The 55,425-nt window shown below is 47.8% G+C and carries 61 protein-coding genes, 1 tRNA gene and 4 pseudogenes (1 of these 66 cut by a window edge); 35 read left to right on the top strand and 31 right to left on the bottom strand.

Going from position 1 to position 55,425, the window contains the following annotated elements; all coding sequences use genetic code 11:
• The 5 genes in view from HMPREF0080_RS10520 to HMPREF0080_RS02540 are tightly spaced (at most 28 nt apart) and all read left to right on the top strand, a layout consistent with a single transcriptional unit that may run on beyond the window.
• Window positions 1–111: the final stretch of an MOSC domain-containing protein gene (locus HMPREF0080_RS10520; protein ID WP_006789610.1), read on the top strand. The gene continues 303 nt to the left of window position 1, outside the view; the window shows 111 of its 414 coding nt (coding positions 304–414); the start codon falls outside the window, past its left edge; its stop codon occupies window positions 109–111.
• Entirely contained in the window at window positions 50–634 is a 585-nt protein-coding gene (locus HMPREF0080_RS10515) for a MogA/MoaB family molybdenum cofactor biosynthesis protein (protein ID WP_245527195.1), read from the top strand. Before HMPREF0080_RS10520 ends, HMPREF0080_RS10515 begins: the two co-directional genes overlap by 62 nt.
• Before the next feature lie 28 nt (window positions 635–662).
• Entirely contained in the window at window positions 663–1,505 is an 843-nt protein-coding gene (gene modA, locus HMPREF0080_RS02550) for a molybdate ABC transporter substrate-binding protein (RefSeq protein ID WP_006789608.1), read from the top strand.
• Window positions 1,506–1,514: 9 nt separating this feature from the next.
• A complete protein-coding gene (gene modB / locus HMPREF0080_RS02545) occupies window positions 1,515–2,192 on the top strand; it encodes a molybdate ABC transporter permease subunit (RefSeq protein ID WP_006789607.1) in 678 nt (225 codons plus the stop codon).
• Window positions 2,183–3,226 carry a sulfate/molybdate ABC transporter ATP-binding protein gene (locus HMPREF0080_RS02540; protein WP_006789606.1) on the top strand — a complete coding sequence of 348 codons (1,044 nt, stop codon included), beginning with the start codon at window positions 2,183–2,185 and terminating at the stop codon, window positions 3,224–3,226. Before modB ends, HMPREF0080_RS02540 begins: the two co-directional genes overlap by 10 nt.
• Window positions 3,227–3,265: 39 nt before the next feature.
• Here the strand turns inward: HMPREF0080_RS02540 and HMPREF0080_RS02535 are convergent, their stop codons facing one another.
• The 8 genes and pseudogenes from HMPREF0080_RS02535 to HMPREF0080_RS02500 form a co-directional block, all read right to left on the bottom strand.
• Window positions 3,266–4,693, bottom strand: a complete 1,428-nt coding sequence (locus HMPREF0080_RS02535) for a vWA domain-containing protein (protein WP_040346952.1) — start codon at window positions 4,691–4,693, stop codon at window positions 3,266–3,268.
• 6 nt (window positions 4,694–4,699) lie between these two features.
• Window positions 4,700–5,819: pseudogene (locus HMPREF0080_RS02530) on the bottom strand (ATP-binding protein).
• Window positions 5,820–5,828: 9 nt separating this feature from the next.
• Window positions 5,829–6,638: a DUF4116 domain-containing protein gene (locus HMPREF0080_RS02525; RefSeq protein ID WP_006789603.1), complete on the bottom strand. Its 810-nt coding sequence runs from the start codon at window positions 6,636–6,638 to the stop codon at window positions 5,829–5,831.
• A 446-nt stretch (window positions 6,639–7,084) separates the two neighbouring features.
• On the bottom strand, window positions 7,085–8,209 hold the full coding sequence (locus tag HMPREF0080_RS02520; protein ID WP_006789602.1) for a cation diffusion facilitator family transporter: 1,125 nt from the start codon (window positions 8,207–8,209) through the stop codon (window positions 7,085–7,087).
• A gap of 191 nt (window positions 8,210–8,400) precedes the next feature.
• Window positions 8,401–8,796: an anaerobic carbon-monoxide dehydrogenase catalytic subunit gene (locus tag HMPREF0080_RS11635; protein WP_006789601.1), complete on the bottom strand. Its 396-nt coding sequence runs from the start codon at window positions 8,794–8,796 to the stop codon at window positions 8,401–8,403.
• Window positions 8,793–9,656 (bottom strand): hydroxylamine reductase, encoded by an 864-nt coding sequence (gene hcp, locus HMPREF0080_RS11630; RefSeq protein ID WP_006789600.1) that lies wholly within the window; start codon window positions 9,654–9,656, stop codon window positions 8,793–8,795. Before hcp ends, HMPREF0080_RS11635 begins: the two co-directional genes overlap by 4 nt.
• Window positions 9,653–10,027: a hypothetical protein gene (locus HMPREF0080_RS11625; RefSeq protein WP_006789599.1), complete on the bottom strand. Its 375-nt coding sequence runs from the start codon at window positions 10,025–10,027 to the stop codon at window positions 9,653–9,655. Before HMPREF0080_RS11625 ends, hcp begins: the two co-directional genes overlap by 4 nt.
• Window positions 10,028–10,057: 30 nt before the next feature.
• Window positions 10,058–10,393 (bottom strand): cupin domain-containing protein, encoded by a 336-nt coding sequence (locus HMPREF0080_RS02500; RefSeq protein WP_006789598.1) that lies wholly within the window; start codon window positions 10,391–10,393, stop codon window positions 10,058–10,060.
• A gap of 216 nt (window positions 10,394–10,609) precedes the next feature.
• Between HMPREF0080_RS02500 and HMPREF0080_RS11495 the strand changes: the two are divergent.
• The 3 genes and pseudogenes from HMPREF0080_RS11495 to HMPREF0080_RS02490 form a co-directional block, all read left to right on the top strand.
• Window positions 10,610–11,089, top strand: a pseudogene (locus HMPREF0080_RS11495) (L,D-transpeptidase); the annotation flags it as partial.
• 95 nt (window positions 11,090–11,184) lie between these two features.
• Window positions 11,185–11,733 carry a hypothetical protein gene (locus HMPREF0080_RS09050; protein ID WP_071777887.1) on the top strand — a complete coding sequence of 183 codons (549 nt, stop codon included), beginning with the start codon at window positions 11,185–11,187 and terminating at the stop codon, window positions 11,731–11,733.
• 263 nt (window positions 11,734–11,996) lie between these two features.
• Window positions 11,997–12,578 carry an N-acetylmuramoyl-L-alanine amidase gene (locus tag HMPREF0080_RS02490; RefSeq protein WP_006789595.1) on the top strand — a complete coding sequence of 194 codons (582 nt, stop codon included), beginning with the start codon at window positions 11,997–11,999 and terminating at the stop codon, window positions 12,576–12,578.
• A 47-nt stretch (window positions 12,579–12,625) separates the two neighbouring features.
• Here HMPREF0080_RS02490 and HMPREF0080_RS02485 read toward each other — a convergent pair whose 3' ends face one another.
• The gene (locus tag HMPREF0080_RS02485) at window positions 12,626–13,942 is read right to left on the bottom strand and encodes an MFS transporter (RefSeq protein WP_006789594.1); all 1,317 of its coding nucleotides are present in this window, start codon (window positions 13,940–13,942) and stop codon (window positions 12,626–12,628) included.
• Between the two features lie 104 nt (window positions 13,943–14,046).
• Window positions 14,047–14,559: a transcription repressor NadR gene (locus tag HMPREF0080_RS02480; RefSeq protein ID WP_040346948.1), complete on the bottom strand. Its 513-nt coding sequence runs from the start codon at window positions 14,557–14,559 to the stop codon at window positions 14,047–14,049.
• A gap of 433 nt (window positions 14,560–14,992) precedes the next feature.
• Between HMPREF0080_RS02480 and HMPREF0080_RS02475 the strand changes: the two genes are divergently transcribed.
• From HMPREF0080_RS02475 to HMPREF0080_RS02465, 3 genes are all read left to right on the top strand, one after another.
• Window positions 14,993–16,009, top strand: a complete 1,017-nt coding sequence (locus tag HMPREF0080_RS02475) for an amino acid permease (protein ID WP_006789592.1) — start codon at window positions 14,993–14,995, stop codon at window positions 16,007–16,009.
• A gap of 25 nt (window positions 16,010–16,034) precedes the next feature.
• The gene (locus HMPREF0080_RS10510; RefSeq protein WP_006789591.1) at window positions 16,035–16,412 is read left to right on the top strand and encodes an amino acid permease; all 378 of its coding nucleotides are present in this window, start codon (window positions 16,035–16,037) and stop codon (window positions 16,410–16,412) included.
• Window positions 16,413–16,484: 72 nt separating this feature from the next.
• Complete coding sequence (locus tag HMPREF0080_RS02465) at window positions 16,485–17,657, top strand: pyridoxal phosphate-dependent aminotransferase (RefSeq protein WP_006789590.1); 1,173 nt, start codon at window positions 16,485–16,487, stop codon at window positions 17,655–17,657.
• A gap of 203 nt (window positions 17,658–17,860) precedes the next feature.
• On the opposite strand, the gene HMPREF0080_RS10505 is transcribed toward HMPREF0080_RS02465, so the two are convergent.
• The 6 genes from HMPREF0080_RS10505 to HMPREF0080_RS02445 all read right to left on the bottom strand — a co-directional run bounded on the left by HMPREF0080_RS10505 (window position 17,861) and on the right by HMPREF0080_RS02445 (window position 20,400).
• Window positions 17,861–18,289 (bottom strand): S66 peptidase family protein, encoded by a 429-nt coding sequence (locus HMPREF0080_RS10505; protein WP_245527194.1) that lies wholly within the window; start codon window positions 18,287–18,289, stop codon window positions 17,861–17,863.
• A 47-nt stretch (window positions 18,290–18,336) separates the two neighbouring features.
• Window positions 18,337–18,879, bottom strand: coding sequence for an LD-carboxypeptidase (locus tag HMPREF0080_RS10500; protein WP_006789587.1), 543 nt, complete (start codon window positions 18,877–18,879; stop codon window positions 18,337–18,339).
• Window positions 18,880–18,947: 68 nt separating this feature from the next.
• Complete coding sequence (locus HMPREF0080_RS02455) at window positions 18,948–19,385, bottom strand: hemerythrin domain-containing protein (RefSeq protein ID WP_245527198.1); 438 nt, start codon at window positions 19,383–19,385, stop codon at window positions 18,948–18,950.
• Between the two features lie 165 nt (window positions 19,386–19,550).
• The gene (locus HMPREF0080_RS09875) at window positions 19,551–19,907 is read right to left on the bottom strand and encodes a hypothetical protein (protein ID WP_006789584.1); all 357 of its coding nucleotides are present in this window, start codon (window positions 19,905–19,907) and stop codon (window positions 19,551–19,553) included.
• On the bottom strand, window positions 19,904–20,143 hold the full coding sequence (locus HMPREF0080_RS09870) for a hypothetical protein (protein ID WP_006789583.1): 240 nt from the start codon (window positions 20,141–20,143) through the stop codon (window positions 19,904–19,906). The genes HMPREF0080_RS09875 and HMPREF0080_RS09870 overlap by 4 nt, the downstream gene beginning before the upstream one ends.
• Before the next feature lie 11 nt (window positions 20,144–20,154).
• Window positions 20,155–20,400: a DUF1858 domain-containing protein gene (locus HMPREF0080_RS02445; RefSeq protein ID WP_050808805.1), complete on the bottom strand. Its 246-nt coding sequence runs from the start codon at window positions 20,398–20,400 to the stop codon at window positions 20,155–20,157.
• 436 nt (window positions 20,401–20,836) lie between these two features.
• Here HMPREF0080_RS02445 and HMPREF0080_RS02440 point away from each other — a divergent pair, with 436 nt between their 5' ends.
• From HMPREF0080_RS02440 to HMPREF0080_RS02420, 6 genes are all read left to right on the top strand, one after another.
• The gene (locus tag HMPREF0080_RS02440) at window positions 20,837–21,265 is read left to right on the top strand and encodes an RrF2 family transcriptional regulator (protein WP_006789581.1); all 429 of its coding nucleotides are present in this window, start codon (window positions 20,837–20,839) and stop codon (window positions 21,263–21,265) included.
• Between the two features lie 2 nt (window positions 21,266–21,267).
• Window positions 21,268–22,425, top strand: coding sequence for an acyl-CoA dehydrogenase (locus HMPREF0080_RS09865; RefSeq protein ID WP_006789580.1), 1,158 nt, complete (start codon window positions 21,268–21,270; stop codon window positions 22,423–22,425).
• The gene (locus tag HMPREF0080_RS11490; protein ID WP_172633469.1) at window positions 22,352–23,179 is read left to right on the top strand and encodes an FAD-binding protein; all 828 of its coding nucleotides are present in this window, start codon (window positions 22,352–22,354) and stop codon (window positions 23,177–23,179) included. The genes HMPREF0080_RS09865 and HMPREF0080_RS11490 overlap by 74 nt, the downstream gene beginning before the upstream one ends.
• Before the next feature lie 28 nt (window positions 23,180–23,207).
• Window positions 23,208–24,281, top strand: coding sequence for an FprA family A-type flavoprotein (locus HMPREF0080_RS02425; protein WP_216436676.1), 1,074 nt, complete (start codon window positions 23,208–23,210; stop codon window positions 24,279–24,281).
• Entirely contained in the window at window positions 24,281–24,424 is a 144-nt protein-coding gene (locus HMPREF0080_RS10170) for a hypothetical protein (protein ID WP_006789577.1), read from the top strand. The genes HMPREF0080_RS02425 and HMPREF0080_RS10170 overlap by 1 nt, the downstream gene beginning before the upstream one ends.
• 314 nt (window positions 24,425–24,738) lie before the next feature.
• On the top strand, window positions 24,739–26,217 hold the full coding sequence (locus HMPREF0080_RS02420; RefSeq protein ID WP_006789575.1) for an APC family permease: 1,479 nt from the start codon (window positions 24,739–24,741) through the stop codon (window positions 26,215–26,217).
• Between the two features lie 68 nt (window positions 26,218–26,285).
• Here the strand turns inward: HMPREF0080_RS02420 and HMPREF0080_RS02415 are convergent, their stop codons facing one another.
• Window positions 26,286–27,194 carry a selenium metabolism-associated LysR family transcriptional regulator gene (locus HMPREF0080_RS02415; protein WP_006789574.1) on the bottom strand — a complete coding sequence of 303 codons (909 nt, stop codon included), beginning with the start codon at window positions 27,192–27,194 and terminating at the stop codon, window positions 26,286–26,288.
• Between the two features lie 207 nt (window positions 27,195–27,401).
• On the opposite strand from HMPREF0080_RS02415, the gene HMPREF0080_RS02410 reads away from it, so the two are divergent.
• The 11 genes from HMPREF0080_RS02410 to HMPREF0080_RS02360 all read left to right on the top strand — a co-directional run bounded on the left by HMPREF0080_RS02410 (window position 27,402) and on the right by HMPREF0080_RS02360 (window position 38,882).
• Complete coding sequence (locus HMPREF0080_RS02410; protein ID WP_006789572.1) at window positions 27,402–28,175, top strand: acyl-CoA dehydratase activase; 774 nt, start codon at window positions 27,402–27,404, stop codon at window positions 28,173–28,175.
• A 317-nt stretch (window positions 28,176–28,492) separates the two neighbouring features.
• Window positions 28,493–29,644 carry a double-cubane-cluster-containing anaerobic reductase gene (locus HMPREF0080_RS02405; RefSeq protein ID WP_006789570.1) on the top strand — a complete coding sequence of 384 codons (1,152 nt, stop codon included), beginning with the start codon at window positions 28,493–28,495 and terminating at the stop codon, window positions 29,642–29,644.
• An 89-nt stretch (window positions 29,645–29,733) separates the two neighbouring features.
• A complete protein-coding gene (locus HMPREF0080_RS02400) occupies window positions 29,734–30,822 on the top strand; it encodes a uroporphyrinogen decarboxylase family protein (protein WP_040346938.1) in 1,089 nt (362 codons plus the stop codon).
• Complete coding sequence (locus tag HMPREF0080_RS02395; RefSeq protein WP_006789568.1) at window positions 30,823–31,698, top strand: uroporphyrinogen decarboxylase family protein; 876 nt, start codon at window positions 30,823–30,825, stop codon at window positions 31,696–31,698. It begins immediately after the preceding gene.
• 17 nt (window positions 31,699–31,715) lie between these two features.
• Window positions 31,716–32,366, top strand: coding sequence for a corrinoid protein (locus tag HMPREF0080_RS02390; RefSeq protein WP_006789567.1), 651 nt, complete (start codon window positions 31,716–31,718; stop codon window positions 32,364–32,366).
• A gap of 2 nt (window positions 32,367–32,368) precedes the next feature.
• Window positions 32,369–33,946: an ASKHA domain-containing protein gene (locus HMPREF0080_RS02385; protein ID WP_006789566.1), complete on the top strand. Its 1,578-nt coding sequence runs from the start codon at window positions 32,369–32,371 to the stop codon at window positions 33,944–33,946.
• Window positions 33,947–34,189: 243 nt separating this feature from the next.
• Entirely contained in the window at window positions 34,190–35,188 is a 999-nt protein-coding gene (locus HMPREF0080_RS02380) for a methionine ABC transporter ATP-binding protein (RefSeq protein WP_006789565.1), read from the top strand.
• 1 nt (window position 35,189) lies between these two features.
• Window positions 35,190–35,858 (top strand): methionine ABC transporter permease, encoded by a 669-nt coding sequence (locus tag HMPREF0080_RS02375; protein ID WP_006789564.1) that lies wholly within the window; start codon window positions 35,190–35,192, stop codon window positions 35,856–35,858.
• Between the two features lie 16 nt (window positions 35,859–35,874).
• Window positions 35,875–36,693 carry a MetQ/NlpA family ABC transporter substrate-binding protein gene (locus HMPREF0080_RS02370; RefSeq protein ID WP_006789563.1) on the top strand — a complete coding sequence of 273 codons (819 nt, stop codon included), beginning with the start codon at window positions 35,875–35,877 and terminating at the stop codon, window positions 36,691–36,693.
• A gap of 197 nt (window positions 36,694–36,890) precedes the next feature.
• Entirely contained in the window at window positions 36,891–37,979 is a 1,089-nt protein-coding gene (locus tag HMPREF0080_RS02365) for a uroporphyrinogen decarboxylase family protein (RefSeq protein ID WP_006789562.1), read from the top strand.
• Window positions 37,980–38,882, top strand: a complete 903-nt coding sequence (locus tag HMPREF0080_RS02360) for a uroporphyrinogen decarboxylase family protein (RefSeq protein ID WP_006789561.1) — start codon at window positions 37,980–37,982, stop codon at window positions 38,880–38,882. It abuts the gene before it with no gap.
• A gap of 65 nt (window positions 38,883–38,947) precedes the next feature.
• Here the strand turns inward: HMPREF0080_RS02360 and HMPREF0080_RS02355 are convergent, their stop codons facing one another.
• From HMPREF0080_RS02355 to HMPREF0080_RS02335, 6 genes are all read right to left on the bottom strand, one after another.
• A complete protein-coding gene (locus tag HMPREF0080_RS02355) occupies window positions 38,948–40,216 on the bottom strand; it encodes a M20 metallopeptidase family protein (RefSeq protein WP_006789560.1) in 1,269 nt (422 codons plus the stop codon).
• A gap of 95 nt (window positions 40,217–40,311) precedes the next feature.
• Window positions 40,312–40,899 (bottom strand): hypothetical protein, encoded by a 588-nt coding sequence (locus HMPREF0080_RS02350; RefSeq protein ID WP_006789559.1) that lies wholly within the window; start codon window positions 40,897–40,899, stop codon window positions 40,312–40,314.
• A 68-nt stretch (window positions 40,900–40,967) separates the two neighbouring features.
• Entirely contained in the window at window positions 40,968–41,210 is a 243-nt protein-coding gene (locus HMPREF0080_RS11230; RefSeq protein ID WP_006789558.1) for an NADPH-dependent FMN reductase family protein, read from the bottom strand.
• A gap of 47 nt (window positions 41,211–41,257) precedes the next feature.
• The gene (locus HMPREF0080_RS11225) at window positions 41,258–41,467 is read right to left on the bottom strand and encodes an NADPH-dependent FMN reductase family protein (protein ID WP_006789557.1); all 210 of its coding nucleotides are present in this window, start codon (window positions 41,465–41,467) and stop codon (window positions 41,258–41,260) included.
• A 26-nt stretch (window positions 41,468–41,493) separates the two neighbouring features.
• Window positions 41,494–42,228: a carboxymuconolactone decarboxylase family protein gene (locus HMPREF0080_RS02340; protein WP_006789556.1), complete on the bottom strand. Its 735-nt coding sequence runs from the start codon at window positions 42,226–42,228 to the stop codon at window positions 41,494–41,496.
• Window positions 42,203–42,448: a hypothetical protein gene (locus HMPREF0080_RS02335; protein WP_006789555.1), complete on the bottom strand. Its 246-nt coding sequence runs from the start codon at window positions 42,446–42,448 to the stop codon at window positions 42,203–42,205. Before HMPREF0080_RS02335 ends, HMPREF0080_RS02340 begins: the two co-directional genes overlap by 26 nt.
• A 131-nt stretch (window positions 42,449–42,579) precedes the next feature.
• On the opposite strand from HMPREF0080_RS02335, the gene HMPREF0080_RS02330 reads away from it, so the two are divergent.
• Window positions 42,580–43,482 carry a LysR family transcriptional regulator gene (locus tag HMPREF0080_RS02330; protein WP_040346935.1) on the top strand — a complete coding sequence of 301 codons (903 nt, stop codon included), beginning with the start codon at window positions 42,580–42,582 and terminating at the stop codon, window positions 43,480–43,482.
• A gap of 50 nt (window positions 43,483–43,532) precedes the next feature.
• On the opposite strand, the gene HMPREF0080_RS02325 is transcribed toward HMPREF0080_RS02330, so the two are convergent.
• From HMPREF0080_RS02325 to HMPREF0080_RS10150, 4 genes are all read right to left on the bottom strand, one after another.
• Window positions 43,533–43,781, bottom strand: a complete 249-nt coding sequence (locus tag HMPREF0080_RS02325; RefSeq protein ID WP_006789553.1) for an NADH-quinone oxidoreductase subunit I — start codon at window positions 43,779–43,781, stop codon at window positions 43,533–43,535.
• A gap of 285 nt (window positions 43,782–44,066) precedes the next feature.
• Window positions 44,067–44,142: transfer RNA gene (locus HMPREF0080_RS02320), tRNA-Thr, on the bottom strand.
• Window positions 44,143–44,376: 234 nt separating this feature from the next.
• Complete coding sequence (locus HMPREF0080_RS10155) at window positions 44,377–44,616, bottom strand: hypothetical protein (RefSeq protein WP_216436675.1); 240 nt, start codon at window positions 44,614–44,616, stop codon at window positions 44,377–44,379.
• A gap of 55 nt (window positions 44,617–44,671) precedes the next feature.
• Window positions 44,672–45,085 (bottom strand): helix-turn-helix domain-containing protein, encoded by a 414-nt coding sequence (locus tag HMPREF0080_RS10150; RefSeq protein WP_006789551.1) that lies wholly within the window; start codon window positions 45,083–45,085, stop codon window positions 44,672–44,674.
• A 433-nt stretch (window positions 45,086–45,518) separates the two neighbouring features.
• On the opposite strand from HMPREF0080_RS10150, the pseudogene HMPREF0080_RS02310 reads away from it, so the two are divergent.
• The 6 genes and pseudogenes from HMPREF0080_RS02310 (at window position 45,519) to HMPREF0080_RS09030 (ending at window position 50,873) form a co-directional block, all read left to right on the top strand.
• A pseudogene (locus HMPREF0080_RS02310) lies at window positions 45,519–46,810 on the top strand (SLC5/6 family protein).
• 107 nt (window positions 46,811–46,917) lie between these two features.
• Window positions 46,918–47,523, top strand: coding sequence for a fibronectin type III domain-containing protein (locus HMPREF0080_RS09605; protein ID WP_006789548.1), 606 nt, complete (start codon window positions 46,918–46,920; stop codon window positions 47,521–47,523).
• Window positions 47,489–48,154 carry a metallophosphoesterase gene (locus HMPREF0080_RS09600; RefSeq protein ID WP_006789547.1) on the top strand — a complete coding sequence of 222 codons (666 nt, stop codon included), beginning with the start codon at window positions 47,489–47,491 and terminating at the stop codon, window positions 48,152–48,154. The genes HMPREF0080_RS09605 and HMPREF0080_RS09600 overlap by 35 nt, the downstream gene beginning before the upstream one ends.
• 111 nt (window positions 48,155–48,265) lie before the next feature.
• Window positions 48,266–49,495, top strand: a complete 1,230-nt coding sequence (locus HMPREF0080_RS02300) for a [Fe-Fe] hydrogenase large subunit C-terminal domain-containing protein (RefSeq protein WP_040346963.1) — start codon at window positions 48,266–48,268, stop codon at window positions 49,493–49,495.
• A gap of 230 nt (window positions 49,496–49,725) precedes the next feature.
• Complete coding sequence (locus tag HMPREF0080_RS02295) at window positions 49,726–50,076, top strand: hypothetical protein (RefSeq protein WP_006789545.1); 351 nt, start codon at window positions 49,726–49,728, stop codon at window positions 50,074–50,076.
• Window positions 50,077–50,192: 116 nt separating this feature from the next.
• Window positions 50,193–50,873: a DUF805 domain-containing protein gene (locus HMPREF0080_RS09030; RefSeq protein ID WP_050808804.1), complete on the top strand. Its 681-nt coding sequence runs from the start codon at window positions 50,193–50,195 to the stop codon at window positions 50,871–50,873.
• A 110-nt stretch (window positions 50,874–50,983) separates the two neighbouring features.
• Here HMPREF0080_RS09030 and HMPREF0080_RS10480 read toward each other — a convergent pair.
• From HMPREF0080_RS10480 to HMPREF0080_RS02270, 4 genes and pseudogenes are all read right to left on the bottom strand, one after another.
• Window positions 50,984–51,538 (bottom strand): annotated as a pseudogene (locus HMPREF0080_RS10480) (N-acetyltransferase family protein).
• Window positions 51,538–52,464: an EamA family transporter RarD gene (rarD, locus tag HMPREF0080_RS02280; protein WP_040346932.1), complete on the bottom strand. Its 927-nt coding sequence runs from the start codon at window positions 52,462–52,464 to the stop codon at window positions 51,538–51,540. Before rarD ends, HMPREF0080_RS10480 begins: the two are co-directional and overlap by 1 nt.
• A 30-nt stretch (window positions 52,465–52,494) precedes the next feature.
• Complete coding sequence (locus HMPREF0080_RS02275) at window positions 52,495–53,862, bottom strand: uracil-xanthine permease family protein (RefSeq protein WP_006789540.1); 1,368 nt, start codon at window positions 53,860–53,862, stop codon at window positions 52,495–52,497.
• Between the two features lie 75 nt (window positions 53,863–53,937).
• Entirely contained in the window at window positions 53,938–55,227 is a 1,290-nt protein-coding gene (locus HMPREF0080_RS02270) for an amidohydrolase family protein (protein ID WP_006789539.1), read from the bottom strand.
• Window positions 55,228–55,425 lie beyond the last annotated feature (198 nt).

Raw genomic sequence — 55,425 nt, 5'->3', positions numbered from 1 at the left:
AGAATGCCATGCACATTGTGCTGTTTATCATCAAGTCGGGGACTGTATCATGCCGCGCGAAGGCGTTTTTGCCAAAGTATTGACCGGCGGCGTCCTTCATCCGGGAGATGAACTTGTGATTGAAGAACGTAAGGAGAATCGTCCTTACCGGGCAGCTGTCATCACACTTTCCGACAAGGGCAGCCGCGGTGAACGGATTGATGAAAGCGGACCCGTTATTGTGGGAGAATTGGAAAAACGGGGGTTTGAAATAACGGAAACTCTTCTCCTTCCCGATGATGAGGAACAGCTGAAAAAACAGCTTGTGCGTTTGTCAGATCAACGCCGGCTTGATATAATAATAACGACCGGCGGCACAGGGTTTGCACCGACCGATATAACGCCTGAAGCAACGTTGGCCGTCGCCGATCGCCTCGTGCCGGGTATTGCCGAAGCGATTCGTGCCGAGTCGATGAGGCAAACGAAGCGGGCTATATATTCCCGCGCCGTCAGTGTACTTCGTAAGAAAACGTTGATTGTCAATCTTCCGGGCAGTCCGAAGGCCTGTCGGGAATGTCTGGCCGTTTTTATGGATACAGTTGCGCACCCCTTGGACTTGCTCCGATATGGTGCGAGCGACTGTGCCGAAAAATAATTTTTGTCGTTCAGGAGGAGCACTTGTCATGAAAAATTGGAAAAAGTTCATCAGTTTGGCCGTTGTGGCAGCCTTGGCTGTCGGTCTCGTCGGTTGCGGGCAGGATAAAAAAGATCAGGTGAACGGGGGAAAAGAAAAAGTGAAACTTACGGTATTTGCAGCAGCAAGTATGACGGAAACGCTCAATAAGATTAAAGCCGATTATGAAAAAGAACATCCAAATGTGGAAATTACGTATAATTTCGATTCATCCGGTACGCTGAAGAAACAGATTCAGAACGGTGCCGATGCGGATATTTTTATTTCGGCGGCGCAAAAACAGATGAATCAGCTTGATGCTGCGAAAGATGAAACAGCTAATCCCGACAAGTTGGATTTTATTAAATCCGATTCCCGAATTGATCTTTTGGAAAACAAAGTCGTACTCGTGACGCCGGAAGGGAATCCGAAACATGTAGAGAGCTTTAACGATCTGGCAGCTAAATTGAAAGACGGTTCCGTTCGTCTGGTTATGGGCAACAATGACGTACCTGTCGGACAGTATACGGAAAAAATTTTGAAGTTCTATAATCTTGACGAAAAAGCAATTGCCGCTGCCGGTAATATAACATACGGCTCGAACGTTAAGGAAGTAACGACGCAGGTTCTTGAGGGTTCTGCAGATTGCGGTGTCGTTTATGCGACGGATGCGTTCAGCGCTAAACTGAAACCCGTCGATCAGGCTACAAAAGAAATGTGCGGCCAGATTATTTATCCCGCTGCGATCTTAAAGAACTCGAAAAATCAAGATGCGGCTAAGGACTTCCTCACGTACTTACAGAGCGATGCGGCTATGAAGATCTTTGAAAGTGTCGGTTTCAGCCGCGTATAGGAGAAACTTATGGACTGGTATCCCCTTTGGAACAGCTTACGCATAGCCGGGATATCCTGTGTCATCGTATTCTTTTTGGGAATTTATGCGGCTCATCGTATTGCGACCTTGCCGCGGCTCGTGAAGGGCGTCCTGGACGTCCTTCTTACCTTGCCTTTAGTGTTGCCGCCTACCGTATGCGGGTGGATCCTCTTGCTTATTTTCGGACTCACCCATCCGGTAGGTATTTTTTTAAAGAATATGGGGATACAGTTTGTCATGACCTGGTATGGCGGCGTTATCGCTTCGGCAGTCGTCGCCTTTCCGCTCATGTATCGGACGGCGCGGGGGGCGTTTGAAAGCTTTAATGAAAATCTTGCCTGGAGCGCCCGTACGCTCGGCTTGTCGGAACGGTTTATTTTCTGGCGTATCCGTCTTCCCGCCTGCAAACAGGGCATTATTGCCGGTGTGGTCCTCGCGTTTGCCAGGGCGCTCGGTGAATACGGCGCGACAAGCATGCTTATCGGCTATATTCCCGGCAATACGGCGACCATCTCAACGACTGTTTATCAGCTCTGGCGTACTAGTGACGAGTACAGCGCGTTCATTTGGGTGGTTATCAATATTATTATCAGCGCCATTGTTCTTCTGACTGTAAATATGATGGAAAAGAGAGCTCGTCAAAGGAGGGCCGGCGGATGGCAATAGATGTGAATGTGCGCAAATCCCTGGGTTCCTTCTCGTTGGATGTGGCTTTTTCTTCAAAAGGCGGTATAGTAGGGCTTCTCGGCGCGTCAGGCAGCGGCAAGAGTAAGACCTTGCAATGTATTGCCGGCATAGAACGGCCCGATGAGGGCCGTGTCGCCGTTAACGGCAAGCCTCTCTTCGACAGCGGCTCATATATCGATATGCCTGTTCAAAAGCGCCGCGTAGGGTATCTTTTTCAAGATTACGCCCTTTTTCCCAATATGACGGTAGAAGAGAATATTAACTACAGTATTCGCAAAGGACGCAGCAAAGCGGAAAGGACCGCTGCTATTGCATCCATGGTAAACCGATTGCGTCTGGACGGATTGGAACGGAATAAACCGGCTCAACTTTCGGGCGGGCAGCAACAGCGTGTGGCCTTAGCCCGTATTCTCGTGAATGAACCGGAGGTGCTCCTTTTAGATGAGCCTTTCAGCGCATTGGACAGCTATCTGAAAGAAAAGCTCATGATTGAGCTCAGCGAGACGCTGGCTCAGTTCCGCAAGGATGTTGTTCTTGTCACGCACAGTCGTGACGAAGCTTATCAGCTTTGTGACTCGTTGGCTATTTTGTCGGACGGCAAGCTTGAAGTGTTCGGTGAAACTAAAGCTGTTTTTGCGCAGCCTCGCACCAGGGCCGCCGCCGTCTTAACGGGGTGCAAGAATGTTGTTGCCGCCCGGAAAGACGGAGACTGTACGGCCCGTATACCTGAATGGGGCATCACTGTGACTGCTGCGGAACCGGTTGGTGATACTCTCTGCGCCGTGGGGATCAGGGCCCATTCTTTTAAGGGCGGAGAGCGTAAAAATTCATTTGCTGTACGCTTTGTTGAAGAAATTGAACAGCCCTTTGAATGGGTTCTGAAATTTCGTTATGACGGACAGCAGGATAAAAGTCCTGCCATATGGTGGCGATTTCCGAAAGACAGATACCCCCGGGACATTCCGTCTTGTCTTGGCGTAGCCCCGGAAGACATACTTCTTTTGTATAAATAGTAAAAGGCGATACAATTCTTTTGTATCGCCTTTTACTATTTAACCGCGGATATATTCATGTAAATCTACATTTCGTTCTTGATTGGCCATGGAAAAACCTCCTTTTTCGACGGTGTCGAAGTCAAAGAGGGGATCTTTACTTTTAATGGGCATCAGTTTTTTGATCACGCCGTAAGGCCGGGCAAGAGAGAGCGTCCTGTCTTTTCCGGACAAGAGCCAGAGAATGCTGTAGCCTTTCGGTCGCTGCGGCAGCTTTTCTTCTTCCCCTTTGCCGTCCGTGAAATAGACGAGTATATCCGGATTTTTCCCGTTACAATAGTTGATGACCGGAGCAAAGGCCGTACCGCCCCGTTGAGGAAAACGTTCTTTCAAGTCGGTGAGTTTGTCTACATGGTAGATGCGGCGTATTTCATTATCGCACTCAATGAGTGTAATGTCATGATTATAAACTTTAACGATTTGCAGCACCTGTTCCATAGCCTGCTTAAATTCTTCGTCGCTGATACTGCCGCTGATATCAAGGGCAATATACACTTTTGCCTTTCTGTTGCGCAGATCGCCGCGCAGGTCGAGCCGTTCCGGCTGGCGGCGGTTGCGGCGTGTTGTCGTTTTTTTGCGTTCCGCCGCGACAGTGCGCACGACCTTTTTTAAGTATGCATACCACGGCAGGGTATTACTTTTATTCGCCAAGGTCGCTAGAAGACTGTCCAAGTAGGAACTGAGTTTTTCTTTGCGTGCGCCGTCGGCAGCTTTCTGTGTAAATTCGAGAATCGCTTTTTCATCAATATCATCGTTTTCGTCCCAAATATCATGTGTTGTTTCGGGATTGAATTTCATCGGCAGCGCATCGTTTGAACGTGTTCCTTCATCCGGCTCTTTTTTGCGAGGTTGTCGTCTGTCCAGGGCGGTCTGGATTTCTTCGGCGTAATATTCGACTGTCTCGAAGAGGGGCATCGCCAGGCCGTATTGTAAATTGACAACGGCTAACGTAACGGCATCGGCAGGCAAAGGGGATATATACGTGTTGACGACAATATCCATTGCTAAATTTACGGCAAGAGGCGAGAATTCTTTGCGCAATTCTTTCGCTCGTAAAAGATGCAGTGAGAGAATATGAAGTATTTCATGTTTCAAGGCGCTTTCCATTTGTTCCGGTGTGAGAGGCAGAAAGAGGAAAGGATTGAAATACATGATGTATTTAGCGTCTTTAAAGTTTGTCCCTGCCGGACTTTCCAAGTCGAAGCGAAGGTCGCGGCCCGTTTGAAAAAGAAAATAACCGTAAAAATTATCCGAGTCGTCCAGAAGACGCAGGTTAAGGGCATCAATGAGGGCGAAGAAACGTTTGCGGAAGGCATCGGACACCGTAAACGGACTTTCAGCGGCATGTTCTTTCCAGGCGGATTCAAGATTCAACAGTTCCTGGTAAAGAACGACGGCTTCGCTTTCTACATGCAGTGTCTGTTCCATCGTTTCTTACCGTCTGCGCCGGAAAGCCGCAAAATATGCGTCGATAAAGGCTTCGTTTTCCGCCGCATAGGCGTAGATTTCCGGCATTGTATTGCGAATATCTTTCATAACGGCAACCAACCATCAGATCAGAGGGATAGACCTGCAAGAAAGAAACCAGCCTGTCTATGCTTTTCATACCGTCGGCGGAATCGGCACGCAACCGTTCTGTCAATTTGTTGAGAATGTTTTTGGCGCTGATGTAGAGGCGTGTATGCGTTTCTTCCCGGATCCGCATTCTTAACTCATCGGACAGACTGTTGCCGGAAAAAACGTCTTCATAAGTGATCAGCGGCCTGTAATCACTTTCGACGAAATTTAAAAACTCTTCGGCGATGACTCTGCCTACATTGCCGCGAATAACGTTATAAAAAACGGAGCGAGGGATAGTATCCGTATTTTCTTTATACAGCCGGTATAATTCGGAAATACGTTCATAACTGCGCGGGGTCGCGTTAATATCGTCTTCGTTGCTTCGGCTCAAGTATTCGGGATAGGTTGAAATGAATTGGCAAACTTTTTCTTCCAGTCCCTTATCGGCAGCCCAACTGAGCCACTGGTACGGGTCTACTTCCATATAAAGCCAGACAAACCGGTTTTCTTGCGCGTCATCCATATCGACAGCCTCGTATTCGTAGGTATCGGACGGATTCATGGCTGCCAGAATATGGACGTCGTTGCGCAAGTGATAACCGTTGATTTCACGATTCAGAATAAGATTCATCAATTCCTGCTGGACTGCGTGTTCGGAACGGTTGATTTCATCAATGAAGAGCAGGACGCCGTGTCCTGCAGCCAAATATTCATCTATCTCACGCAGCTTATTGTGGACGGCATATACTGTTGTTTTTAAGCATACGGCATTGCGGTCATCCGTGCGGCGTGTAAATTCATCGATCAGGGGAAGCCCGCCGATTTCCCCTTCTTTCAATAAATTTCCGTCAATAGAAACGAGTTTATAATCATTTTGTTGAGCTACTTCTGTTGCCAGCGCGCTTTTGCCTATCCCCGTTTTGCCGACGAGAAGCGGGACCTGACCGGCGGCTAAAACGAGTTCAACGCTCTTTAATGTATCTGTGAAGTTCATGGATTACCTCTAAGAAAATTTTAGTTTTTCGTCTACTGTAATGCGTCGTGCTTTTTTGCTGCCATAGTTGTCGATAAGCTGAATTTTATCAATCGGCATGGTCGATACGGTGCGGCCTATGCTGCGGCTGTTGATGAGATCTCGTATATACTTCTCGTCTACGTCCGGAGCGGCAACAGTTTGGCGCAGTGCTTTTTCCACATCGTCTACGGCGACGGCAAAATTGGGCGGCATATATTTTATAATAAGGCTGTTTACTTTCATCAATTCGATAAATTTTTCGGGCGTTAAATTTTTGACGAAACGTAACGCCTGTTCATCGTTTTTCACGGCAATGCATTCCGCCGAGAAAGCGGGGTTTGCAATATAACGGAGTGCCGCGTAGTTTTGAGCGGCAGCCGCTTCCTGGACGGCGACGGACGGATTTTCTATATATTTAACGGCATCATAGTTTTTTTTGACTGCGGCCAGCTGTAATTCTTCACTCGGATTGTCTATATATTTCAGCGCCCAGCCGGAACAGGAGAGAGCGAGCCTGATCAGATCTTCCGACGGATTATGTATGTATTCCAAATTGGCCCAGCTTTTCCGAAGAGCTTTTTCAGCCAATTCTTTTGACGGATTTTTAATAAACTGAATAGCGCGTGCTTCATTGTCTATGGCAGCCGCCGTCACCCGGGGCGGCGGATTTTTTATATATTGCAGCACCATGCCGTTGCGGCGTACCGCTTCGAGCATCATTTCTTCTGTCGGGTTTTCAATGTGTTCGAGCGTGTAAGGGTTGCGTTTTACCATTTCCAAATAAGTCGAATTCTTCATAAAAACTCCTCGTTTATGTTAAAGTATACCGCAGTGTCATTGTCTGTATTATAGCACGGTGCGGTAAGAATAACTATTATTTTTAGGTTCATGAGTTCATGGCAAGGTGTCGGCCTGTATGATGGAATACGGCTAAGGATAAAATTAATAGGCGGCGGGATGAGCGCTGTCTCAATACGTATTCAACAGTATCGTTCGTTCTGACATGACGTGTTTTTGCTGTACAATGAGCGCTCTGTATCTGAGCTGAATGAGATATCCTTGCCATACGTCTATAATGAAATACATATCTTCTCCACCTTGTGTTTCGGTCCGGAACGGCCGGGAATTTTGAGACTATGTTGGAAACCGGTGTGAATAATGCAGCCCCGGTATGATTTTCTGCGATGAAACCGATATATTAAACCTGTTTGATGTAAGCAAAAAACGACCTGTAAAGGCCGTTTTTAATTACTGAAATCGGTGTCGAGAATAGCGAACTGTTCGTAGCCGGGGACCCGTTTTTTCAAATCCGCTTTAATACTGCGCAGTGCATCACCCGGGTTTGGTTCGTCAAAGTCAAAGATCAGATCAAAATAGATAATTTTTTCCCGTTCCTGTACGTAAAAGGCATGAACTTGCAGGACATGAGGATAAAGACTGAGTACATCATCGAGTTCCTTTTTAATTTCCAAGGCGTTCAGATCATTTTGGTTCGTTGCATATACGCCGATGGTCAGGGTTATGCCGAACTCTTCGTAAATATCGACAGCTATACGTTTGCATGCGGGATGGACTTCGCCGACTGTCATTGTATCGGGCAGGGAGATATGAACGGACCCCAGTGTTTCTCCGGGGCCGTAGCTGTTCAGCACAAGGTCATACACGCCGCCGACATTAGGGTAGGAAGCAATTTTTTCTTTTAAACGGCGCACTAACGTGTCGTCGGCACGGACCCCGAGAAGGTGGTTGTACATGTCGCGGACGATATCCGTAGCGGCTTTGATGATCATGACGCCGATGACGGCTCCGACATATCCCTGTACGTCAAACCGGAAGAAAAAGACGAGGATTGATGAAACCAGAGTTGCCGTTGTTAAAAACGCGTCATACAGCGCATCAACGCCGGAAGCGGAGAGCGCGTCGGATTTCCAGCGTTTTCCTTCTTTGCGGAAGTACATTCCCATGACGATTTTTATGACGATGGCAATGCAGATAATTGCCAAATCCGTTGCGGCGAAAACAGATGTGACCGGATGAAGAATCCGGCTGATTGATTCTTTCAGGGAAAGCAATCCGGCACTCAGAATGATGAAGGCAATGGCCATCGTCGTGATGTACTCGACGCGTCCATGGCCGAAGGGATGCTCTTTGTCGGCTTTTTTGCCGGCCAGTTTAGTCCCGGCGATGGTAAGAACAGATGAGAGAACGTCTGTCAGATTGTTGACCGCATCAAGGATAACGGCGATGGAATTTGATGAAAGCCCGACAATTACTTTAAAGATGACGAGTATAATATTACCGCCGATCCCTTTCAAACTGGCTGAAGTGACGCCTCTGCCGCGGGCTGCCGCCTGTTCATCAAGTTGCATGAGAATCCCTCTTTTCAAGCTGTATACGGAGACAGTAAAATCTTACATTGATTATAGTATAGCAGATAGATTCTCAATATAATAGAATTTTGATAATTATAGAGATTGGGCAATATAAAAAGCAGGCAAAGATTTTTCATTGCCTGCTTTCGATGGTATAGAATATAAGGCATTGTAAAATTGAAATTACCTTACCCCAGGATAGCTTTTAAATCCGCTTCCGGTGTGCTTGTCGGGTGGATGTTGAAGTTTTCTACCAGGTAGTTCAATACGTTCGGGGATACGAAAGCCGGAAGCGTAGGGCCGAGGTAGAAGTTCTTAAGGCCCAATGCAAGGAGTGTGAGCAAGATACAGACAGCTTTCTGCTCGTACCAGGAAAGCACCAATGTAAGCGGTAATTCATTGACACCGACGCCGAAAGCTTCGGAGAGTGCAAGCGCTACTTTGATTGCGCTGTATGCATCGTTGCACTGCCCCATATCCATAATGCGGGGAAGACCGCCGATAGTGCCGAGATCAAGGTCATTAAACCGATACTTGCCGCAAGCGAGTGTCAGAATAACCGTATCCGCCGGAGTCTGTTTCACAAATTCCGTGTAATAATTACGGCCCGGCCGGGGCGCCGTCGCAGCCGCCGACAATGGAAGAATTGCTTGATTGCGCCGTTTTTAACCGCTTCAATGACCGTATCGGCAACGCCGAGGACTGTGCCGTGACCGAAACCGGTCATAACCGTTTTACCGCCGTTGATTCCCGTCATTTCATGGTCTTCCGGATATCCGCCAAGTTCGAGGGCTTTTTCGATAACCGGCGTGAAATCTTTATTGTCATCAATGTGTACGAGTTCGGGGTAAGAAACTACTTCTGTAGTGAAAACACGGTCCGCATATGTCGGGCGAACCGGCATGAGACAGTTTGTCGTAAAGAGAAAAGCGCCGGGAACGTTAGCAAATTCTTTTTGCTGATTCTGCCAGGCCGTCCCGAAGTTGCCTTTGAGGTGTTTGTATTTTTTGAGTTCCGGATACCCGTGAGCCGGCAACATTTCACCGTGTGTGTAAATAGCAATGCCCTTACCTTCAGTCTGTTTTAAAAGAAGTTCCAGATCCTTGAGATCATGACCGGTTACAACGATGAACGGCCCTTTTTCGATTGTCAGAGGCACTTCTGTCGGAACCGGGGTGCCGTATGTGCCTGTGTTTGCACGGTCCAGCATTTCCATGCAGGTAAGATTTACATGACCTGTTTCAATAACGACGGGGAGCAATTCTTCCATTGTCAGATCTTCGCCGAGTGTGCGGAGGCCTTTAAGAAAGAAGGCGTCAACCGTGTCATCGTGCTGACCGAGCATGAGTGCATGATATGCATAGGCTGCCATGCCGCGCATACCGAAGAGGATAAGCGATTTCAAAGAGCGGATATCTTCGTTTGCATTCCAAATTTTTTTCATTTCGAAGTTGGCTGCCGCTTTATCGGCAGCGGACGTACCGCCGAAGAGTCTGCGGAGTTTATCGAGGCCCCTTCTTCACTGCTGAGGACAGCGGCTTTTTCAGCATTTACTTTATCGATCATCGTATGCATCGTTTCTTCGTTGAAATTAACGTTCGTGATGGTCGTAAAAAGACCTTCGAGGACTATGCGATGCGTATAGGCTGTCGGATGACCGGATTGACAGGCGCGGGCCAGCCCGATCAGAGCCCCTGTCAGCTCATCCTGGAGATTGGCAACTGTCGAGGATTTGCCGCATACCCCGGCGCCGCCGGTACAGCCCGTGCCGCCCGCAGTTTGTTCACATTGAAAACAAAACATTTTCTGTTCCATATTAACCCTCCTGCTTTTGTAAAAATTAGTCTAACGCGGAAATACCACGGTCAGAAGCATCTTGAAATCTTCTACGGCATGTACCGAATGGGGCTTTTTAGCCGGCATAACAAGCGACTCATCTTTTTGGACGATGTACTCCTTGCCGTCAACGACGAACCGACCGGTGCCGTCCAAAACGGTTACCAGTGCATCTCCTGTGGAATCATGCGTGCCGATTTCTTCGTCTTTTGAGAAAGCGAAGACTGTAATGCTTACAGCCTCATTTTGTGCCAACGTACGACTGACAACCTGCCCCGGAGTGACCTGTACTTGATCGGCAAGAGCCAATACTTTTTCCTGTTCTACATTTTTGATATATGCCATAATAGGCACCTCCTTTGTATTGCGCTTGAAAACTAGGGTGCTGCTTTCTCATTACGCTACTAAGTATAAACACTTAATTGATAATCGTCCGTTATAATTACAACAAAAGAAAAAATTTTTGAATTCATACATATATTCCCTATATGTAAATGTGCCTTTTTTGAGTATAATTAAGTAATAAATTTACCATTTGTTACGTATAAAGGAAGCGTTGTAATGAAAGGGCCTCGATTACTTGGAAAAAAGTTTTTTTTCGCTGTACTGGCAACGGTGTTTACTGTATCTGTCACCTTTGCGGCGTCGCCGGAAAACACTCCGGCGGACCGGTACCGGGCGGTTGTTAAAATTTCTAAAATAGGAACCGTCAGCGTCTCAAAAAATAAGCCTGTCACGGAAAATGCGAATAAAACGGGTAATGTGACTGCGGCCGATGAAGGGGATCGTACAGATTCAGAAGGCCGCGTTCCGGTTTCCGCAACGGACAGGACCGAGAAAATAGGCGTCAATCTGGCGAGCCGTATCCTTACCTTCTATCAAGGTTCCGATAAGGTTGCCATGTATCCTGTCGGCGTCGGCAGCATTTATACGCCTACGCCGATTGGGTATTATACCGTTGAAAATAAAGAAACGGATCCGACCTGGATTAATCCCGATGACACCAGTGAGCGGATCGCGTCGGGACGGAACAATCCTTTGGGCTATCGTTGGATCGGATTTTCAGGAAACTACGGTATTCACGGTACTAATCGGCCCGAGACAGTCGGCGGCTATTTTCTAACGGATGTATCCGCATGCGTGAAGCCGATGTGGAAGATCTCTACGAACGCGTTCACGTCGGCACGGCCGTGGAAGTGTACTACGATCGCATCGTTATTGATGTTGCGCCGGATCACAGAGTATCCTATTATATTTATCCTGACGGGTATGATCGCCAGCCTTTGTCCGTAAGCGACGTGAAGCGTGCACTGGCTGGCTACGGAGTGGATCCGTTTGAAGAAGAGCAGGCTATTTTACAGAAAATCAACGCTTCCGACGGCATGCCCACATATGTTGCTGAAGCGTATGATTTATACATAGACGGCAAAAAGCAGCCAAAGCGCGTTCTCGGCAAGGACGGAAAATTGTACTTGCCGGCACAGATCCTGGCAACGGCTCTTGGCTGTGACCTCATGTGGAATAATCGGGACGGTGTTTTGACGACATCCCGCGGTAAAGCGCCCGGAATTGTACGGAGCGGGATCCTCTATGTGGACGATTCGTTTGTAAACGAGCTCTTTCCGTTAAACGGGATGCTGAAACCGAATTTGATATACGATATGAAGCGTACGAACAGTAAATAAGGGTAACATTCCCGCCTTAACGGAGAGGCGGGAATGTTACCCTTATTAAAGTATGAGCAAATGAAAATAATTTATTCTTGCGGAAAATGAGTATCCTTTATAATGTAGATAGAAAAATTTTTTATACTATATCTTCCCAATCGCATGAAAACTTGATTTCCGCAGTTGTCACCGTATCTGAAAAAGGTGTATAATAGCCATCCGAAGAGAGTTCAATAAAAATTATCATTTTCCCTCAGGGGAAAGACGGGATATATAAATTTATGAACAGAAGAGAATTTTTGCGACAGGCTCTTATTACGGCAGGTACGGCAACGATCTTTTCGGCGGGGTTAACTCTGCCGGTAAGGGCCGCGGACGGCTCTGTGAAATTGGCCGTTAAAGAGACGCGCTTTAAATTCCGGGAACCTCTTGTGCGCCGTTCCCGGACAGATGCGATTATTATCCATCATGTCGGCGGTACGGATCAGGAAGTACCGGCGGCAAAAATCCACCAATGGCATTTGGCTAATAAATGGGCCGGGATCGGATATCACTACGTGATCCACAAGGACGGTACCGTTGAACGGGGGCGTCCGATGAATGCTGTCGGGGCCCATTGTTATGAACATAATCATAATACTGTCGGCATTTGTTTTGCCGGCGATTATGAACGGGCGGTACCGACTGATGCGGCTCTCGCATCCGGGACGGTTCTCATGGCCTATATATGTAAGATCTACGGCATTAAACCCGGAGCAAAGACGATTCTCGGGCATCGTGATTTGAGCGGTACCCTTTGCCCGGGACGCAATCTCTACAGACAATTGGGAAATATACGTACCGGCATAGCCAAGTATTGTTAACAGTAAAAGGGGCGGATACAAACATATCCGCCCCTTTTATGCTGCTGTCAGGAAAGGCTTTCCAAATTTTTTCGTTTACTTTCCGTGCCGAGAGAGATGACGATAACTGAAATAATGACGAAGACGGAGGCAAAAATATAGAAGATGCCGCTCATATTCCAGTCATTGGCCAAAAGCGCACCGACGAGAAGCGGTGCGACCATACCGCCGATGCGTCCGAATCCGGCAGCCCAGCCGCAGCCCAGGCCGCGGATTGCCGTCGGATACAGTTCCGGCGTGTAGGTGTAAATAACGCCCCAGGCGCCGAGATTGAAAAAGGACATGGCCGCACCCCAGAAGAGAAGAGCCGTAACAGTTGTTGCATGACCGAAGAAGTAACTCGATATGCCGCTGCAGAGAAGGAAGAGCGCCAATGTATAACGGCGGCCCCAACGGTCGACAAGCCAGGCGGCCGTATAATATCCCGGCAATTGAGATAACGTCATGATAAGGACGTATTCGAATGTTTTGACGACTGTAAAGCCTTGCTTGAAAACGAGTGACGGCAACCACATGAAGATGCCGTAGTAACTGAAGACGATGCCGAACCAGACGGCCCAGAGCATAATTGTACGTTTAGCGAAACGACGGGTCCAGAGAGCGGTAAATGATGCCGAGACGTCTCGGGAAGGGACGGTCGTATCATCAGGAGTGAAGGGCCGTGCGTCCAGACCTGCGTTTCGTTCCAGCCGGGCAACGATAGCGTGCGCTTCGGTCGTTTTCCCCTTTTGCAGGAGATAGCGTACCGATTCGGGCAGATGTATGCGAATAACCATTGTATAGAGGGCCGGTACGGCGCCGATAATAAAGGCTGTACGCCAGCCTGTGACAGGAATGATAAAATAAGCGATGAGAGCGGCTAAGAGCCATCCGACGGCCCAGAAGCTTTCGAGGAGCACCATGAAGCGGCCACGTACGCGGCCCGGAACGTATTCCGTGACAAGTGTTGCCGCTACGGGCAGTTCGCCGCCGAGGCCGAGGCCGACGAGGAATCGGAAAACAAGGAGAGATTCGTAATTCGGAGCAACCGCGCAGGCTCCGGTTGATAGACTGTAAAGAAGAATGGTGGCAGCAAATACTTTTTTCCGCCCCAGCCTGTCGGCGACGGTGCCTGCCGCAACGGCACCCAGGGCCATGCCGATGAGGCCGATGCTGCCGAGCATTCCCGCTTGAGCGCCCGTAAGTCCCCACTCCTTGATGAGAAGGGGAAGGACAAACGCGATGAGACCGGTATCCATAGAGTCAAAAACCCAACCGATACCGGCTATGAACAGTAATTTGTAATGAAAACGTAAGACCGGCAATGCATTTAAACGATCAAGCATAAAAAATCCTCCTGTCAGTGATTTACAAGTGTAAAGTTATTTGTATACATAGAGTATAGTCGGAGGGATTAAAAAAAGCAACAGTATATTTTTACCGTTGCTTTTTACGTGTATATAAATCCTTCTTTGTGCAGCGCCTTTATAATTTCATCCATGACGGCGCGTGTGGGAGCTTCGATGAGGTGTGTATGAATGCCGCCGCTCATGCTGCTGAGAAAAGCGGCATGGTTTTCTTTCATGCGTTTTAGATAGCGGTCGATATCCTTTTGTGTGGACAAGTGAAGATTTCCTTCGAGACTGCCGTAGACATCATGTTCTATCGTGACATTACAGCAGACGGTACCGCCCTTTGCTACGATGGTACGCAGCTCATGTTCCGCCTCGTCGGGACCGTGTTTACAAACGACGAGCCGTTTAATGCCGGTAGTTGTTTTCAAGAGCCGGTATCCTTGCGGTGTGGCGATAATCGACTTGTTTTCCGCCCGAAGCCTGGCGATGTCGCCGACAATAATTTGCCGCGTAACGTGGCAGACAGCGGCTAAAGTTGAGCCTGTAAGCGGAGCATTGGCACGGGAAAGAAGCTCCATAATACGGAGTCGCCGTTTGCTTGCATTCATATGTATCTCCTTTTCGGTCTTATAGGTGTATCTTAGCACAGTTTTTTTTTCTTGTCGAAACGGGGGAAGAGAAGCGGTGTAAATGATATTTTAATAATGCAACTCTTAATTCCAACTAATGCGTTTATAGAAAATCTGTTAGATAATATAATGTATAGATGTATAAATACTCCAAAGAATATAGTCGCGACGAAGTTTATAAATTAATGCACATGGCGGTGTTACTATTAAATATTACTAAAAGTTCCGGAACGAACGTATAATATTAAGAGAAATGCATAAAAATATAATGTATATCTGTTCGGGTATAGTGGACGAGTTTATTAAAACGCACTATAATTAATGTATCTACATACGTAATAATTAGTATATGCTTTTATAATATCGGAATATTGCGTATGAGCAAGAATATCAGAAAAGGAGTTGAAGCATCATGAGTTCAGAGAAAACGCAAGTTGTTCAAGAGGATTTGAATCGCGGCCTGGAAGAACGGCACATTCAGCTCATCGCCTTGGGCGGTGCGATTGGCGTCGGTTTGTTTTTAGGTTCCGCCTCGGCCATTGAAAAGGCCGGTCCCGGTGTGGTTGCCGCATATATCATTGCGGGTATCGCCATCTTTTTCGTCATGCGTGCTATGGGTGAAATAACCATTGAATACCCTGTATCCGGTTCTTTCAGTGCGCATGCTTATCAGTTTTTGAATCCTCTTGCAGGGTATGTTTCCGGTTGGAATTACTGGTATGTCTGGGTAGTTACGTGTATGGCCGAAATCACCGCTGTCGGTGTATATGTCCATTTATGGCTGCCCGACTTGCCGCAGTGGATTTCTTGCCTTTGTGCCCTCGCCTTAATGACCTGTGCCAATCTGATTTCCGTTAAGGCGTACGGCGAGTTTGAGTTCTGGTTCGCTTTAATTAAAATCGTGACGATTATTTTCCTTATCATTACGGGTGCCGGCATGATCTTTTTCGGTCTCGGCAATGACGGTGTAGCCGTCGGTATTTCCAACCTGACACAGCACGGCGGTTTCTTCCCGCACGGTTTCGGCGGCGTATTCGATACGATGCTGATGGTGCTCTTCGCCTATGTCGGTATTGAAGTTATCGGTGTTACTGCAGGTGAAGCGGCGAATCCCGAAAAGACATTATCTGCAGCCATCGATAAGGTTCTTTATCGAATTCTTCTGTTTTATGTTCTGGCCTTATTAGTAATTATGTCTATTTATCCGTGGGATCAGCTGGGGCATCAGGGGAGCCCCTTTGTTATGGTATTTGAAAAGCTCGGTATTTCCGGTGCGGCGCATGTCATTAACTTTGTCGTTATTACGGCGGCCCTGTCGTCTTGCAATTCCGGTATTTACAGTACGGGACGTATGCTTTACAATTTATCTCTTCAAGGTAAGGCGCCCAAAACCTTTTCAACAGTAAGCAAACAGAAAGTGCCTTATTAAAGCCTTATGTATGTCCGTGTTGTGTATGTTGATCGGAGTTGTCCTCAACTACTTCCTGCCGGCATCTATCTTTGAAATCATTACGTCCGTCAGCGCTTTTGCCTGCATGGTAACGTGGATGATGATCCTTTTCTGCCAGATGAGTTTCCGTAAAAAAGTTAAAGCGGAAGGCACGATTTCTAAAATCCGCTATAAAATGCCTTTCTCTCCGTATTCCAATTATCTTACGTTAGCGTTTTTCGCAGTTGTTCTCGTTTCGGCTATGTTCAATGCCAACACGCGTATCGGCATTATTGCAACGGTTATTTGGCTTATAGCGCTTGTTATCATGTATTACATTGTCGGCTTTAATAAACAGGCGGAAAAGGTTGAATTCAAACGCTATGAAAGTGATGACGTTTAAGTGAAACGTTAAGTAAGGCAGGAGTTTGATTTTTATATCTGAAATTAATGCTGATGAAAAGGGGTGTTTTACATGAATTGGGATAATTTTATTGCTCCGAATGTAAAAGAAATTAAACCGTCGGGAATTCGTAAGTTCTTTGATATTGCCAATCAGATTGAAGGTGTTCTTTCCCTCAGTATCGGTGAACCGGATTTCGCGGCACCTGAAAAGATCAGGCAGGCCATGATCGACAGTATCAATGAAAAAAAGACAAGCTATACGGGCAATTCGGGGCTTCCCGAGTTGAGGGAAGCCATTTCCGAATATTTCGATACTCATTACGGCGTGAAATATGACCCGGTTAATGAAATTATCGTAACGGTGGGTGTTTCCGAGGGGTTGGCCATGGCTCTTTCGGCCTTTGTTTCTTCCGGTGATGAAGTTCTTATTCCGGATCCGGCATATGTCGCCTATCCGGCGAGTGTTCAACTGGCAGGCGGCACACCTGTTATGGTGCCGACCTATCCGGAGCACGATTTCAAACTGTCCGCGGAAGCGCTGGAAAAAGTTGTTACACCGAAGACAAAGGCTCTTGTTATCGGCTACCCGAACAATCCGACCGGGACGGTAATGACGGCGGAAGAGTTAGTGCCTATTGCAGAATTTGTAAAGAAGCATGATCTTATTGTTTTAGCAGATGAAATTTATTGCGAACTCGTCTATGCGGGGACGAAGTTTACGACTTTCTCCAAATTACCGGATATGAGAGAACGTACGATCGTTTTCAACGGCTTCTCCAAAGCGTGGGCAATGACGGGGATGCGGCTCGGTTATGTATGCGCGCCGAAAGAGGCGATTGAACCGATTTTGAAGCTCCATCAATATGCGATTATGTCAGCTAATACGCAGGCGCAGTACGGCGGGATCACGGCGTTGAAAAGCTGTGCGGAAGAAGTGGAAGAAATGCGCCGATCTTACGATGAGCGGCGTAAGGTCATTTATCAGGGCCTGAGAGATATCGGGTTACCTGTATTCGAACCGAAGGGAGCTTTTTATATCTTCCCCGATATTCGTTGCACCGGCATGAGTTCTTCCGATTTCTGCGAAAAGCTTGTCCAGGAAGAAAAAGTCGCTGTCGTTCCCGGATCGGCCTTCGGTGATTGCGGTGAAGGGTTTGTGCGTATTTCCTATGCGTCGAGCATGGAAAATATTAAAGAGAGCCTTGTTCGTATGGGACGGTTTGTCAATAAATATAAAAAGTAAATAATTACAAGAGGCGCTGTAGCAAAACAGTGCCGGAACGACAACCGAGCCGGATCCGAAAGGTGTGCGGACGTGTGCCGTAAATACAAAGAGCCGGGTATTCTCAAGGGGGCAAACCCAGAGAATACCCGGTTTACTTGTTTGGAAGAGACTGTCGGGAAATAAGGTGGAATTTTATTCGGCAATAGCGGGTTATAGCACGTTTATGTATGCAATGCCGGTTCGATAAAGGCCAGCGTTGCATTTTCTTTATCGCTCTGAAGGAGGGCTTTCGTACCTAGCGGAAGAGTTGCGTTTTCGGTGCCGTGACCGACAGGAAGGCCTTTAATTGCCGGTTTGCCGGCCAAGGCGGCATAGTAGGCAAGTATTTCTTCCGTCGTAAAATCACCCGGGTCGGCAGGGCAGTTGATAAAGTTTCCGTACGCAATGGCTTCGACGTCTTGTAAGAGGCCGCTCTGCCATAACTGATTAAGCATCCGATCAATTTTATAAGACGGCTCGTTCACGTCTTCTAAAACGAGTATTTTTCCCTTTCCCTGCAGTGCGTAAGGCGTACCTGCCAGTGACGCAATGATGGAAAGATTACCGCCGGCAAGTATGCCTGTCGCGGTGCCGGGGATGAGCGCAGTCAACTTGCACCCCTCCGGCAAAGAAAGAGTTCCTAACGGCTGTGAAGCGGTCAGGGCTTTTTTGAAAGAATGCCATGTGTAATCGTTTTTGTCGATGCCTGAAAGCGTATTGGCCATGGGTCCGTGAAATGTGATAATTTTACTTCCAGTGCAATATGCAGGGCCGTAGTGTCGCTGAAGCCGATGAAAGGCTTGGCATGAGTCCGTATCATGTCATAATCGAGTTTGTCGAGAATTCGAGCTGAGCCGTAGCCGCCGTCGAAACAAAGGATAGCTGTTACGGAGTCATCGGCAAAGAGCTCGTTCAGATCCCCGGCGCGTTCCGCGTCCGTTCCTGAAAAATAGCCGTATCGCTTGGTTACGGTCGGCATTACTTTGACAGAAAACCCTTCTTCGCCGAGGCGCTGTTTCAGTGCCGGTATATCAATATCCTCTGCGGCTGTCGCAGTCCCGGTGATACCGATACAATCTCCGCGATGCAATGCTTTTCCCGTCGTGAAGGAAGGTACGGCCGCTGCGGTTACGGAAAAACCCGCTGTCATAGTAAAAAGAAGCGCCGCCGCGACGGCCTTTATGAAAGATGAATGTGTCATAACCGGGCCTTTCTTTGTGCAAAAAGGTATACCTTGGACGGTACACCTTTATCATATCATAAGGCCGTTTATTGTTCGGACGGCGCCGGAACATAGCCGAGAGCATTATATTTTTCTTCCATACGGGCGAGAAAGTCGAGATATTTTTTCACAATACCGGTCTTTTCGTTTTCTGCCGCCAGGTTACGTACTTCATTGTTTATTTTTTCTTTGATTTCGTCAGGCAATTCGCGGTCGGCAAAGGGGTAGACAACATTATTTTCTTTTTCTACATGAACCTGCAGGCGATTTGCATAAGCCATCATTTCCGTGATGATATCAAGCTTATATTCCGTACGGGGATCTTCGGCGTAGAGTTTCAACGCTTCATCAACTCCGCGTGTATGCGCCCGGACAAGATCGTGTTCGACGAGCATACCGTGCGTAATAATCGTATTTGCCAATTCCCCCATATGCTCAACCATTTCGGGGAAGAGTACATGTTCTTCTTTCTGATGATGATTAATGTCCGCATAGTTGCGGATGAAGTCGATGATGCCGACAATATCCAGCCGTTGACTTCGGCGCCGTAAAAATCACAACAGCACATATTACGTATTACCCTGAGCATACGGGAAATATTGGCATGTTCTTCGACCATAACGTCTGTAGCGTACATAGTAACACCTCGTTTATATTTTAGTTGCTGATTTCGTAATTATTGTCGCCCGTTGCTGTAAAGGACAGTGTACTGCCGGCAAGCAGCCCTTGATTAAGGCGGCCCGCAAATCGTAATAATACGTGCCGTTGCCGTTCCAGAACTGGCTGTGCAAGTCCTGCGTTTCTTCCCAGATAACCTTATCGGGATTGCTTTCAATAACCTTCATGACCTGGTCGCAGGGCATGCCGTTAAGAAGTATATTGTCCAACTGGTGGAATGCTTCGGGGGCTGTAGCGGGAACTTCTGTCTGCCTGCTCCTGCCGAAGTCGAAAACCACTTGTTTTAAAGCATCCAATCGATTTGTGTCGGCACTTGTAAGCTTGGTCACAAGGGCTGCGTAACGACCTTCGCCGTCATGGATACGATTTGCGGGCCGCCGTGAATATTTGCTCCGTCAACGGCTTCGGATAACTCACGGCGATCGGCTGCAGTATATGTTGCCGCTTCGTCAGCCGTGAGCCAGTTGTTATTTACGGCATATGCAGCGATGGCATCAAGCAAATCTTCCTGAAAAAGGATTTTATTATATAACCAGAAATGAATAGGTCCTAAGTATGCGCTCATACTATTGCCTCCTATTGTTTATTAGCCTGAATGGCTACGTTTACGGCTGTTGTGATTTTTTCCGGATCAAGGCCATGCACCATGCAGGCATTGGCGAGGCTTTCTTTCTGAGACGAGGGGCACCCGAGGCAATGCATGCCTTGTGCAAGAAGCGTATCAACGACTTCCGGATGGAGACGAACAATATCACCGACGAGCATATCCTGTGTAACAGTATCATTCATATCTTCGAATTTTTTTAAAATAGATTTTAACATTATAATTTCCTCCTCTAAACAGCGTTGCAAGGTATTTGTATTTTTCTTTCTGTACACAGTATAGCGGAAGAAACATAGTGTTGCAGTTGTAAAAACAACAAATCCTTTTACAATACGTAAAAATCATAGATGATTCTTTGCTGAATTGAAAAGAATTGAAATAATATTTTTTTTGCCGGCTCGATGCAGATAAATATACACTGCTTAATTTTTTTTGGAAAATAATAGCCTGTTTTTGAATATTGATAGCAATATAATAAACACAATGATTTTTATAGACGTGATAATTATATATAGATGAAAAAGAGAGAGTAGATGATGTATAAAATTGCAAAAATACTTTGGATGAGTAATATTCACATTCTTGACCTTGCATATCCAGAATATTAAAATATAAACAAATAACGATTATTGAATAGGAAGCGATATCGTGTTGATGAATAAGAAATCTGACTATGCCCTTCGCATTATACGTTCCCTGCAGGACGGTAAGATGCGCATTGCTCCAACCTTAGCGAAAGAAGAACAAATTCCTCTGGCATTTGTTTATAAAATTTTAAAACAATTGTCGAAAGCCGGTATTGTCGGCTTGGAAAGAGGACCTAAAGGCGGCTGTTGTCTTCTCGTTAATTTGAATGAAGTCTCGTTATATGACCTCATTATTGCTATGGAGGAAAATGTACATGTAACAGGTTGTATGCGCAGTGATTATGACTGTGAATGGCAACGCGTTCACGGCCTCTGCCGCATTCACGGTAATTTACGTGCTATCCAGCGGGAAATTGAAAATAAGCTGCGTTCCATCAGCCTGATGAGTATTATAAACGATGTATATACCGGTGAGTGTAACGATAAGGAGGATTGATTATGTTATTTCAGACTACGGAAGCGCATGAAGCGCTTCGCAAAGAGGTTCGCGCCTTTGCAGAGGCGGAAGTGAAACCGATTGCCTTCGGACTTGACCAGAACAATGAATTTCCTGATGATGTGGTCAAGCAGATTGCAGGCAAAGGCTGGTTCGGCCTGCCTTATCCGAAAGAATATGGCGGTATGGGGCGGGATATTCTCGCTTATGCTATTGCCGTCGAAGAGTTGTCCCGTGTAGACGGGGGTGTCGGGGTAATTCTCTCCGCCCATGTATCTCTCGGTTCGTATCCGATTGCGGCCTTCGGTACTAAAGAACAGAAAAAGAAATATTTAACTCCCCTGGCCAAAGGTGAAAAACTCGGCGCGTTCGGACTGACCGAAGAAAACGCCGGATCGGATGCGGGCGGCACGGAGACGACGGCCGTCGACAGAGGCGATTATTATCTCTTAAACGGCGGTAAAATTTTTATTACGAACGCGCCGAAAGCGGATATTTATGTTGTCTTTGCCGTAACCACGCCGGATATCGGCACAAAGGGCATTTCCGCATTCATTGTGGAAAAAGGCTGGGCAGGATTTGAATTCGGAGATCACTATGATAAGCTCGGAATTCGGTCGTCCACTACGGCCGAGCTTATCTTTAATGATGTAAAAGTACCGAAAGAAAACCTCTTAGGCAAAGAAGGTCAAGGCTTCAAAATCGCTATGGCCACTTTGGACGGCGGCCGTATCGGCATTGCTTCTCAGGCCTTGGGGATCGGTCAGGGGGCGTATGAAAACGCTCTTGACTATGCTAAGGAACGCCATCAGTTCGGTGCGCCTATCGGTATTCATCAAGGTGTCTCTTTTAAACTCGCCGATATGGCGACGAAGCTTCGTGCGTCCCGTTATCTCGTTTATTCGGCTGCCGAGTTAAAAGAAAACCATGAGCCTTACGGTATGGAAGCGGCTATGGCGAAAATGTATGCTTCCGATTCGGCAATGGAAATTACGAATGATGCTTTGCAGATTTTCGGCGGTTCCGGCTTTCTCAAAGGCATGGACGTGGAACGCGCGTACAGAGATGCGAAGATCACGACCATTTATGAAGGGACCAACGAAATTCAGCGCCTCGTCATTGCGGCGCACCTGCTCGGCAGATTGGGGCATTCTAAATGAGAGCAGTCGCAGTACAGTCAAGAAGATATCTCCTGTTACCGGTATCCGTAAGGGTAAATTCTTTACGGAAGGCGATGCCAAGGCTAAAGTTTCCGAATTGGCGGCGGCTCTTGCTAAGGACGGCTATGATTTTTCCGTCGGCATTGCCCCGGATACCCCTATCGCTCAGGCGGAACGAGTTGTTTCTGCCGGTAAGGGTATCGGTGATAAGGAAAATATGAAGCTCATTGAAGATTTGGCACAGGCTGCCGGTGCGGCCATCGGCTCTTCCCGGCCCGTTGCGGAAACCTTGAAATATGTGCCCTTAAATCGTTATGTAGGCATGTCCGGTCAGAAATTTACGGGGAATCTCTATATTGCCTGCGGTATTTCAGGGGCCAAGCAACATCTCAGGGGCATTAAAGACGCGTCTACTATCGTAGCTATCAATAAAAATAAAAATGCGCCTATCTTCAAAAACTGCGACTACGGTATTGTCGGAGATGTTCGTGAAATTCTGCCCCTTTTGGCGGATGCTCTCGGCAGAGGGGAGAAGAAGCCGGCGCCGCCGATGGTTAAGATGAAACGACCCTTACCGCCGAAAGCGGAACCTATCGGGCCTTGTTATGTTTGCAACGGCTGCGGCTATGAATACGTTCCCGAATTAGGCGATGAAGATGCCGATATCGCTCCGGGCACGCTGTTCAGCGCTTTGCCGGAAGATTGGGTTTGCCCGGAATGCGCCGAAGAAAAGACAGGCTTTGTTAAAGAATAAATTATTACTGATGAAAGGAGTTTCTCCTATGTATTGCGTACGTAACATAACGGAAGATTTATATTGGGTCGGCGCCACAACGACCACAGGACACATTTGTTTGAACATACATCCCATTCCTCTCGGCGTCTCCTATAATGCCTACCTGTTAACGGATAAGAACACGGTCCTTTTCGATACGGTTGACTGGGGCGTATGTCGCCAGCTTCTGGAGAATATTGAGCACGTATTGGACGGCAGAGGATTGGATTATTTAGTTATTAACCACATGGAGCCCGATCACGGCGCCAGTATTGAAGAGATCCTGCTCCGTTATCCGAAGGTGAAGATTATCAGTACGGAAAAATCGTTCATGCTCATGCGGCAATTCGGGTTTTCCGTTGATAAACAGGAACTCATTGAAGTGAAAGAGGGGGATACGTTTTCCTTTGGCAAGCATAACGTTACCTTTGTAGAAGCGCCTATGGTTCATTGGCCGGAAGCGATGATTACCCTTGACCTGACAAACGGAGCTCTCTTTTCGGCTGACGCCTTCGGTTCCTTTATTGCTCTCGACGGGAAACTTTTTGCGGACGAAGTAAACTTTGACCGCGACTGGATCGACGAAGCGAGACGATATTATACAAATATTGTCGGAAAATACGGTCCTCATGTACAGCATCTTCTCGGCAAAGCCGCTGCGGTCCTGGATAAGATTAAATTTATCTGCCCCCTCCACGGGCCCGTCTGGAGAGCGGACTTTGAGTACCTCCTTGATAAATACCAGCATTGGAGTACGTATGAACCGGAAGAACAGGGCGTCTTTATTGTTTACGCGTCTATGTATGGCAATACGGAAGCGGCGGCACAGAAACTGGCAAGTCGTCTTTGTGAACAAAAAATGACCAATGTACGTGTTTGCGATGTATCGACGACACACGTATCGGATCTTATCTCGCTGGCATTTAAGTATTCTCACATTGTCCTGGCATCTGTAACATATAATCTCGGTATTTACCCGGTTATGCTGGATTTTCTTGAACACATGAAAGCCCTGCATGTACAGAAACGGACGATTGCCATCTTGGAAAACGGTTCGTGGGCCGTTAATCCGGAGATTTGATGCAGCAGTTTATTGATGATAACCTGAAAAACATGACCGTTCTCAATGAACGTGTAACTATGGCATCGACCTTACAGGAAGAAAAAGAAACTGAACTTGAAAGTACGGTACAGGCTATTCTTGATTCAATGGAAACAAGATAAAAAACTCCTAAGGGGAGCGGTTTCGGGAGACATCCTTTCGGAGCCGCTCCTTTTTATATAATGAAACTGTGCGGAATTTTTCGGCATAATGTTGTAATTTTACTGCCCGTTCGTTCTTTTTAGTATGATAAATTTATATATATAAGAAATATGATAAACAACAGTTAATGTGATTCGGCCTATCGGAAGAGAGTATACAAACATATGCGGAAAAGGTAAAATATAAAGACACCCGTAAGTTTATGAATAAAAAGAGTGTATTTTGCAATATGTAAACATACGGGAATGAATATGGCAGAGCCGAGGTATAGTGTATGTCACAGAAAAATTCTGAATTTAATAAAGTACTTAATTTATGGGATATATTGGTATTGGCCTTTGGGGCGATGATCGGGTGGGCCTGGGTTGTTTCGACAGGGGACTGGATTATGCAGGGGGGCGTACTGGGTGCCATGATAGGCTTCGTGTTGGGCGGCATCATGATTTTCTTTGTCGGTCTTGCCTATGCGGAGCTGACGACTGCAATGCCGCAAAACGGCGGTGAACACGTTTTCAGTTACAGGGCTCTCGGCAAGATAGGGTCATTTATTTGCACCTGGTCCATTATTTTCGGATATACTGGTGTCGTCTGCTTTGAAGCGTGCGCCTTGCCGACTATCTTTGCGTATTTGTATCCGGAATTTCTGCAATGGTACTTGTACAGTGTCGGCGGTTTTGATATTTATGCGACATGGCTGGTTTTGGCCATCAGCCTTGTCATCCTGATTACATATGTCAACATTGTCGGCGCCAAGACGGCGGCGATCTTGCAGACCGGCCTTACTTTAATCATCGGGGCGGTCGGCATTGTCCTCATCGCGGCAGCGGGGATTACAGGCCATGCAGCCAATTTGGAAGGGCAGTACTTTGTCGGGGCGACAACGACAGAGATGGTGAAGAACACCCTGGCCGTAGCCGTTATGACGCCTTTCTTTTTTATCGGGTTTAACGTTATTCCCCAGGCGGCTGAAGAGATTTCCGCATCTCTGAAAAATATCGGCCGTATTCTCGTGTTGTCCATTATTCTTGCAGTCGCTTTTTATTCTTTCGTCATAGGTGCCGTCGGGTATCTTATGAACAATGCCGATATTTCCTTGTCCATGCAAAGTGTCGGCGGTCTCGTTACGGCTGATGCCATGGCCAAGGCCTTTAACAGTGATATGATGGCGAAGGTCCTGATTGTCGGCGGTCTTTGCGGTATTATTACGAGCTGGAATTCCTTTCTTATCGGCGGCAGCCGTGCTATGTATTCCATGGCCTGTGCCAATATGATTCCGCCGGTTTTTGCTAAACTCCACCCGCGATATAAGACGCCTGTTAACGCGCTTTTCCTCTTGGGTGTTATTACGATAATCGCCGTTTTTTTCGGCAAGAAAATGCTGCTCTGGGTTGTTGATGCCGGCAATTTCGGATGTGTGCTGGCTTATTTTATCGTTTCCCTGTCCTTTCTGGTCTTGCGCATGAAGGAGCCGGATATGAAACGGCCCTATCGGGTAGGCCCCTATCGCTTTGTCGGCGTTATGGCGGTGTTCATGTCGGGCGTTATGCTTATTATGTACATCGTACCCGGATCGGGATCGGCTCTTTTACCGCAGGAATGGGCCATGGTTGTCGGATGGGTCTTCCTCGGCATAATCTTCGGAAGCTATTGTAAAATAAAGTATAAAGATAAGTTTGCCGATCATGTTTATTTTGTGAAGACAATTGAAATACAGCAGGAAGAATATGAGGCCGGCGACGAAACGGTGATGTAAAGCCGTGTACATATGCCGTGGTCATCACCATAAAAATAAGGCCTTTCCTCGGAAAGGCCTTATTTTTATCAGTCCTGTTTTTTCCAGCCGAGGGATTTGACATAGCTGATAAAGTGTTTTACATGGCTTGATTGAGTATCGTGTTTGTGGTACACCATATAGAGCTGGCGCAAGGCCAGTTTTTTCGGCAGGTTAAATTTGAGAAGGGTCCCTTCTTTAACCGCATTGGTGACTGCCGGTTCGGAAATGACCGAGACACCGTCATGATTAATAACGAGATTCTTGATCCCTTCGGGTTCGCTTAAATGAGCTGTTACATGTAATTTGTCGGGCGTGAGACGGAGCTTCTCAAAAATACTGTCAATATGGGCTTTACTGCCGCTGCCTTTATCGCGGAGAATCAAAGGATACTTCGAAAGGATCTGCAAAGCCGCGTCGTCTTGGGAGGCCATCTGACGGAAGACCGGTGAGTTCGGTGTGATGACTACCATGCGATCGAAGGCGACAGGAACGAATTCAAGCGCGTCTTCCTCCGTTTCCATACCGGTAAAGCCGACTTGGATCTGTCCCTTTAAAAGGGAGGCGACGACCTTTGAGCTTACGTCCTGATTAATCGTAAAGGGAATATCAGGGTAGAGTTTATGAAACCCCCGCAGAATTTGCGGGAGCAAATAGATGGACGGGATGGTGGACGCGCTGATAATAATTTCATGCGAATCTTCATGCTGCCATTTTGAGAGAAGATCGTCGCGTAATTTCAGCATGGATATCGCCATGCCGTAAAGCTCACGGCCTCGCGGCGTAATACGGATCTGTTTCGTAGTGCGGATAATCAGAGGTGTATCAAGCTGCCGCTCTAAAGCGCGGATATGCGTGCTGATAGACGGTTGTGACATATAGAGTACATGTGCCGCTTTAGTGAAGCTGCCGTATTTAATAACGGCAACAAATGATTCAAGTTGTTTTAATTCCATCATGACGGTGTTCCTTACTGAATATATAATGTACAAAATTACTTTCTTATCATAACATAATTTTCATTAAATAAACCAATAGATAAATTCTATGTATTAATAAACGGAGCATAAGTTTCTCTGAACATGACGTGACGCTTTACAAGTCATGTATAATGAAGAAAAGAGCAAACGGGATATCGGTATCCGTAAAAGGGGAGACGCTTTATAATGACATATTTAGGTATAGATATCGGCTCGACCTGCGCCAAGTCGGTGATCATGAATAAGGAACGGGGAATTTTGGACACGTTTGTTATTCCCACAGGCTGGAGCAGTTTGGAGGCACTTAAAGAAATTAAAGAAAAACTGCGTATTAAAGGTTATAATTTTGAGGATATGTACTGTATCTCCACAGGATATGGCCGTCAGGCCGTGGAAGGGGCCAAAAAACGCGTTACGGAGATTACATGCCATGCGAAGGGGGCCAGCGTCCTCTTCGGTGAAGACACGTTCAACATCGTCGATATAGGCGGACAGGATACAAAAGTTATTTCCTGCCACAAAGGAAAGGTTATGGAATTCTATATGAACGACAAGTGTTCCGCCGGTACCGGAAAATTTCTTGAAATCATGGCAAACAGGCTTAATGTGACACTGGCGGATCTGGACAGAATTGCCCGTGACCATACGGAACAATTGCAAATCAGCGCCATGTGTACGGTTTTTGCCGAATCGGAAATCGTTTCCCTTATCGGGCAGGGAACGTCAAAACCTAATATTGCCTGGGGTGTTTTACAGTCGGTCGTTAAGAAGGTACGACAGGAATATGCGAAACTCTCCGAGCAGGATCTGCCTATTTTCTTGACGGGCGGCCTTTGTGAAGATGTATATTTTCTTAAACTGCTGAGTGATTCTTTCGGCAGGAAAGTCTGTTCCGATCCGAAGGCGCGCTTTGCCGGCGCCATCGGTGCGGCGGTCCTTGCCGCAGAAGCGGACGGATAAAATCAGATAAAGCAAAAAACATCGCCTCGTAACAGGCGGTGTTTTTTTTGCTTTAATAATGCGGTTATCTCTGCGTTTGTATTGTACTTTCATGTTTCATTGTTTGTATATGGCGGTATTTGAACCTCTTCTGAATGATAAAGACAATTTCTGTGAAGTGGTTGCAAAGCTCTGTAAGTTATTTCTGCCTCATAGTATAAACACATGGTTTTGAATGAGAACATAGAAAAAAGGAATACTAAAGAAAGAGTAATACATATTAGCCCGTATGAAAAGTCTGCCCTATAATTAAAGTAAATACTGAAAAGAGGGGTACTATGGAACTTGTAAAAGATTTACCTGAAGTATTTGAAGAATTTGCGGAACAGCGTAAGAATTCTTTTCTCGCCGTGAAAGAAGCTAAAGATAAAGGCATCCCTATTGTCGGTTCGTATTGCACGTATTTTCCGAAAGAACTGCCGATGGCTATGGGGGCCGCAACGGTCAGTCTCTGTTCCATGTCGGACGAAACGATTGAAGTGGCTGAACGGGATCTGCCGAAAAACCTCTGTCCGCTCATTAAAGCGAGTTACGGCTTTGCCAAGACCGATAAATGTCCGTATTTTTATTTCTCCGATCTCATTGTCGGCGAAATGACGTGTGACGGTAAAAAGAAGATGTACGAAATGATGGGTCAGTTCAAAGACGTATACGTTATGGAGATGCCTCAGTCACAGGATGAGCGGGGGCAGAAATTCTGGAGAGAGTCGATTCTCCTGTTGAAGGAAAAGCTGGAAGAGAAGTTCGGCGTCACCATTACGGAAGAAAATATACGAGAAGCCGTTCATACGGAAAATGAAGTGCGCAAAGCTTTACAGGGACTTTATCATGTCATGAAGCATGACCCGGCTCCGATTATGGGATACGATCTCTTTAAGGTCCTTTACGGAAGTACGTTCAAGCTGGACCGGAGTATTCTGCCCGAGGAAATCAAAGCTATGACGGAAAAGATAGAAGCCGACTACGGTGCCGGCAAACACATCGATAAACGTCCGCGTATTCTTATTACGGGCTGTCCTATGGGCGGCGCGACGGAAAAAGTGATTCAGGCGATCGAAGATAACGGCGGCGTTGTTGTGGGCTATGAAAACTGTTCCGGAGCCAAAGCCATTGAACGGCTTGTTGAGGAAGATACGGAGGATATTTACGGTGCGATCGGTGAACGCTATCTCGGCATCGGCTGTTCGGTCATGTCGCCGAATAAGAACCGCTTTGAACTTCTCGACTCGATGATTGACGAATATAAAATCGACGGTGTCGTCGAAATGGTCTTGCAGGCATGTCATACGTACAGTGTTGAATCAAAACAAATTCATCGTTTCGTGACGGAAAAAAAGGAAATTCCCTATATTTACATTGAAACGGATTATTCCAGGACCGATGTCGGTCAGCTCAATACACGTTTGGCGGCGTTTATTGAAATGCTTTAATAAGATTGTAGCGGCTTGTATCCCCGGGGACGGAGAGAATGGGATATGCAAGGAAGTTGAAGGCCTGGCGAGAAAAAGGAGAGTATAACATGGAATTAATTAAGACGGAAATGGCTCCGAAAGAACGACTTACAAAGTATATGGACGGCGAAGAAGTTGACCGCATTCCGACCATTCTCAGTTCCGGGGAGACGAGCCCGATTACATACGGTATTCAAAATAAAGATTACTATTTTGATGCGGATCTGATGGTTGAAGTGGAATCTCATTTGGCTGAAGATTTCGGCGCCGACAACATGGGCATGGGTATCGGGCTTCGCGGTGTGGCTGAAGCCTTGGGTGTTCCTTTGGCATTTCCGTTGAACAACGTTTCGCATGTAGACGGGCCGGCAATACAGTCATATGATGAGCTGGACGGCAGAAAAATCGTCGATATCCACAAAGACGGCCGTCTTCCTATTATGCTGGAAGCATTTAAACGCCTTCAGGATAAATGGGGAGATACTTATATTATCGATACGGGAATGGGCGCATGTTTCACCCTGGCTGCCTTTCTCATCGGTACGGAAAAATTCCTTAAAGATATGATCAAGAAGCCGGAAGAGACGGAAAAGCTGCTCCAATACGCTAACGATAATATTTATGCCTGCTGCGAACAGCTCTATAAGGAAACGGGGATCAAATCTTCTCTGGCTGAACCGATTATCGCCCGCAATCTTCTGGCCCCGCGCCTTTTCAAGAAGTATGCCGTTCCTTACATGGGACAACTGATTCAGCGTCTGACCGATCTTTACGGCGAAGCTCCGGGGCTGCATGTTTGCGGCTCCACACATGACCGTTGGGAAGATTTTGTGAACTGGGGTATTTCGTCTTTTTCCGTCGACAACTGCGAAAACATGGAAGACCTTAAAAATCTTTACGGCGATAAAGTTGCCGTTGTCGGCAATATCGATCCTGTCGATCTTCTTCGTAACGGCACGCCCGAAGATATGAAAAACGAAGTCATCCGCTGTCTGCGTGAAGCCGGGGACACCCCGAAAGGATTTATCCTTACGCCCGGCTGCACGACACCCATCGGCACGCCGAAAGAAAATGTCGTCGCTATTATGAATAATGCGACGATTTACGGTAAAGGTGCTAAGATGGGACGGATGCCTAAAGGAATGGAGCTGGCATAAATGGCTGAAATTAAAGACTATCCCTGCAGTTACGGAACGAAGGAAGATTCCATAGTTTCCCTCGTTCAAAAATGCGGCCTGGCTATCCCCGATGTCTATAGAAACGGCGCCGATATGGTTACTCTGGCTCGCGCCGTGAAAGCCGAACTCAATGATAAAGTTGTCTATCTGCCTTTCGATCATGTCGTCGAAGCGGAAGCGCTCGGCGCGTCTGTCAACTACGGCAGTGCACAGGTGGGCCCGCGCAGCAACGGGTATGTCTGCACGAGACTTGAAGAAATTTCCGCACTGCCCGATCTTGATGTTACGAAGGGGCGCATGGCTGAAGTATTACAGGCCTGCCGAATCCTGGCAGATGAGGGTGAGACAGTTATTCTTGAAGTTGTCGGTCCCGTGACTGTTCTGAACAGTCTCATTGATTTGAAGGAAGTTTTTAAGGGGATGCGCCGTAAGCCCGACCTGATGAATCAGATCTTCGACAAGATAGAACGGAATTTGCAAACCTATATCAAGGCCGCCGTTGATACAGGCGTGAAAATTATCAGCTACGGTGATGCCGTGGCGACGGTTACTATTATGGGACCGAAAATACTGACGGATTATACTGTAAACAGGGTAGCACCGTTCCTTAAAGTCCTTGAAGCAACGGTAGAGCATAAGGCGCTGTTCCTCCTTTGCCCGAAAACGGCTTTTGCTCTTACCGGTACAGAAACGGGTATCTATGAACCTCTCGGTGTAACGGACAGGAGTACATTGACCTATGAAGACGGGTGGCTGTATGCTGTCGGCAAAGCCGGATTTATGGGCCAAATGTGTATTAAAAATGCGAAATCCACTGTAAATGCGAATAAAATCTTAAAAATTACATTGCAATAAGAAAGGAGCATTCGAGTATGAGCGAAAAAGAGGAATTGTTGAAACGCTTGTCTGACGATGTATTTGAGATGGATGATGAAGATGTCGTAGAGGCGGCACAGGCGTACATCGACAATGACTATGAAGCGCTGGACGGTATTATGGAAGGCCTCGTAGACGGTATGACCCGCGCCGGAAAGATGTATGAAGAAGAAGAATATTTTGTTTCCGATATCCTTCTCTGTGCCGACGCTATGTATGCCGGCGTGGATGTCTTGAAGCCTCATCTGGATCAGAACACGGAAGCTGAAGAAAAGGTTGCCGTTATCGGTGTTATCGAGGGCGATACGCATGATATAGGTAAGAACCTTGTCAAGACGATGATGGAAACGGGCGGGTACCGTGTTATTGACCTCGGCAAAGATGTTCCTTTGCAGAATTTTGTCGATGCAGTTGAAAAAGAACATGCCGATGTTCTCTGTATGTCTACGCTCATGACGACGACAATGGAGGGGATGGGTACGGTTGTTAACATGCTTAAGGAACGCGGTCTCCGCGATTCCGTTAAGGTCATGATCGGCGGGGCTCCTATTACGCAGGTGTTTGCTGATAAAATCGGTGCGGATACGTTCTCGCCGAATGCCGTTGATGCGGTGCATCAGGCAGATCGTCTTACAGGGCGTAAATAAATATGAAAGTAACAGTGCGCGGTGACGGGAGCCGTTCCTTGATGGAACGGCTCCTTGCCGAAAAGATACCTCTGGCCAACAGCTGTAACGGCAGGGGGACATGCGGCAAATGCAAGGTACGTATTTTAAGCGGCACCGTTGATGAGATTACGGCGCCCGAAGAACGCCTTCTTTCGGCAGAAGATATTCGCGCCGGGTATCGTCTTGCTTGTATGGCTCGCAGTACCGGCGATGTTCTTGCAGTTGAAGTGCCGGAAGCGGAAAAAGAACACGTTTTTACGACGGACGGCTTCAAACCGAATATTATCCCCGATAATCCCCGTGACGGCTACGGGCTGGCTGTCGATATAGGTACGACAACGGTCGTTGTCTCTCTTATCGATTTGCGTAATGGCGAAGAAGCGGCTACCGGCGCCATGATTAATCCGCAGAAAATATACGGGCTCGATGTACTGACACGCATCACCTATGAGACGGAAGCCGGTGTTGCAGGTATTGCGGCCCTGCAGAAAGCCATTGTCGGCGGCCTTAATGAACTGGCTGAAAAAGTCTGTGCTGAAAGGGGAATTGCCGCAGATTCGCTTATTGAAATCGATGTGGCGGCCAACTGTACGATGCAACACATGCTTGCTGGCGTCGATGCCCGGCCTATCGGCAAGTCGCCGTATCGGCCCGTTTTTGTGAAAGCCCTGCGCTTAAAGGCGAAAAAACTGGGACTTGTCGGTAACGATGACACGCTTGTCTACCTGTTGCCGTCCGTATCGGCTTACATTGGAGCGGATATTGTGGCAGGGGTTCATATTTGCGATTTGAAGAATACCGGAGATAATGCCCTTTTCATTGATATCGGTACTAACGGCGAACTCGTTTTGGCTACGCCTGACGGCATGTATTCCTGTTCCTGTGCCGCAGGGCCGGCACTGGAAGGAATGAATATTACGTCCGGCATGCGCGCGGCCGCCGGGGCGATTGAAGATATCCGAATCGGTGCCGACGGTATCGACCTCGCCGTTATCGGTGATGTACCTCCTGTCGGCCTTTGCGGCAGCGGTATTTTGGCGGTCGTTCGTGAACTCGTGAGGACGGGGTTGGTTACGAAGCGCGGGGTCTTCAATAAACCGGAAAATTTCGACAACGATGATTGGCGTAAAACTATGCTTCACTACAACGGTACGAAACGTGAATTTACCATCCATACTGCCAAGACAGGGAAAGATCTTGTTGTCACACAGAGCGACGTGCGTCAGGTACAACTTGCTAAAGGAGCGATTCGTTCAGGCATCGAAGTGCTTCTCGACCATGCCGGTCTCAAGGCGAAAGACTTGGACCGCGTCCTTATTGCCGGACAGTTCGGCGCTCATTTGCCGGCTGAATCCCTCTTGGAAATCGGGCTTCTGCCGCCGGTGAGCCCGGATAAACTCATTTATGCGGGCAACTCCGCCAAGACAGGGGCGTTGTCCACTCTTCTTTCGGAAAAAGCCAAGCAGGAAACGGAAGAGCTGGCAGCGGATATTCATTATATTGAACTCAGTAACAGTGAAAATTATGACCGCCTCTTTGCGAAGTGTTTATTGTTCTAAGAGACGTGATATATTCAGTACAGGACGGTACGGCCTTTTCTGCAAATTTCTAACTAAGTAAAACTTAATTTATCATATTTTATGATAAACTCGCAGTATAACATGAAATGTTTTTATTAGAGCCTAAAATTACAAAATGGTATAATTAAACAAGGAAAGACATCTATATCGCAAGTATTTACATGCGCACGTATAGATGCTTTTTTTGTTTCAGCATGGTTAATTATAGCGGAGGGAGTATTTTTGATTGAAATTAAGAATTTGAAAAAATTATGGTCTGACGGTGTTACTGTTTTGGATAATATTAACCTTACGATTGAAGACGGTGATATTTATGCTCTTGTCGGACGCAGCGGTGCGGGGAAGTCTACGCTGTTGCGCTGTATCAACGGTCTTGCCGGGTATGATAGCGGGCACATTTTTCTTGACGGCAAGGAAGTAAAGGATTTGACATATAAGGAAATGAGGGAAGTTCGTCGTCGTGTAGGCATGGTGTTACAGAATTTCTCTCTTTTGGAACGCCGCACGGTTTATGAAAATGTTGCCTTACCGATGAAGTGTTGGGGGTATTCAAATGAAAAAATCAGGAAAAAGGTTACTGATTTGCTCGAATTAGTGGGCCTTGCCGATAAAGCTGCTGTACGTCCCCGCAGTTTATCGGGCGGGCAAAAGCAGCGAGTGGCTATTGCCAGAGCATTGACAATGGAACCGAAATTACTGTTGAGTGATGAAGCTACATCGGCATTGGATCCTAACACAAGCAGTTCTGTTTTGAATCTTTTGCAGCAAATTAATGTAAAGACCGGTATTACGGTTATTGTAGTGACTCATCAAATGGAAGTTGTTCGTCAGATTTGTAATAAGGCGTGTATTCTGGAGAACGGAAAAATTGCCGCCGAAGGGTCTGTGAAATCTATATTTATTAAACGGCCGAACGCACTGAAACGTCTTCTCGGTGAAGAGGAAGAACGGTATAATGCGGCAGACGGCAATATAATCCAAATTGCTTATGAAGTAACGGATGATACACTCAATCTTCTTGCCGATATAGCCCGTACGTTGGATATATCTTTTAAGACGCTCGGCGGCGGTATCGAAACATTTTCCAGTGACAGACTGGCTGTTTTCCGGCTGGGCATTACAGATAGGGACAGAGAAAGAGTGGCTGCTTATTTGGAAAATAAAAACTGTATATGGCATTATCTCAAAACTGAGGCAAGTGAGAAAGAGCGGGTGATATAAGATGCCGTTACAAAATATGTCTTTCGGACAGCTTTTCAGCGTGCTTATCATTCCGTCTTTTCTGGCGACGATGAAGATGCTTTTATGGGCAATGATTCTTTCCGTATTCTTCGGTATGTGTATCGGCCTCATGTTGGCGCTTACTCGCAAAGGCGGACTTTGTGAAAACCCGCTCTTATATCGGGTTTTTGATGTATTTGTCAGTGTTGTCCGTTCCTTTCCGTTTATCATTCTGATGATATCCATCATACCGCTGACGAGATTTCTTGTAGGAACCTCTATCGGCTGGCAGGCGGCTATCGTCCCGTTGACTTTTGCATGCTCGCCCTTTATGGGGCGTATCATACAGAATGCATTACAGGAAGTAAATCCGGCTCTTATTGAAGTCGCGCAATCGTTCGGAGCATCTAAAATACAAATTGTTATGCGCGTCATGCTCGTCGAAGCCGTTCCGGCTATTGTTTCCGGTGTCGTACTGGCAATTATCAATCTTCTCGGGGCAACGGCCATGGCCGGGGCAATCGGTGCCGGCGGGTTGGGGGCGACGGCTATGATTTACGGGTATCAGAATTTTAATGACATGGTTATGTATTCCATCTGCGTTATCTTAGTTATCCTGGTATTGGTAATTCAGTGTATCGGGGATATTGTATATAATAAATTAAAATAAGAAGAGAGGAAAAGAAATGAAAAAGACAGTAGTATGTATTATGGTATTAATAGTGACCTCTTTACTGTTTGTTCTGGCCGGATGCGGAACTTTGGACAACAGCGGTACGGCTCAAGGTGATAAGAAGGTTATTAAATTAGGTGTTCGAGCCGACGGTGCGGAGCGGGCGGAACTTTTGCGTATGCCTCTGGAAAAGCTGGGTTATACGTTGGAAGTAACACCTTTTGAAGATAGCATTTTACCGAATGTCGCACTCGGCGAAAAGAGTATTGATGTCAATTGGTATCAACATCTGCCGTATTTGGAAAGCTATAATAAATCCAAGGGGACGGATTTTGTGATGGTTAAACCGTATACGCATTACGCGCGCTTCGGTCTTTATTCCGATAAGTATACGGATGTAAAGCAAATTCCCGATGGTGCCGTTATCGGTCTTTGCAATGATACGACAAATCGTAATCGCGGGTTGAAAATGTTGGCTGAATTGGGCCTTATCACTTTAAATCAGGGTGTCGAAAATGCTACGATTTATGACGTTAAAGATAATCCGCATAAATTTAAATTTGTTGAGGCGGAAATGACCTCGTTGGCGCAGGCTATCGGAGATTATGATGCTATTGCGCTGGCATCGGCACATATGGCCAATGCCGGTAAGGATCCTTCCAAGTATCTTGCTGAATCGAAAGACAGCAAAGATTATGCTTTGGGGTTTGTGGTTCGACAGGAAGATAAGGATGCGCAATGGGTACAGGATTTGATTAAGGCGTCGCAGACAGACGAAATGAAAGCTTACTTCGCACAACATGATAAAGGGGCTTTGGTGCCTATGTGGTAGGGATTCGGGTACGGGTTACCACCGGTATCTTTTTACGGTACGGCTCTGCCTTATACAGAAAAATAATAAATGCTTGCCTTGTATAGAAAATGCCGATTAGTACCACTGTCGGGGCAATGCTATAATTAAACGGGCAGATTAGTATATAAACGTGGTAAGAAAAAAGGTTCATATTTTTGCGCTGAGGAGTGTATGACATGGAACTGATCAAAACGGAAATGACGCCGCGTGAACGGCTTACGGCTTATGCGGCAGGAGAAGAGGTGGATCGTATCCCGGCCGTGCTTACGGCAGCAGAAACGAGTCCTCTGCGTTACGGTATTCAAAATAGGGATTATTATTTTTCCGCAGATCTTATGGTCGAAGTGGAGACAAAGATTGCCGAAGATTTCGGCGCCGACAATATGGGCATGGGCGTCGGGTTGCGCGGTGTTGCCGAAGCGTTGGGAGTACCCATTGTGACACCGGAAAACAATGTGTCTCATGTAGAGGGCCATGCTATTGATTCATATGATGAACTTGATACTATGCGGCTTGTCGACGTAACGAAAGACGGCCGTTTTCCGATTATGGTGGAAGCTTTTAACCGGTTGCAGGAAAAATTCGGCAAAACCCATATTATCGGCACCGGCATGGGCGGTCCTTTTACGGTTGCAGCCTTTCTTATCGGGACGGAAAAATTCCTCAAAGATATGATGAAGAAACCCGAGGAAACGGAAAAGCTCCTCCAGTTCGCGACGGACAATGTCGTGGCGGCGGCGGAAGGCCTCTACAAGAACTGCGGAATCAAGGCGTCTATTGCCGAACCGATCATTGCACGCAATCTCCTTTCGCCGCGAATGTTCAAAAAATACGCCGTCCCTTATATGACACAGACAGTAGAACGGATGACGAAAATTTTCGGCTCCAAGCCGAGTATGCATATTTGCGGCACAACTCATGACAGATGGCAGGAAATCGTAGATTTCGGCATTTCTTCCTTTTCCGTCGACAACATTGAGAACATGACGGATTTGAAGAATCTGTTCGGCAGCCGCATCGGCATCATCGGCAATGTCGATCCTGTCGATCTCTTGCGTAACGGAACGCCGGATGACATGCGCCGTGAGGTTATCCGTTGTCTTCGCGAAGCGGCGGACAATCCGTGCGGCTTTGTTTTGAGCCCCGGCTGTACCACTCCTGTGGGCACGCCTGCAGAAAACCTTATTGCGCTCATGAATGCCGCTACGACATATGGCGGCGGTGCGAAAAAAGGCGCCTTTCCGAAGGGGCTTGAACAGGCATAAATGGCACGGATTGTACCCTTTGAGTGCCCGCTGACGGAGCGGGAAAAGGAGATACAGGAAATTATTACCCGCAGCGGATTGCCTGTACCGGATGTCTATTGGCACAGAAAATACATGACGGATATCGCCGTACGCGTGCAGACGGCCTTCAATGAGAAAATGGTCTTTTTGCCGTTTGACCATGTTGTTGAAGTCGGCGCTTGCGGCGGTATTCTTCATGGCGGGGATGAAAAAAGCGGTCCTCGCAGTATGCGCGGTGCTTACGAAAGCTTTGCCGATTTTCTCAATGTGAGAATACCCCATGCCGTATATGTCCGGCGTTTGGAAGAAATAATCAAGTGCTGTTCATATTTCAGACGGCAGAAAATACCTGTTTTTATTGAAGGCAGCGGGCCTTTAAATGTGCTTTTCGGATTAATGGAAACCGAAACGGTTCTGCGAGACATGCGTAAAGAGGTTTTTGAATTTGAGGCGGTTATAAAAAAGATTGCCGACTTCCTTGTTTTTTATTACGGACAGCTTGTAAGATCGGGTGCAAAGGTTATCAGTATTGACGACTCGGCAAGCGCCGTTGAGATTTTAGGCAATTACGGCACTTCTTCGTATACGCAGTTTTATCTCTACCCCTTTTTATGCAAGTTGGAAGACGCTCTGCACGGTAAAGCGCTCATCCATCTCTGCCCGAAAGTGACGAACGCTCTCATAGCCGTTCGTTTTGCAAAATATGTGCCGCTTTTTCCATCATCCCGGGGGCTGATGACCTATGAAGACGGTATATTGACAGGTGCGGGTAAGGTGTCATTTATGGGGCAGCTTTGCTTTAAAAGCTTAAAAACCGTCTTACCTGTACGGAAGATATATGAAGTGCGTATGAAGAATAGAAAACATGCCCGTATAGAGTAAATTAAAAAGCCTGCAGAAAAAATGATTCCACATTTCCCTGCAGGCTTTTTCCGTTTCCGGTAAAGTTATTTGCGGTTGTCAGGATCAAACATCTCAAGGACCGTATCCAGATCGGAGGCTTTAAAAGACGGTGTAGCCGGTTTTTCCCTGAGGGCGGCTAAGATGAAAGCAAGTGCGGCTCCGACGCCGGCGACAAGGCCGTCCTCGGAAAGGTCGAACTCCGGTGTGTGATGAGGCGCGCCGCTGCCGACTTCAGCATCCTGGATACCTGTAAAGAAGAGCACTGACGGGTATGCAGTTTGAATGACGGCAAAGGTTTCCGATGCCATCCACATAGGGCAGTCCGGATCAAGAGCGTCTTCGCCGAGGGTATTGACGACGGCATGACGGGCCAGGTCGACGAGCTCCTTGTTGTTCATTGCAACGGGAATGTACTGATCTTCAACGAATTCTGCAGTGCAGCCGTATTCTTCGGCAATACGGGCACACGCGGTTTTGAAGAATTCACGGAATGCCAGGCCGTTATCGTTATCTGTGCAACGCATCGTGCCGGCGAAGGAAAGCTCCGACGGAATGATATTCGGCTTGGAGCCGGCGTTCACGCAGCCGATAGAGTAGGTCAGGCTTTCTTCCGGCGGGACGGCGCGCATACGATAAGCGCGCAGTTCACTCTGAATGGAAACAAAGGCTTCAATCGGGCTTTTTGCCATATCGGGCCGGGAGCCGTGACCGCCGTAACCGTGGAGCTTCACTGCGAAAAAGAAGGCGCCGGCCATAGCCGTACCGTAGAGGATACCCGTCTTGCCGGCCGGAAGGCGCCACATGACGTGTGTGCCGTAGGCCGCGTCGATGTGAACGGCGTGGTCGCGCAAGTAACGGAGCAGGGCGGAGATACCCCGTTCACCGACTTCCTCCGCTTCTTCGAAGATAAAAATAACTCTGCCTTCCCAGGCATCCGTGTGGGCTGATAGAATTTTTGCTTCCGTCAGGGCCATGGCCATATGGCCGTCATGACCGCAGGCGTGCATAACGCCCTTATTCTTTGAAAGGACCGCTTTTTTTGCACTCAGGTTCGTATTTTTTTCCTCAATGGCAAGCGCATCGATATCGGCACGGACAAGGACTGTCCAACCCGGTTTACCGCTGTCGACAGTGGCGATAACACCGCCCCGGGGTACGCGAACAGTGGGGATATTCCAGCTGTGGAGCCGGTCTTCAATATAGTCCATTGTTGCAAACTCTTCTTGCGAAAGTTCGGGATATTCATGGAAATGGCGGCGTAAGGCGACGGTTGTTTCTTTTTCTTTAGCGGCTAGCTCTCGTACAGACAGCATTGTGCGTTCCCTCCTATTGAGAAAGGCGACGAGTGACTTCGCCGCCTTTTTGTATTATCATATACTTCTTTGGTTATGTATGCAAGTAGTTCCTTCTAAATAAGGCCTGCCGTCGCAAAGAACGCTTTGTAGGCGGCCGCCTTTTTTGCCAGGCTCAGCGGGTAGGCTCTGGAAGTTGACGGTAATCGCGTCAGCGTAATTTCCCTGCCGTCACAGGAAAAAGTAACGGATTCGTTCGTCTTCGGCAGCTTCGGAGGGGTCGGAATAAGACCGAGGAGAATTTCCGTTGCTTTACCGCCGGTCGTGCAGATGTAACGGCATTTCGGGATTTTCTTCAAGAGATCCGCCAAATCAACCGTTTCGATGACTTTCAGAAACTTATCGGAGGCGTTACCCTTTTCACGAATCGCTCTGACGACGGAAGGACAGGAGGCTATGCCTTTTTCTGTAAGGAAAGATTTTATTTTATCCGCGTCAAAGGCCTTCTCCCCTTCCTTGCGGAAATGTTCTTTGTCGTTAAAGAAGACAAGACCGTAGACACGCCACATATCATTTTGAAAATTGGGATAATGAAAAGACATGGCCCTCTTTTTTGCAGTCGGCGGAAAACTTCCCATCATGATGACCGTCGCCTGAGGCGGTAAAAACGGAGGAAAAGGGCGCAGTTCAACAGTAGCGGACATATAATAGCCTCCTTGCGAGTATCTACCCCGTATTGTACTGCAAGGAAGATAAATGTAAAGCCTTTTTTCTATAATACGATTTTCCGCACTTCTTCCAACCACGTGTCGATCTCCTGTCGAGGCGTAACGAGAGTGGGCCCGCCGCTTCCGTCGAAACGGATTTCTTTTGCCGCCGCGATAGCTGCATTCTTGCAGGCCGCCGCCATATCCCTAAGTGTATGACCGGGCCAGCCTGCATGTGTCATAAAGGGAATGACTGTCCGGCCGGTGAAATCATGCTGTGACAGGACAGTCTTTACGGTGGGTGCCATCGTATACCACCAGGTGGGTGTGCCGACGGCAATGACATCATAATCGCCTATATTATAAGGTAACGGCTTAATCGGGCGCGCATACTCTTTTTTACTTCATCCTGTGCTTCTTTTACGATCTCGTCATAGGAACCGGTGTACGGTTTCTCCGTTTCAATCGCGGCCAAGTCGCCACCCGTTGTCTTTTGCAGTTCTTCTGCCAGGCTCTTTGTATTGCCGTTGGAGTGGGAATAATATAGAATTAATGTCCTTTTCATAAACAATTCTCCTCTCTGTTAGACTGTTAGAGTGCCGCGTACACATCGTCCGTTACGGGCTCACACCATTCGGTGGAAGTATCCGTACCGGGAATTTCCAGGGCAAGATGGCTGAACCAACTGTCTTTTTCAGCACCGTGCCAGTGTTTTACATTTGCCGGGATTTCTACGATATCGCCTGCTTTCAGATTCTGTGCGGTCCGGCCGTATTCCTGATACCACCCTTTGCCGTCAATGCAGATGAGCAGCTGACCGCCGCCGCTTGCCGCCCGGTGGATATGCCAATTATTGCGGTAGGCCGGTTCGAACGTGACATTATGGACGGGAAGAGGAGCGTCTGCCGGGGTTAAGGCTTTCAGATAAGATTTGCCGATAAAATATTGTGCATAGGCGGTATTGAGCTTGCCTTGACCGAAGATACCGCCGTGTTCTTCCGTGTTATCATCTGTATAGATGTCCTTTGCCAGGCGGAAGGCGGCCCAGGCGTTGGGCCAGCCCGCATAGAAGGCGATATGTGTCAGAATTTCCGCCATTTCCGACCGGGTTATGCCGTTGTTTTTTGCCGTTTGCAGGTGATAGCGAAGGGAGTCGTCTGTCATTCCCTTGCCGATTAACGCGCTGATCGTGACAAGGGAACGAAGTTTCAACGGGAGTTTGTTTTCACGGGACCATACTTCACCGAATAATACATCGTCGTTCAATGCTGCGAATTGGGGAGCGAAATCACCCAGTATATCATGGCCTGCCGTTTGCTTTTTCATAGGAGTTCTCCTTTTCTCTGTCGGAACGGTTTTTCCGTAACGTAAAATAAGATAATCGACGCAATTTAAATTCTTCCGTTGTTTCAAGGGATGAAGCCATATCCTTATGATACCGCTCTAAAATAGGAATCGGCTGCCGTATCTCCGCCTTCTCGTGTTTTTTGATGAACGTGTCGGAACGGCCGGTTTGTTTGAAGTCGCGGCGGATGGTATTTCTCATAGCATCCCTCTTTGTCCGGGTATATTTTAACAAGCACTGATGGAAATGTGAAATACTTATAGTAAAATATTAGATATGCCTGTTTTGTATTGCGGAAGTTGCAATTATTATTACACGAGGAGATGAAAAATATGGAAATACGGGCACTGCAATATTTCCTGGCAGTAGCGCGGGAAGAGAATATGACGGAAGCGGCGAATCTTCTTCATGTGACGCAGCCTACCTTATCACGGCAAATTGCCGATCTGGAAGCGGAACTGGGGAAAAGGCTTTTTGTGAGGACTAACAGAAATACGATACTTACTGAAGAAGGAATGCACTTGCGGCAGAGGGCCGAAGAAATCCTGTCTCTCGTGACACAGACGGAAGAAGAAGTAAAAAATGACGCAACCGATTTGGCCGGTACGATCCGGATCGGCGCGGCGGAAACGCACAGCATGTATCTGGTAGCCAATCTCTTTGCAGGACTGTACCGGCAATATCCCGGCATAACCTGTGAATTTTTCAGCGGTAATGCCGATACTGTCACGGAACGACTGGAGCACGGCCTTTTCGATTTCGGCCTTCTTCTGGAACCGGTGCGGCTGGAATCTTATGAGTATATCCGCCTGCCCGAAGCCGATCGCGTCGGCATTATAACGGCCGCCGGCAGCAGATGGGCGGAAAAGGCATGTATTTGCCCCGCCGACGTAAAAGAGATGCCCCTTCTCCTGTCTTCGCGGCACCGGATGCAGAGCTTTGATTTTGTACGATGGTCACAGGGCAGCCTCACGGAGGAGGATCTGCATGTAGTCGGCCGTTTTGATCTGATCGGTAATGCCGCCCTTCTCGTAGAGACGGGAATTGCCAATGCCGTTTCTATTGACGGCCTTTTGCAGGAAGAAACAAAGCGTGTCCGTTTTATTCCTTTTGAACCGCCCGTAACGACGACAGCCGTAGTCGTACGCAAGCGGGACCGTCTTATGTCGAAAACATGTCGCGCTTTCTGGCAGCTTTTGAACGAAAGATACGGAGAAAGGGAACAAAAGATATAAAAATAACGCCTTTCCGCACAGGAAAAGGCGTTATTTGGAGGAGTCGGCTTTTATTTCATGACGGCCTCAAGAGAGGAGGCTGAGCTTTTGAGCGCCTGCGGCGTATAGCTTTCATAGATACGGCATGCATCTACGCAACGGTTACAGCGGATACACTTATATTTATCAAAAGCCGGCAATACTCTGCCGTTTTCATCCGCTTTCATTGTCAATGCGCCGACAGGGCATAAGGCTACGCAACAGCCGCAGCTGACACAACGTGTCTCATCCTTATAATAATCAGGAATAACCTGCCACATAAGTACGCCTCCTTTCATCCCCGACAGGCCGGAATGTATGTGAGTCTTTCTCGCTTATAATCATACTACGGCTTTTTAAGAAAATATGTGATATTTGCAACGGAATTTCAAAAATATAAAATTTAAGAGAGTAATATCTGTTTATTTGGTAGAAAGGATATCGATTTCAATCAGTTGTTTATACATAAAGGGCTGTAATTGAAATGAGGCGGAACGCTCATTTTGTTACAGCCCCTTGGCATACGGACAAAAAAAGAGCAACGGGAATCATTGCTCTTTTTGACTTGGAGCCACTTATCGGATTTGAACCAACGACCCTCTCATTACGAATGAGATGCTCTACCAGCTGAGCTAAAGTGGCAAGTACATTATTTATTATACGGGGAATCGAGGCGGCTTGTCAAGGCGGAAAAGGCGTTACCGCCACTGCCCGGCCGGAGATCCGGGAAATGCAGGTCATAATTAAAAAACGTGTCCCGTGCCGGTGCATAAAAGTTTTAAAAACAACTTTCTAAATAAAGAAACAGAATGAAATTATAGAAATAAACGGCTTTGTTGACGACATTACCAACATATTCTGAAGTTTGCTTTGTCTTTATGTGATGGAAAGCATGTTATAGAGTTTCATGTGACGTATATCTTCCTTTGAAATCTTCAGGGCTTTCTTGAAATCATCCGTCTCTTTTTGCGGTTTTTTTGTCAAACAGACTTTTGTTGCCACCGGCATGAGCGGCCGCGTCGAAATGCCGCTGAGCAGGCCCCATTTGGCAGGTACGTCAATGAATGCCGAGAGGATGGTAACCGTCAGCTGCTCTGTCTGTGTGTTTTGATTCATGAGGGTCATCGTCGAGAGCGTATCATGGTGTATTAATGTGCCCCAATACGTGCTTTCACAGTCCTGGTAAGTCTCGTAAAGCGTTGATGTTGGCGTAAAGCATGATTTTATATGTGTTCGGGCCGGTCTTGGCCAAGACGTCCAGGACCCCGCGGCTGATTTCATTGCTGCGGCCGTCGAAGAAATAAAGGTATAATTGTTTTGTGTTTCTGAAAAAAGCGGGCAATCGCGCTTCCGTCATGTCCAGCGTTTTGTCTTCTACAGGGTGGAGCAGTTGTTCCACATGGATCCCTAAGGCGCGGGCAATGTCATAAAGCGTCAAAATATCCATTGATATTTGTCCGTTTTCGTACTTGCTGACGGTGGCCTTGCTTTTGCAAATGGCATCGGCCAGTTCCTGAATTGTTAAATTTTTCTTTTTGCGGTAAATTTTAATCTTATTACCGATTTCCTGCTGTAAATTTACCATAGTCCGCCTAAAAAAGTTTCGTAGAAATATGTGTTTTTATGTACAAAGTCGAAAAAGCTCTCTTTTAATTGAATTGTAGCAGAAAACCGTCCAAAAATCTATCATAAAGAAACAAAAGGAATAAATAGTTTCGTATCATGAAAAAACGATATTATTGAGCCGAACGGGTATAGATGATATCATTTAGGTATGTAAAAAATCGTTTTACCTCATAGGACGATTTCGGTTCAATGCGTGAATTATATAGAGAGGAGCAGAACTATGACACAGATCGGCACACTTTTCGTTTTGGCTTTTTCCGTGCATGCGCTGTACGGGATGATCATGATTTAAGAAGCGTAATTTCGGTACGTACGATTTAAGACGCTCCCGGAGAACAGGGTAACCGGGCAGCGGAAATACAGTGATTTAACACAGTTCGGAGGTCACATATATGTCAACGAGTAGTTTAGCAAGACAGGCCGGTATGTCCGAGACGGAATGGAAAAATGCCGTCAAGTTTGACAGTACCGACTGGGGTTGGATTGTTATGAGCATCGGCATGGCTATCGGGGCGGGGATCGTTTTTCTGCCCGTACAGGTCGGCCTTGTCGGGGTATGGGTATTCCTGCTTTCGGCGGCTATCGCGTACCCGTCGATTTATTTATTGCAGCGTCTTTTCATTAATACTTTGGTCGATTCGCCCGACTGCGACGATTATCCCAGTGTTATCGGAGGGTATCTCGGCAAGAACTGGGGCTTTATTCTCGGCATTTTATATTTTATGATGAGCCTGATTTGCGTATTCATGTATTCTACGGCGCTTACTAATGACAGTGCGTCCTTTCTTCAGTCTTTCGGCGTAACGGACGGGCTTCTTTCGGAAAATCCGCTTTACGGCTTGGCTGTGATCTGCTTTATGGTGGCTATCGCTTCACGCGGTGAAAAGCTTATCTTCAAGGTTTCCACGCTCATGGTTTTGACGAAGCTTTGTGTTGTCGCCTGTCTCGGCCTGCTCATGATTCAATCCTGGGATTTGGCGAATATCGGGGAATTTCCCGACATTGCTTATATCATCAAGCAGACGATCATCATGCTTCCTATACCTTGACGTCGATCATCTTTATCCCCTGCCTCAGCCCGATGGTTATTTCCTACCGGTCCCATCATAAATCCATTTACGTAGCCCGTTTTAAAGCGATGCGGGCCATGAAGATTGCCTTCTTCGTGCTGTTCATTACCATTTTCTCGTACGCCATGTCCTTCAACCTGGCAATGGGCCACGAACAGGCGGTGGAAGCATATACTCATAATATTTCCGCCCTCGCTATGGTAGCCAAGGGTGCAGATGGCGATGTTGTTAAAATTTTCAGTCTTGTTCTCAATATCTTTGCTGTCGTAACCGCATTTTTCAGTGTTTTCCTCGGCTTCAAAGAAGCATGCACCGGTATTGCCATGAACCTTCTTTCACGCGCCGTACCGGCAGAAAAGATCAATCGTGAAGTTGTTGCCAGAGGCATTCTCGTCTTTGCCGTTGCCGTATCGTGGAGCGCAATCGTTCTAAATGCTCCCGTATTGAAACTGCTGTCCTTCCTGGGACCTATCCTCGGTTGTATCGGCTGCCTTATTCCGGCATATCTCGTTTACAAGGTGGCTTCGCTTCATCAGTATAAAGGCAGTATTCTCAACCTTATCGTCTTTTCGGGTATTCTCCTCGTCGTGTCGCCCTTCATAGCCATGATTTAATACATGTTCGGACAGGAAGGTTCTTCTTGCGAAGGACCTTCTTTTTCTTTTGTCGGTTCTGGTATAATCGTACCGGTTACTATATATTGTGAAAGGGTTGATTGGAAATGAGACGCATCGTATTATGCGCTGCTGTCCTTGCGGCGGTAATCGGCTTTTTGGGCGGTATCGGCCCGTCTTACGCCGCGGCTGAATATGTGCTGCAGGTTGTCGGCGCCGACGGGGCCGTGTCGCGCTCCGTTACCTGGCAGGATGCGGAAGGACGATCCGATTATCGCTTTATATATCGTAAGCGGAAAGACGCGCAGGAAATACAGGTTCCCGTAACCGAACAACCGCGGCCGCCGCGGTACAATGCCGATTGGCAACAGGCGCCGTATACTTACAGTGCGGCCATGCATGACCTTGAACCGGAGACGGTATATGAGTTCCGCATCGGGTCGGCTGCGGAGATGAAAGAGTGGCAGTCGTTTAAGACGGGCAAGAAGAAAGAAAATACATACAAAGTCATCGTTATGGGCGATTCGCAGTCCGTTGATTACGATGTGTGGGGCAAAACGGTACAGGCGGCGGCAACAAATAGCAATGATGCGGTTTTCTGGATCGGTATGGGAGATTTAACGGATAACGGCCAGGCTTGGTTCCAATGGCGGGCCTTGGCTGGAAGGAGGGAGGCCTTTGGCACATCTTCCCTTTGCACCTGTTCTCGGTAATCATGAGGCGTACAGTCTGGACTGGTCCTTTGCGCCGCCGGAAATATATACGGCTCTGTTCCCGGTCCCGGAAAACGGACCGAAAGGGCAGCGCAAATTAGCGTATTCTTTTGATTACGGGGATGTTCATTATGTGAGCCTGAACACGGACTATGAGGAGCTGCGCGAGCAAAACCCGACCATGCTTACGGATGGAGCCGCCTGGCTCGACGCCGATTTGGAAGAAGCCGTGAAACGCAAGCAGCGCCTTATCATTCTCATGCATCGTTCGCCGTGGAGCACACCGTATTCAGGACAAGTCGACACCATCGGCGCCGCCTTCCTGCCTGTTTTTGATAAATACAGGGTACCTCTCGTACTGACGGCTCATGAACATTGTTACGCCCGCTCCGTGCCGCTTAGGGCCGGTGCGGCAGACAAAAGCGGCACCGTTTATATTACGACGGGCCGTTCCGGTTCCGAAGGGTGGCGTGATGCCCGTAAGCGTTCTTTTGACGCGGTTTACTATAATCCCTTGGATATGCCTGTGTACATAGAACTGGAAGTGCGGCCCGATGCCTATCGTATCCGTGCCTGTAAGGTCGACGGCACGGTTATTGATGATGCGATCGTGCAGACAAGGCGTGACTGATTATTCTCAATTCATATGAAAGCATGGAAAAAGACCATTGTTATTCTCTTTGCGAAAGCATATAATGACGCTAAAGAATACGTCTTTGTGCTTTATTTGGAGGGAAAACGGATGGATACGCTAGATGAATTGTATTTTACTATGCTCAAGAATGCGGCGGACGGTAAAGTGGAGTTGGCTCCTGAAGGTGCTGATCCGAAAATTGTCGAGTGTCTCGTTCTGCCCGATGACGGTACGGTTGTGCGCGTGAAACCTTGTCTGTGTCCGCCTGATGAACGGCATTGTGAGGATGCCTGTGAATGGGATGCGCTGAAGCCGGGAGGTGAAGTCGGCATCGCCGTCGACCCGAAAAAGTGCGTCGGCTGTCAGGCATGTATCGATGCGTGTGAAATGGAAAGCCTGAAGACAAAGAAAGATATTATCCCTGTCGTACAGGAGCTTCATCAGTATGACGGCCCTGTTTACGCTCTTGTCGCCCCCGCTATTGCCGGTCAGTTCGGTGCGGACGTAACGCTGGGGAAGATGCGTGCAACCCTGAAAGCGCTCGGTTTTACGGGCATGCTGGAAGTCGCGGCCTTTGCCGATATTTTGACTTTGAAAGAAGCTCTCGAATTCGATAAAAATATCCGCTCCGAAAATGATTTCCAGTTAACCAGTTGTTGTTGCCCCATGTGGATTGCCATGATTAAAAAGCTCTATCATCAGCTTCTGCCGAATGTACCCGGTTCAGTATCCCCGATGATTGCCGGCGGCAGGACGGTAAAGGCACTTCATCCGCAGGCGAAGACCGTTTTTATCGGGCCGTGCCTGGCTAAAAAAGCTGAAAAAAACGAACCTGATATAGAAGGTGCTATTGATTATGTCCTGACTTATCAGGAATTGCGTGATCTTCTGACCGTGACGAATTTGAACCCGGCGGAAATGCCTGAGGACTCTCAGCCGCATGCTTCGACGACGGGTATCAGCTATGCCTATGCCGGCGGGGTTGCCGCTGCCGTTAAAAGAACTCTTGAAAAGCTGAATCCAGACAGGAAGATCAAACTGGCAACACGGCGTGCTGACGGGGTTCCCGGCTGTAAAGAAATGATTAACGATATTCTTGCGGGTAACCGCGACGGTAACTTCTTTGAAGGTATGGGGTGCATCGGCGGCTGCGTCGGCGGCCCCCGCGCCATCATTCCGAAAGAAGAAGGGAAAAAGCAGGTTCAGGCATATGCCGACGCAGCGGAATTTGAAACGCCTATGGAAAATCCCTATGTTATCGGGATGCTTAAGGCGCTCGGCTTTAATACGGTAGAAGAATTCCTGACAAAAAGCCATCTCTACGACAGACAATTCTGACCGGACCGAAAAAGGCCTTGCGGCACGGCAGACGGAGGTAACGCTTTTCTCTGTAACCTATCTGTTAGATACGGTGCACCGGGTATATTAATCAACTTATCGGGGGCTTAATTGTTCCGCCCGTCGAACGGCCGAACGGGTTCATGTGAATTTATTTTCATTTGTTTACGGCCTGTGTTATACTGTACCTGTACAGTGCTAATTTATGGTTCTTTTAGGGGGTAGGCTATATGAATAAACAAGATGTAATAGAGGCGGTTCGTAAAATAGTTGCCGCTCCGTCCGCCTATGAAGGTCTTAAAAAGGCCGGACAGGCATATTTGGACGCGGTCGGAACAGAACGTGAGAATGCGGCGGCGGCAGTGCTCGTAGAAGAAGCGAAAGCCGATATCAGTACAGTGGATGAAACCATCGCTTTTGCCGGCTCTCCCGTTGCCGCGGAAGTTCTCGGTGAAGCCGGCGCCAAAGCGCTGGAAGCGCACGCCAGAGACATTAAAGCCCGGGGAGCTGAATATTGTGATTGTGATGCCTGCACGGCGGCTCTTGACGTTGTAAAAAATGAAAAAGTCTTGCTGTCCTGAAAAACGGTGGCGTCGTCTCCCGGAGACGACGCCTTTTCAGGTGCGGGTATGTCGTGGTGAACACTTGTTGCCTGCCGACAGTGCATTTAATTTTAATGATAAAAGGAAGTGACGGTATGTTTTGTACGAAATGCGGCTCTCCTGTCGCCGACGATCAAAAGTTTTGTGCTGAATGCGGCGCGCTTGTGACGGGGGACGCAATGGAAAATGATGCCTATACGGCCGCTTACGGCAAAAATTCCTGCGGACCGACGGATGTGTCTGCGTTGTCGAATGAAGAATTGGAGGTCGTTCGCGGCAAAGGCTTTATAGAAAATTTTATATACATAGTGACAAAAAAATATGCTGTTATACAGGGCCGCGCATCGCGCGGCGAATATTGGAAGTTCAGCGGTACGGCTATGATGCTTTTTTCCGTTTTAGGGTTATTCGGATTGTTTATACCCTATACGGGTTTTATACTTATGATACTCTGCGAGCTTGCGTTATTCCTTCCTTTCCTTTGTCTCAGTGTACGCCGCCTGCATGATGTCAATAAGAGCGGCTGGTGGCTGCTTGTTAGCATCATCCCCTTCGGCAGCATTTATTTGCTTATCCTTTTCCTTTCGGAAGGGCAGGAAACATATAATTTCTACGGCAGGAAATCGAACTATGTCAGCCTCACTTCCGAACAGGCGGCGCGTATCGGCAAAACGGCCAGCCCTTCCGCTCTGATGATTGTACTCGGTGTCATCATCCCATGGGTTCTCTTTTCCGGTATTGAAATAGGGAATTTTATCCGTATGGCTTATATGTAAATTCTTATATGTAGCAGTCTGTTGCCGTCTTAGTTATAATAGTCATTATTTATCTTCGGTTGACAGCATGCAGACACATAAAAACGGGTTCGGATGCATCCGAACCGTTTTTATGTGTCCCCGTACGGTTGTACCGGTGCAGGTGACAGCTCGGCACGGGCTATTACCTTTTCCAGCCATACCATACTGTAAGGCCGTCCGAACTTATAGCCGTAGTGTCGAAAATATCCGATTTGCTTAAATCCCAGATGCTTATGGAAGTTGAAGCTGTCCCGCGTCAGATATTCGTCTTCTTTTTCCGGATAGCCGATGCAGGCGTAGAGGTTTTTTATTCCCATGGAGTACAGTGTTTTTTCCATGCGTTCATAAAGCATATGCCCGAACCCGCCGTGCCGCGCTTCGTGCGCTACGTAAACGGAAAGTTCGCAGGACTAGGCGTAAGCCGCTCTGGGCATAAACGGGCCGGCATAAGTATATCCTTGAACGGTTCCCGTGTCTTCAACGACAAAGTAGGGGTATTGTCTTAATGTTTCTATAATACGGCACCGGAACTCGGCGGTTGTCGGTACGTCATACTCAAAGGAAACAGCCGTATTTTTTACATAATAGGCGTAAATTTCGGCAAGGCGCGGTGCATCATCGGGAGATGCCGTTCTAATTGTCATCATATGCGTGTCCTTTGCTTATAACGGGATGTTTGCGTTTGCAGGCGTTCGCCGAGGCTGAAGATAATTAAGGATACCCAAATGAGAGACAGGGACATGAGATTATCCGCACTGAAAGGTTCGCGGAAGAAAAATATGCCCCAGAAAAAGGCCAGGGTCGGGCTGATGTATTGCGTAAAGCCCAGGACGTTCAGGGGCAGTTCGTTGGCCCCGTACGAAAAGAGCAACAAGGGAACGGCCGTGACAATGCCGGCACCGAGTAATAAGAGGGCGGTCGTCACATCGCCGAACGGAAAATGACCGCGTCCGTTTTGACTTAAATTATAAATATAAAAAATAGAAGGAGCGAGGACGATGAAGGTTTCCAAGGTAATGCTCGATACGGGATTGAGATGAAGCCCCTTCTTAACGGCTCCGTACAGAGCAAAGGTTCCGGACACCAACAGGGCAATCCAGGGAAAGTGTCCGCTTTGCCAGGTCATGAGTGCAATGCCGATACCTGCCAAGACCACACTGATTTGTTTGGGCATACTTAATTTTTCGGAAAAACAGACGACGCCGAGGAGCACGGAAATAAGGGGGTTCAAATAGTAGCCGATACTCGTGTCGATGACATGGCCGTGCGTGACTGCCCAAATATAAATCAGCCAGTTGGCTGTAATGAGCAGGGCTGCAAGAATGAGAAACCCTATACGTTTTTTGTCTTGTGCAAGGAAATGCAAGTCCGTCGTCAATTGCTTGCGGCTCGTAAAGATCAGGACGAATATCATGAAAATGAAGGACCAGGCAATGCGGTGGGCGAGAATTTCACCTGCTTCTACGTGAGATAAAAAATACCAATATAAAGGCAGAGTGCCCCAAATGATGAAGCTGCTGCAGGCGGCAATAAGGCCGCGGCGGTAGTGGGTATGCGGTGAATCGGGCAAGAAGTTCACATCCTTTTAGTGAGCAAAGGCTCAGTCTTTATCGTTATATAAGTTGATTTTCTGCGGCAGGGCTTTGTTCAAAATAATGGCTACCATAGCGGCAGTCGCAATGGACGAGCTTAACAGATAGCGGAGAAGCGGCGGCAAACCGGCTACGTAATCCTGCGGCAGGAGATAGAGAGCCATCGTTGTAATGGTCGGTAAGCCGATGATAAACATATTCCGTTCATCCAGGTCAAGCCGGCGAATGACACGGAACCCGCTGAGGGCGATAATGGACGAAACGATTACGAAGATTCCGCCGATGACGGGCGCCGGAATGGACGCGATGAGCGTAGCCAATTTATTGGAGAGGCCGAACATGACCATCCAGAACGCACAGCCGTAAAAGGCATGCCGGCTGGCAACGCCTGTAATGGAAATAAGGCCGGCATTTGTCGAGTAGCCTGTTGCCGGCGTGCCGCCGAACAGGCCGCCGATAAGGCAGCTGAGGCCTTCGCCGAGGATGCCTTTGTCCAGCTGTTCGTTTGTCAACGGCCGTTCAATAACGGAGCTGACGGCAAACCAGGTTCCCGTGGTTTCCGCCAGGAGAACAATATAAATGAGGACCATCGTAATGACGGCAGGCATGTCGAAAACGACGGGAAACCCGGTAAAAGCAAAATGAGGCATGGAGAACCACGGTGCGGCTTCCGCCGCTTTTAAAGAAAAGCGGCCCAGTGAAGCGGCAACAATACAGCCAGCAATAAGGGCGATGATAACGGAGCCGATGCGCAGCCAATTCCCCCTTTTTCCCAAATGAAGGCCGAACATGACGCAGAGTGTGAGAACGCCGCCGGAAACGAGAGCGAGGACGATATTTTCCGTAATCGTACCCGTGCCGTGTACGGTGAAGATATTATCTTTCAGGCCGATGGGGATGAGGGAGAGCCCGACGACGAAGATGATCGTACCGCCGACAAGCGGCGGTACGAAATAGTTGATGGCTTTGCGCACAATGCCGGTGAGACCGAGTATGCAGACGACAAGGCTGCCGGCAAGAATCGCGCCGAAGACGGCTGCCAGACTGTCGATACCCGTACCGTGCGCCAAGGCGATGCCGGCGATCGCGCCGATGGGAACGTAGGAAGGTCCTTGGGCAACAGGCAGTTTCATGAGAAAACGCGATTGGATGAGCGTGCCCAGACCGCTGGCGATAAAGGTGGCCTGAATGAGAAAAGCCGAATCCTGAATAGATAAGGACAAAATCCCTGCGATAATAAAGGGGACAACGTAAATGTCCATGGCCAGCAGATGCTGCAGACCGAGAAGCAGCGACTGGAGCGGCGGCAAGGCTTCATCAGGCTGTACGAGGAGCGAACCTTCGTAGTGTTGGGTTTGCAATTCTTCTGTCGACATAAATCTCCTAGTGAAGTGTGACGGGCTTTCCCTGTATCCAGAGAGAGGTTATATTTTGACGTTGTCCGGTAAAAATTATTTTTTGCAGCATATCCGTAAGCGTGTCGCTTTCATAGCAGCGGCTGTGCTGTACGGCGCATTGCAATCGAATACGAACGCATCGAACGCATTGCCTTTTTTGAACTGGCCGGCCTTGATACGCAGCGCCGTCGCACCGCCGAGAGTCGCCATATAGAAGGCGTGGCGAAAGTCAATGGCCGAGCCGGGGCTGCCGCGCCGTGCCGCAGGTGCGGCGGGATCCGTGCCGCTCGTCAGAATGCGTGATGAGAGGACGGCCTGGCGCATGGCATCAAACATGGAAGGCGTGTAGCCGGCGGAGATGTCCGTTGCCAAAGAAACGATAACCCCTTGATCCAGGCGACGCCGGACGGGGCAGACGGAGCCGGCGAAAAAAATATTCGAAAGCGGGCTGTGCGCAATATTGGCGCCGTATTTTTTATAAAGGACGGCATCGTCATCGTTTAAATAGACGGAGTGAGCCAGGGTCGTACGTTGTGTGAGAAGGCCGTACCTTAGATGCGCTTTTGTATCACGCAGGCCCGTTCTCGCCATGACAAAGGCGTGTTCCCAGTCGCCTTCGGAACAATGTGATTGGACGGGTGCGCCGTATTCGGCCGCCAATGCGCCGAGCCCGCGGAGTGCTTCGTCACTGCAGGCCGGAATGAAGCGGGGCGTAATAACGCCGACAATGTCTTGCGGCACTGTCCTGTTCAGTCCCGCGCAGTAGCGGAGAAACTCTTCCGTATCGGCCAGGGCCGTTTCCGCCGATTCGTCACGATAGTAATCGGGGCACTGATCGGGAAGATCCATGACAACTTTGCCGATAAAGGCCCGTTGTCCTTTGGCGGCGCAAATGTCGGCGAGAAGCTTGTTCGGCGCCGGATGGACGGAACCGAAGTATTGTGCCGTCGTCGTTCCGTTTGCTGTGAGCGTATCGACGAGATCCGCATAGATTTCCTGCGCGAAGTCCAAATTTTTATATGCCGCTTCGAGCGGGAAGGTATAGTTTTTCAGCCAGACCGGCAAATTCGTGTCAAGCGCTTTGCCGACCTGGGCCCATTGCGGTGCGTGTACGTGTGTGTCAATGAATCCGGGCAAGAGGAATTGCCCTTTCCCGAGCCGGGTGAATATACCCGCGCGTTTTGACTCGTCCAGGCAAGGGCCGCAGGCCGGATCGCCCGGCGCCAGGACTGCGCCTAGCGTACCGTCACGGTTAATGCAAAAGAGACGGTTTTCCAGTATTTCAAAGGATTCCGGCCCCGTGCTGTGAAAGGCCGTGGCTTGAAGGACAAGCGAATAGGTCATGAGAGTCTCCTTGGTCCGCTGCAATAAAGTTTAAAAAACAGTATACATAGTATATTACTTTTATATGTGTAAGAAAAGATAGAACTGTTCTTTTTTTCATAGAAGAATGGGGTTTTGCCGGGTATGCGGACGCAATGAACGGATATCCTGCCTGTATCCGAAATGCTCGTGAAGGGTTACGCCCTGCGTCGCTTTGCT

Source organism: Megasphaera geminata F0357 (genome assembly GCF_000239275.1).
In the GTDB taxonomy this organism is placed as follows: Bacteria; Bacillota; Negativicutes; order Veillonellales; family Megasphaeraceae; genus Megasphaera; species Megasphaera geminata.
The sequence above is the reverse complement of the archived record's forward strand: the minus strand, read 5'-3'. Positions and strand labels throughout refer to the sequence as shown.

Coding starts and splice junctions, on each gene's coding strand:
- HMPREF0080_RS10515 (WP_245527195.1), top strand. CDS start 50: ATGCCGCGCGAAGGCGTTTTTGCCAAAGTATTGACCGGCGGCGTCCTT.
- modA (WP_006789608.1), top strand. CDS start 663: ATGAAAAATTGGAAAAAGTTCATCAGTTTGGCCGTTGTGGCAGCCTTG.
- modB (WP_006789607.1), top strand. CDS start 1,515: ATGGACTGGTATCCCCTTTGGAACAGCTTACGCATAGCCGGGATATCC.
- HMPREF0080_RS02540 (WP_006789606.1), top strand. CDS start 2,183: ATGGCAATAGATGTGAATGTGCGCAAATCCCTGGGTTCCTTCTCGTTG.
- HMPREF0080_RS02535 (WP_040346952.1), bottom strand. CDS start 4,693: ATGGAACAGACACTGCATGTAGAAAGCGAAGCCGTCGTTCTTTACCAG.
- HMPREF0080_RS02525 (WP_006789603.1), bottom strand. CDS start 6,638: ATGAAGAATTCGACTTATTTGGAAATGGTAAAACGCAACCCTTACACG.
- HMPREF0080_RS02520 (WP_006789602.1), bottom strand. CDS start 8,209: ATGCAACTTGATGAACAGGCGGCAGCCCGCGGCAGAGGCGTCACTTCA.
- hcp (WP_006789600.1), bottom strand. CDS start 9,656: ATGAAAAAAATTTGGAATGCAAACGAAGATATCCGCTCTTTGAAATCG.
- HMPREF0080_RS11625 (WP_006789599.1), bottom strand. CDS start 10,027: ATGGAACAGAAAATGTTTTGTTTTCAATGTGAACAAACTGCGGGCGGC.
- HMPREF0080_RS02500 (WP_006789598.1), bottom strand. CDS start 10,393: ATGGCATATATCAAAAATGTAGAACAGGAAAAAGTATTGGCTCTTGCC.
- HMPREF0080_RS09050 (WP_071777887.1), top strand. CDS start 11,185: ATGCGTGAAGCCGATGTGGAAGATCTCTACGAACGCGTTCACGTCGGC.
- HMPREF0080_RS02490 (WP_006789595.1), top strand. CDS start 11,997: ATGAACAGAAGAGAATTTTTGCGACAGGCTCTTATTACGGCAGGTACG.
- HMPREF0080_RS02485 (WP_006789594.1), bottom strand. CDS start 13,942: ATGCTTGATCGTTTAAATGCATTGCCGGTCTTACGTTTTCATTACAAA.
- HMPREF0080_RS02480 (WP_040346948.1), bottom strand. CDS start 14,559: ATGAATGCAAGCAAACGGCGACTCCGTATTATGGAGCTTCTTTCCCGT.
- HMPREF0080_RS02475 (WP_006789592.1), top strand. CDS start 14,993: ATGAGTTCAGAGAAAACGCAAGTTGTTCAAGAGGATTTGAATCGCGGC.
- HMPREF0080_RS10510 (WP_006789591.1), top strand. CDS start 16,035: ATGTTGATCGGAGTTGTCCTCAACTACTTCCTGCCGGCATCTATCTTT.
- HMPREF0080_RS02465 (WP_006789590.1), top strand. CDS start 16,485: ATGAATTGGGATAATTTTATTGCTCCGAATGTAAAAGAAATTAAACCG.
- HMPREF0080_RS10500 (WP_006789587.1), bottom strand. CDS start 18,879: ATGACACATTCATCTTTCATAAAGGCCGTCGCGGCGGCGCTTCTTTTT.
- HMPREF0080_RS09870 (WP_006789583.1), bottom strand. CDS start 20,143: ATGAGCGCATACTTAGGACCTATTCATTTCTGGTTATATAATAAAATC.
- HMPREF0080_RS02445 (WP_050808805.1), bottom strand. CDS start 20,400: ATGTTAAAATCTATTTTAAAAAAATTCGAAGATATGAATGATACTGTT.
- HMPREF0080_RS02440 (WP_006789581.1), top strand. CDS start 20,837: ATGAATAAGAAATCTGACTATGCCCTTCGCATTATACGTTCCCTGCAG.
- HMPREF0080_RS09865 (WP_006789580.1), top strand. CDS start 21,268: ATGTTATTTCAGACTACGGAAGCGCATGAAGCGCTTCGCAAAGAGGTT.
- HMPREF0080_RS11490 (WP_172633469.1), top strand. CDS start 22,352: ATGAAGGGACCAACGAAATTCAGCGCCTCGTCATTGCGGCGCACCTGC.
- HMPREF0080_RS02425 (WP_216436676.1), top strand. CDS start 23,208: ATGTATTGCGTACGTAACATAACGGAAGATTTATATTGGGTCGGCGCC.
- HMPREF0080_RS10170 (WP_006789577.1), top strand. CDS start 24,281: ATGCAGCAGTTTATTGATGATAACCTGAAAAACATGACCGTTCTCAAT.
- HMPREF0080_RS02420 (WP_006789575.1), top strand. CDS start 24,739: ATGTCACAGAAAAATTCTGAATTTAATAAAGTACTTAATTTATGGGAT.
- HMPREF0080_RS02415 (WP_006789574.1), bottom strand. CDS start 27,194: ATGATGGAATTAAAACAACTTGAATCATTTGTTGCCGTTATTAAATAC.
- HMPREF0080_RS02410 (WP_006789572.1), top strand. CDS start 27,402: ATGACATATTTAGGTATAGATATCGGCTCGACCTGCGCCAAGTCGGTG.
- HMPREF0080_RS02405 (WP_006789570.1), top strand. CDS start 28,493: ATGGAACTTGTAAAAGATTTACCTGAAGTATTTGAAGAATTTGCGGAA.
- HMPREF0080_RS02400 (WP_040346938.1), top strand. CDS start 29,734: ATGGAATTAATTAAGACGGAAATGGCTCCGAAAGAACGACTTACAAAG.
- HMPREF0080_RS02395 (WP_006789568.1), top strand. CDS start 30,823: ATGGCTGAAATTAAAGACTATCCCTGCAGTTACGGAACGAAGGAAGAT.
- HMPREF0080_RS02390 (WP_006789567.1), top strand. CDS start 31,716: ATGAGCGAAAAAGAGGAATTGTTGAAACGCTTGTCTGACGATGTATTT.
- HMPREF0080_RS02385 (WP_006789566.1), top strand. CDS start 32,369: ATGAAAGTAACAGTGCGCGGTGACGGGAGCCGTTCCTTGATGGAACGG.
- HMPREF0080_RS02375 (WP_006789564.1), top strand. CDS start 35,190: ATGCCGTTACAAAATATGTCTTTCGGACAGCTTTTCAGCGTGCTTATC.
- HMPREF0080_RS02370 (WP_006789563.1), top strand. CDS start 35,875: ATGAAAAAGACAGTAGTATGTATTATGGTATTAATAGTGACCTCTTTA.
- HMPREF0080_RS02365 (WP_006789562.1), top strand. CDS start 36,891: ATGGAACTGATCAAAACGGAAATGACGCCGCGTGAACGGCTTACGGCT.
- HMPREF0080_RS02360 (WP_006789561.1), top strand. CDS start 37,980: ATGGCACGGATTGTACCCTTTGAGTGCCCGCTGACGGAGCGGGAAAAG.
- HMPREF0080_RS02355 (WP_006789560.1), bottom strand. CDS start 40,216: ATGCTGTCTGTACGAGAGCTAGCCGCTAAAGAAAAAGAAACAACCGTC.
- HMPREF0080_RS02350 (WP_006789559.1), bottom strand. CDS start 40,899: ATGTCCGCTACTGTTGAACTGCGCCCTTTTCCTCCGTTTTTACCGCCT.
- HMPREF0080_RS11230 (WP_006789558.1), bottom strand. CDS start 41,210: ATGGCACCCACCGTAAAGACTGTCCTGTCACAGCATGATTTCACCGGC.
- HMPREF0080_RS11225 (WP_006789557.1), bottom strand. CDS start 41,467: ATGAAAAGGACATTAATTCTATATTATTCCCACTCCAACGGCAATACA.
- HMPREF0080_RS02340 (WP_006789556.1), bottom strand. CDS start 42,228: ATGAAAAAGCAAACGGCAGGCCATGATATACTGGGTGATTTCGCTCCC.
- HMPREF0080_RS02335 (WP_006789555.1), bottom strand. CDS start 42,448: ATGAGAAATACCATCCGCCGCGACTTCAAACAAACCGGCCGTTCCGAC.
- HMPREF0080_RS02330 (WP_040346935.1), top strand. CDS start 42,580: ATGGAAATACGGGCACTGCAATATTTCCTGGCAGTAGCGCGGGAAGAG.
- HMPREF0080_RS02325 (WP_006789553.1), bottom strand. CDS start 43,781: ATGTGGCAGGTTATTCCTGATTATTATAAGGATGAGACACGTTGTGTC.
- HMPREF0080_RS10155 (WP_216436675.1), bottom strand. CDS start 44,616: ATGAATCAAAACACACAGACAGAGCAGCTGACGGTTACCATCCTCTCG.
- HMPREF0080_RS10150 (WP_006789551.1), bottom strand. CDS start 45,085: ATGGTAAATTTACAGCAGGAAATCGGTAATAAGATTAAAATTTACCGC.
- HMPREF0080_RS09605 (WP_006789548.1), top strand. CDS start 46,918: ATGAGACGCATCGTATTATGCGCTGCTGTCCTTGCGGCGGTAATCGGC.
- HMPREF0080_RS02300 (WP_040346963.1), top strand. CDS start 48,266: ATGGATACGCTAGATGAATTGTATTTTACTATGCTCAAGAATGCGGCG.
- HMPREF0080_RS02295 (WP_006789545.1), top strand. CDS start 49,726: ATGAATAAACAAGATGTAATAGAGGCGGTTCGTAAAATAGTTGCCGCT.
- HMPREF0080_RS09030 (WP_050808804.1), top strand. CDS start 50,193: ATGTTTTGTACGAAATGCGGCTCTCCTGTCGCCGACGATCAAAAGTTT.
- HMPREF0080_RS02275 (WP_006789540.1), bottom strand. CDS start 53,862: ATGTCGACAGAAGAATTGCAAACCCAACACTACGAAGGTTCGCTCCTC.
- HMPREF0080_RS02270 (WP_006789539.1), bottom strand. CDS start 55,227: ATGACCTATTCGCTTGTCCTTCAAGCCACGGCCTTTCACAGCACGGGG.